The following is a 55,765-nucleotide window of genomic DNA, read 5'->3' on the forward strand; positions in this document are numbered from 1 at the left end:
GTGGGCGCCAAAGGTGCGAGTGAACGCGCTCGACGTTGGCATGGTCCACACCGAACAGTCCGAACTGCACTACGGAGACGCGGACGGTGTCGCGGCCGTCGGCGCGACCGTCCCACTGGGACGTCTCGCTGATCCCGGCGAAGTTGGCGCGTGCGCACTGTTTCTCGCATCCCCGCTCGCGTCCTATGTCAGCGGAGCCACACTCGCCGTCCACGGTGGCGGCGAGCGACCCGCGTTCCTCGACGCGGCACAACCCAGGGTCTGATGCTTCGGACCTGCAAGCAGTCCTCAGGGTCTGATGCTTCGGATCCGCAAGCAGTCCTCAGAGGAAAGGAGCACTCGTGAGCGGCATCGTCAAGGACAGGGTCGTCATCGTCACCGGAGCTGGCAGGGGGATCGGCCGCGCGCACGCGCTGGCGTTCGCGGGTGAGGGAGCGGCCGTCGTCGTCAACGACGTCGGGGTCGCGCTCGACGGCACGGGCCAGTCGGCGGGACCGGCGCAGCAGGTGGTCGACGAGATCACCGCGGCTGGCGGGCGTGCCGTGGCCAACACGGACGACGTCGCCGACTGGGACGGTGCGGCGAGCCTCGTCGGCACCGCGCTCGACACCTACGGGCGGCTGGACGTGCTGGTCAACAACGCTGGGTTCCTGCGCGACCGGATGCTGGTGAACCTCGCGGAGGACGAGTGGGACGCGGTGATGCGGGTGCACCTCAAGGGGCATTTCGCGCCGATGCGGCACGCCGCGGCGCACTGGCGCGCGGAGAGCAAGGCAGGCAGGCAGCCGGACGCGCGCGTGATCAACACCAGCTCGGGAGCCGGGCTTCTCGGCAGCATCGGACAGGGCAACTACTCGGCCGCCAAGGCGGGTATCACCGGGCTGACGCTGGTGGCCGCCGCGGAGTTCGGGCGCTACGGCGTGACCGTCAATGCCATCGCGCCCGCCGCGCGGACCAGGATGACCGAGGATGCGTTCGCTGAGGACATGGCCGCCCCCGACGGTGGGTTCGACGCGATGGCGCCGGAGAACGTCTCGCCGCTGTTGGTGTGGCTGGGCAGCACCGAGTCGGCCGGGGTGACCGGGCGGGTGTTCGAGGTCGAGGGCGGCCAGGTGTCGCTGGCGACCGGCTGGCATCACGGACCACGCCGGGACAAGGGCGCCCGCTGGGAGCCCGCTGAACTGGGGCCGGTGGTGGAGGAATTGATCGCCGAGGCTCCGGAGCCGGAGCCCGTGTACGGGGCGTGACGTGACGGGGCGCGTGGTCCCAGAGGCGATCACGCGCCCCGAGGAGCACTTCGCCGGGGAAATCGCGAGATCGACGTCGGTTATAGAACGACTTGTCCGGTCTGCTGGGCAATATGCCCGGCGAAGTCTCCCGAGGGATCAGTGTCGTCCGATTGGCGACAGAGCGCGCCGGTCGGCATGCGGGAGGTTGGTCCGTGGCGACAGGACCAAACGTGCGATGTGCCGATTACGTGGCGCGAACTCGCCCCGGCACGAGCGGAAGGTCGAGCGCGGTCAACAGCCCCGGTGGCGCGGCGATCACCGCGGGGATCGCGTTGACCAGCCGCATGGCGGTTGCCTTGAGACCCGCCGTGTTGTGGTCGCCATCAGTGCCGAGTAACCGCAGGTCAAGCGTGTAGTTCGGCTCGCCACTGACCACTACCCGGTAGCAGCCCTGTCCGGCGGGCTGCGGCCAGTCGGGACCAAGGTCGTCCCGCAACCGGGTGACGTGCTCCAGCACCACGACGGGACGGCCACCTCGCATGCCGCGTACCTCGAACCGCAGCGCGGCCGCGGTGCCTTCCGGAATGGTGCCGGAGGCGATGTCGAACGTCTCCGGCGCGGGCAGCCGTTCCACCTGCTCGGTGACCTCGTCGAGCGTGACGTCCAGCCCCGCGGCGAGCTGCCGCACGACGCTGCCCCACGCGAGCGACAACACACCCGGCTGCAGCAGCATCGGGACGTCGTCCAGTGGCTTGCCGAAGCCCATGATGTCGAACAGCACCTGGGCGTTGTCATAGGTGGCGTAGTTCAGGATCTCCAGACAGCGCACCTCGTCGATGCGCTCGCTGATGCCGGTCAGGGCCAGCGGTAGCCAGTCGTTGGCGAATCCAGGGTCGATGCCGTTGACCCACAGCGACGCCCCGCCTTCGGTCGCTGCCTGCCGGATCGGTTCGACCATCTCGTCTGGCACGGTGCCCTCCGGGTACTGCAAGAACACCGGGCCGGACGAGACGACGTTGATGCCCGCGCGCAGGAACCGGCACAGGTCCTCGATGGACTCCTGGATGCGGTGGTCGGCCATCGCGGTGTGCACGATGCAGTCCGGGCGCGACGTCAGTAGCGCGTCGGCGTCGGTGGTCGCGGCGACGCCAAGCGAGTGGCCGAGCCCAGCCAGTTCGCCGGCGTCCTTACCCGCCTTGGCGTCGCTGGACACCCACACCCCCGCCAGGTCGAGGTCGTCTCGTGCGTCGATGCCCGCGATCGCGTGCCGTCCGACGTTGCCGGTGCTCCACTGCACCACTCGATAGCCCATGTGTGTCACTCCAAGTCGGGGAGGCCGAGGTCGAGGTTCGGTGTCTCCAGTCCGCCGTCGACCTCGAGCACCTTGCCGGTCACGTACCCGCCAGCGCGCGACGTGAGGTAGAGGATCGCCGCGGCGATGTCCTCCACCTCGCCGATGCGCCGCAGCGGTGTCGCCTGCTCCATCGCGGTGCGGATCTCGTCGTTCTGCGCGACGACGTCCAGCGCGGACGTCATGATCGAGCCGACCGAAATCGCGTTGACCCTGATCTTGGGCGCCAGATCGCGCGCGGCCAGCTTGCTCCAGTGCGCGAGCGCCGCCTTGGCAGTGCCATAGGCGAGGTAGCCGCGTCCGCTGACCCGTCCGACCACAGAGGACACCGTGACGACCGAACCGCCGCCGGTTTCCAGCATCTTCGGCACTGCTGCTTGGGTCAGTGTGTGCGCGGTGGCGACGTTGAAGTGGAAGGCGTCCTTGAGTTCGTCCGGCTTGGTGGTGAGGAACGCGTTCGGCATGCTGCCGCCGACATTGTTCACCACGATGTCCACTCTGCCCAGTGCATTGTGGGCGGTGTCCGCGAGTGCGGCGACCGCGTCCAGATCGGACAGATCAGCCGGGACGACGACGGCCTTGCGGCCCAACGCGGTGATCTTTCCCGCGATCTCATCCAACTGCGATTCGGTGCGGGCGGAAAGCGCGACATCCGCCCCCGCCTCGGCCAGTGCGAGAGCGGTGGCAGCCCCGATGCCGCGACCCGCGCCGGTGACGATGGCGGCCTGCCCGTCGAGCCGGAAGCGACCCAGGATCGACTCCGGATTCGGCGATGTCATGGTGTTGCTCCCTCGCGGTGGTCGTCGGCGGCGATCGGGTGCCTCAGACGCGCTCGATGATCGTGGCGGTGGACATCGCGCCCCCCGCGCACATGGTGATGAGTGCCGTGGCGGTGTCGGTGCGTTCCAGTTCGTGCAGCGCGGTGGTGAGCAGTCGCGCGCCGGTGCTGCCGACCGGGTGGCCGAGCGCGATCGCGCCGCCGTTGACGTTCACCTTCGCCGGATCGGGCTGATGCACCCGCTGCCAGGACAGCACCACCGACGCGAACGCCTCGTTGACCTCGAACAGATCCGGGTCGCCGATGCTCATGCCCGCGCGGGTCAGCACTCGTTCGGTCGCCGAGATCGGGCCGTCAAGGTGGTAGTAGGGTTCCGCGCCGACCAGTGCTTGCGAGATGATCCGCGCCCTCGGCGTCAGGCCGAGCGAACGGGCTTTGTCCTCGTCCATCAGCAGCACCGCCGCCGCGCCGTCGGACACCTGCGAGGAGCTACCCGCGGTGTGCAGACCGCCGTCGAGTACCGGTTTCAGCTTCGCCAGCCCGTCCAGTGTGCTTTCGCGCGGGCCCTGATCGCGCTGCACCAGCCGGGTCTCCCCGGTGAGCTGGCCGTCACTGATCACCGGCGCCTTGACCGGGACGACCTCCCGCTCGAATCGGCCCTCTTCCCACGCCGCGAGTGCTTTGCGCTGCGAGTCCACCGCGAACCGGTCGACGTCCGAGCGGGTCAGGCCCCGCCGGGTGGCGATCCGCTCTGCCGCCTCGAACTGGTTCGGCATGTCGATGTCCCAGGACGCTGGGCGCGGTGTGCCGATGTCGGTGCCCCGGTTCGCGCCGAGCGGTACCCGGCTCATCGCCTCGACGCCGCAGGCCACGCCGACGTCGATGGCCCCGGTGGCGATCAGGCCCGCGATCAAGTGTGTCGCCTGCTGGGCCGAGCCACACTGCGCGTCGATGGTCGTTGCGCCAGCCGCCTCGGGCAGTCCGGCGTGCAGCCACGCGGTGCGGGTGACGTTGCCCGCCTGCTCGCCCGCCTGTGTGACCGCGCCGCCGATGACCTGCTCCACCAGCGCGGCATCGACTCCGGCGCGGTCGAGTAGCGCGCGCTGGACGGCACCGAGCGTCTCGGCGGGGTGCAGGCCTGCCAGCCAGCCGCCTCGCTTGCCGATCGGGGTGCGTGCCGCGTCGACGATGACTGGGTTGCCCACCGGCTCCTCCTGAAGAGTCGTAGTACTGACTCAAAGTTAGAACATGTTCTTTTTTTCGGCAATAGCGCGTGCCAGTGGATCGGCAACAACCACAGGTCGACGGCGGTAATGCCGGTGATCTTGGCGCGTCGGGGAGTAGCGAAAGGTTGTTCTCGTGGGTTCTCATCGTGGCGAACCTGTGCTTCAATCGTCGGTAGAACGTGTTTCACAAGGCTGTGTGGCGCAGGAGGTAACCCGTGGCAGCTCCGCTCATTCCGGAAGGCTTCGACTTCACCGACCCGGACGTCTGGGCCGAGCGGGTCCCGATCGAAGAGTTCGCGGCGTTGCGCAAGGCGGCGCCGGTGTGGTGGTGCCCGCAACCGCCTGGCCGGAGTGGCTACGACGACGGCGGCTACTGGGTGGTCTCCCGCCTGGCCGATATCAAGGAGATCTCCAAGCACCCTGAGGTGTACTCCACCTGGGAAAACACCGCGATCATCCGGTTCAACCCCGAGATCACGCGTGATGAGATCGAGATGCAGCGGATGATCCTGATCAACATGGACCCGCCGCAGCACACCAAGGTCCGCCGGATCATCTCCAAGGGCTTCACGCCACGGGCCGTCGAGAACCTGCGCGCCACGCTGACCGAGCGGGCGGAACGGATCGTGCACGATGCGAAGAAGCGCGGCAGCGGCGACTTCGTCGAAGAGGTGGCGTGCGAGCTGCCGTTGCAGGCGATCGCCGAGCTGATCGGGGTGCCACAGGAAGATCGAGGCAAGATCTTCGACTGGTCCAACGAGATGATCGGCTACGACGATCCCGAGTACGACATCGATCCGGTCAACGCATCGACCGAGTTGATGGGCTACGCCTGGAACATGGCGGAGGAACGCCGCAAGTGCCCGGTCGACGACATCGTCACCAAGCTGGTCAACGCCGATATCGACGGGGAGTCGCTCGGCTCGGAGGAGTTCGCGTTCTTCGTCATCCTGCTCGCCGTCGCGGGCAACGAGACCACCCGTAACGCCATCACCCACGGCATGAAGGCGTTCCTCGATCACCCCGAGCAGTGGGAGCGCTACAAGGCCGAGCGGCCGAGGACCGCGCCGGACGAGATCGTGCGCTGGGCAACCCCGGTGAGCGCCTTCCAGCGCACCGTGCTGGCGGACACCGAACTCGGTGGCCAGCCGATTCGCGAGGGCCAGCGGGTCGGGCTGTTCTACGCATCGGCGAACTTCGACGAAGAGGCGTTCGACAACCCGTACGAGTTCGACGTCTTCCGCGACCCGAACCCGCACGTCGGCTTCGGCGGCACCGGAACGCACTACTGCATCGGGGCGAACCTGGCGCGGCTGGAGATCGACCTGATGTTCAACGCGATCGCGGACGCCATGCCGAACATCCGCGAGCTCAAGGAACCAGCTCGGTTGCGTTCCGGCTGGCTGAACGGCATCAAGCACTACCGGGTCGCCTACTCGTAACTCGTTCCCGACGTCACTGGAGGCCGCCGGTATGGACCTGGTCGCGCTGGAGGAAATCCGCGGGCTGAAGTATCGCTACGCCCGCACCCTCGACCTCAAACGCTGGGACGAGTTCGCCGAGGTGTTCACCGAGGACGCGACGGCCAACTACGGCACCAAGGCGACCAGTGAGCCGCTGACGCTCGAGGGGCGCGACGCGATCGTGTCGTACATGCGCGACGCGCTCGGCGGCAACATCATCACGGTGCACTTTTGTGCCCAGCCGGAGATCGAGATCAACGGCGACACGGCAGCGGGGACGTGGTGCTTCGAGGACACCGTGATCGTTCCCGACCACCGGGTCATGATCAAGGGATCTGCCTACTACGAGGACAGCTACCGCCGCGAGAACGGCGTCTGGCGGATCTCGCACATCGGTTACGTGCGTACGTACGAGCTGATGGTGTCGTTCGACGACATGCCGAGCCTGCAGCTGCTGGCTAACCGTTGGTCCGAGGACGTCCCCCAGCCGCAGGCGTGATCACGGCCCATTCGTGTTGTCCGCAGCATCCCCGTAGCCAGGGAGGCCACCGGTGCTCACCGACCCCTTCGCCGAGGCGATCGCCGAAGCCGAGAAGATCATCGAGAGTGCGCCGCACGTGCGCACCGAGCAGGACCTCGTCGAGGGCTACGACTACCTGGCGGGCAGCATCCGCGCGTCGCTGCAGATGGCGTGGGCGTACGAGCGAGACTTCCCGTTCTTCGTCTCGTCCACCGGCCCGTACACCAAGCTCGGTCTCGACAACCCGGACACGCTGTACTACCACGCGTACCTCCGCGACGACGCGGAGTACGTGGTGACTGGCACCCGTGGCAGCACCGCCGACCTGAGTTTCCAGGTGCTGAACGGCGATTACAGTCCAGCGTCCTCTCCGGACAGCCTGACCGCGTTCGATGACAGGGAATTCGACATCGACGCCGACGGCCGGTTCGAGATCCGATTTGGACCCGGTTCCGGTCGGAACTATTTCACGCTGGGCTCAGGTTCAGCGATGTTGGTGGTCCGCGAGGTCTACAGTGACTGGTCCGCCGAGCGCTCCGGGACCATCCGGATCCATCGGGCCGACCGGCTCGGCGGCGCGCCACCGCCCGTGCCGAAGGACACGCTGGTCAAGCGGTACCGTGTCGCGGGAAAGATGTTGCTGTCGCGGCTACGTACGTTCCTGGCGTTCCCCGAGTGGCACTATCTGAAGCTCCCGGTGAACACGCTGACTGAGCCGCGCAGCACGCCGGGCGGGCTGGCCACGCAGTTCTCGTCCGTCGGCCACTACGACCTCGCCGACGACGAGGTCATGGTGATCACCGTGCCCGCAGCGCAGCAGGAGGTCGCGCCGTACCAGGGCTTTCAGCTCGGCAGCATGTGGTACATCTCGCTGGACTACATCAACCACCAGACCAGCCTCACTCGTGACCAGGCGCGCGTCGACCCCGACGGGATGATCCGCTACGTCGTGAGCGAGCACGATCCCGGCCTGGCGAACTGGGTCGAACGCACCGGTCACAGCCGTGGCTACCTGCAACTGCGCTGGCAGCGGCTGACGCGTGATCTCACGCCGGCCGACGGGCCGACGTCCGAGATCGTGCGATTCGACGACCTGCCAGAGAAACTGCCGTACTACGCCGACCAGCGGGTCAGCCCACGGGAATGGTCCGAGCGCATCGCCGCGCGGCAGGCCGCCGTCGCCGACCGGATGCTGGGGTGACCATGCTGCGGGACAAGGTCGTCGTGGTGTCCGGGGTCGGGCCAGGGCTCGGCCGGTCGATCGCGGTGCGGGCCGCGCACGCGGGCGCGGACGTCGTGCTCGCCGCGCGGACGAAGGCCACCCTGGACGCCGTAGCTGACGAGGTGTCGTCCCTGGGACGCCGTGCGGTGACGGTGCCCGCTGACATCACCGCGGAGTCGGACGCGGAGACGCTCGCGGAGGCGGCCGTGTCGGCGTTCGGGCGAGTGGACGTCCTGGTGAACAACGCCTTCGCGATCCCGCCGCTTGGTGATCTCGCCGACGCCGACCTGGACGCCGTCCGCACCGGCTTCGAGACCAGTTCGATCGCCGCACTGCGGCTGACGCGGCTGTTCACGCCAGCGCTGGCAGATGTCAACGGCTCGGTCGTGATGGTGAACTCCATGGTGTTGCGGCATTCGCAGCGCGGGTACGGGGCCTACAAGATGGCCAAGGCCAGCCTGCTCGCGCTCGCGCAGAGCCTGTCCACCGAGCTTGGTCCGCGCGGCATCCGGGTCAACTCGGTCGCACCCGGCTACATCTGGGCCGACACACTGAAGTGGTACTTCGGCTACCTCGCGAAGAAGCGCGGCGTGTCCACTGAAGACGTCTACACCGAAACGGCGGCGAACACCGACCTGCGCAAGCTGCCCGAGCCGGACGAAATCGCCGACGCGGTGGTGTTCCTTGCCTCGGACATGGCGCGGGCGATTACCGGGCAGTGCCTGGACGTCAACTGCGGCGAATACCACCACTGAGGACTGCTTGCGTCGGATACTGACCGCTTGCAGGTTCGAAGCGTCGGATACTGAGGAGTGAGATGCGAGACAGCGTCGGTACGGTCGCGGACCTGCACGCCTCGGCCACCAAGGTCACCGGGCTTGACGACTTCGGCGACGACTCCTACCTCGAAGGTTTGCGGGTACTGCTCGACTCGTATGAGCGCGAGGCGCGGCTGACGCCGCTCGGCAACAGCATCACCCGTGCGTCCCTGCGGGGTGCGCTGGTCGCGCGGCTGCTGGCGGAAGCGGCATGGAAGCAGTACCCGGACCACGCCGACGTGCCGATCGAGCGGCCGATCTTCGTGACCGGCCTGTCGCGCACCGGCACCACCGCGCTGCACCGGCTGCTGACCGCCGACCCCGCGCACCAGGGGTTGGAACTGTGGCTCACCGACGTACCGCAGCCGCGCCCGCCGCGTGAGACGTGGGACGACAACCCGGTTTACCAGCGGATCAAGGCGGGCTACGATCGGCACCACGCCGAGAACCCCGACTTCATGGGACTGCATTACACCTCAGCGGACTCGGTGGAGGAATGCTGGCGGTTGTTGCGGCAGAGTATGAAGTCCGTGGCGGAGGAATGCCTCGCGTATGTGCCAAGCTACTCGCGCTGGTTGTCCGAACAGGACTGGACGGATGCCTACCAGCGGCACCGGCGGTTGTTGCGGCTGATCGGTCGCGATGAGCCGGACAAGCGGTGGGTGTTGAAGAACCCGAGCCACCTGTTCGCGCTGGACGAGCTGCTCGCGGTGTACCCGGACGCGCTGATCGTGCAGACCCACCGGCCGCCGAGCACCACGCTGGCCTCGACGTGCAGCCTGTCGCTCGCGGCGACCGATGGCTGGTCCACGGCGTTCACCCCCGAAGTGATCGGCCGGACCCAGCTCGACCTGTGGGCACGCGGGCTGGCGGAGTTCGCCGAGGCCAGGGCACGGCACGACCCGGCGCGGTTCTGCGACGTCGACTACGACGACTTCGTGGCGGACCCGGTCGGCACCGTGGCGGGCATCTATCGGCACTTCGGGCTCCCACTGACGGATGCCGCCCTGGCGGAGATGCGCCGGGTGGACGAGCAGAGCCGATCGGGCGCCCGGAGGCCGTCCCACCAGTACTCGCTGTCGGATTTCGGACTGACGGCCGCGCAGGTGGCGGAGCGGTTCGCGGACGTAACGGGAGCGGTGTCGCGATAGGCGACACGTCCGCGTCGTCTCCGCTGCGCTGACGCCGGCCGCTGGACATCAGCGGGCTGCTGGTACTCACGCGCCGGAAGTCGATCAACCACCCGCGCGGTGTTGCGTGACAATGCCTTATTTGCCGGGTTCTGCGAACAACACCGCGCGGTAGGTCGCGGCGACGCCTGCGAGCGCCACGAGCGGGGAACACGACGTCGCCCCGCCGCCCTACTCCGGCTTCTCCGCGCCGACCAGCCACAGCGCGAAGTACTGCGACCCGCCGCCGTAGGCGTGGCCGACGGCCTTGCGTGCGCCGTCGACCTGGTAGTCGCCAGCCTTGCCCATCACCTGCTTCGCAGCCTCGGACATCCGCAGCATCCCGGACGCGCCGATCGGGTTCGTGCACAGCACGCCGCCGGACGGGTTCACCGGAAGCTGGCCATCGAGCGCGGTCTCGCCGGATTCCGTGAGCTTCCAGCCCTCGCCCTCGGGCATGAAGCCCAGGTTCTCCAGCCACATCGGCTCGAACCAGGAGAACGGCACGTAGATCTCCGCAGCGTCCACTTCGGACAGCGGGTCGGTGATCCCCGCGTCGTGCCACAGCTGTGTCGCCGCATCCCGACCTGCCTGCGGGTTCACTTGGTCGCGCCCGGCGAACGTCGTTGGCTCGGTGCGCATCGACGTCGCGTGGATCCACGCCACGCCGTCCGCGGCGGCATCACCGGATGCCTCGTCGCCGATCACCATCGCGCACGCGCCGTCGGAGGAAGGACACGTCTCGTCGTAGCGGATCGGGTCCCACAGCATCTGTGACGCCTGCACCTGCTCCACCGTGAGGTCGGCCTGCTGGAGGTGCGCGTACGGATTGAGCGAGCCATTGCGACGGTCCTTGGCCGCGACCATCGCTCCGACCGCCTCCGGCGCACCTGACCTGCGGATGTACGAGCGGACGTGCGGGGCGAAGTAGCCACCCGCGCCCGCGCCGACCGGCATGTTGAACGGGATCGGGATGGACAGCGCCCACATCGCGTTCGACTCGGACTGCTTCTCGTAGGCCACGGTCAGCACCCGCCGGTGCTCACCGGACTGCACAAGGCTGGCCGCGACGATCGACGTCGACCCGCCGACCGAGCCCGCGGTATGCACCCGCAGCAGTGGCTTGCCGGTCGCGCCGAGTGCGTCGGCCAGGTACAGCTCCGGCATCATCACGCCCTCGAACAGGTCGGGCGCCTTGCCGATGACCACGGCGTCGATGTCGTCCCAGCCGACCCGCGCGTCGGTCATCGCACGGTCGATCGCCTCCCGCAGCAAGCCTGCCATGGATACGTCGGTGCGCTTGGCGGCGTGGTGGGTCTGCCCGGTGCCGAGTACGGCCGCACGCTGTTTCATGACTGTGCCTCCATCACGGCGACGAGGTTCTGTTGCAGCGCGGGCCCGCTGGTCGCGTGCGCCAGCGCGCGGTCGGCGTCGCCCGCCATCACGCGGCGTGCGGCCTCACCGATACGGGCCAGTCCCGCCGAGAACATCGGGTTGCCTGCCAGCACGCCGCCGGACGGGCTGATCCGGACGCCGTCACCAAGGCCGAGCGCGTCCCGCAGGATCAGCTCCTGGTGGGTGAACGGCGCGTGCAGTTCGGCCACGTCGACGTCGCCGACGTCGAGCGACGCGCCAGCCATTTCGGTGGACGGCGAGCGGGTCAGGTCCCGCGCGCCGAGTACGGGGGAGTCGACCCGGTGCTCGATCCCGGTGATCAGCGCGGGCCGGGAGACGATGTCACGGGCGCGGTCCGCCGCGGCGAGGATGACCACCGAAGCGCCGTCGGTGATCGGCGCGATGTCGTGCGCCCGCAGCGGATCGGCCGTCAGCGGCGCGTCAAGCAAATCCGCGACGGACGCCTCCCCTGAGCGCTGCGCCTGCGGGTTGTCGCGCGCGTCGGCAAGGCTACGAGCGGCCACTTCGGCCATGTCCTTCTCGCTCCATCGCCCGGACTCCAGCCCGAGCCTGGCTTGCAGCGCGGCGATGCTGATCGAGTCCGGCCACAGCGGCGCAACGGTGTACGGGTCGGTTTGCAGGCTCAGCACCCGCCGCAGCGTGCCAGCCGACGACTTGCCGAAGCCGTACACCAGCGCGGTGTCGACCTCGCCGGTGCGGATCTTCACCCACGCCTCGTACAGCGCCCACGCGGCGTCCATCTCCACATGCGACTCGTTGATCGGCGGGAAGGCGCCGATGGCGTCCACAGCGGAAATGAACGAGAATGCCCTGCCCGCCAAGTAATCCGACGATCCTGAGCACCAGAATCCGATGTCCGACTTGGATAGTCCGGTTTGCTCAAACGCCTCGGCGAGCGTTGGTACCAGCATCTCGACGCCGTTGGTGGTGCCTTGGGTTCGGCGCACGCAGTCCGACTGCGCGAACCCGACGACGGCGGGCCTTGTGGCTCCGCCCCGCGAGCCGGTCTCGCTATAACTCATCGATGCCTCACAGGTGGTGTGCGTAGGACTCGTACGGGGCGTCGGCCTCGCCGGACGGCTCGAAGTGCGCGATGTTGCGCATGCTGGTCTCCCACTCCTCGCGCGGCCGCCACTGCGCCCGCACTCGCATGCCCATCCGCACCTCGTCGGCCTCGCAGCCGCGCACCAGGTGCAGGAACGCGATGTCGGCGCCGTCGAGCAAGATGTAGGCCACGACGTAGGGCGGGGTGATCTGCTGGCCGAGGAACGGCACGTTGACGATGCAGAACGTCGTCACGATGCCGGTGTCGGGCAGCTCCACCTCGGTCGTCGTCGGCACGCCGTCGGTGGGGCACGCGCCGCGCGGCGGCAGGTAGACCTTCTCGCACTTCGGACAACGCTGCCCGATCAACTTGCCCTCGCCCAGCGCCCGCAAGTAGCGGCTTTCCTCTGGCGACACCGTGTGGTCGTAGCCGAGCTTGATCGGCGTGATCATGGTGTCCACCGAGGTGCCATCGGCGCGTTCAGCGGCTGGCGGAGCGGGCGACGTCGGCGGTGGTGGCTGGTCGTCCGGCGCGTCAGCGGGCACGAAGTACGCGATGTCGCGGATGTGCCCGACCGGCTCGTCGGTCCAGCGCACCCGAACCCGCATGCCCGTGTGGATCGCGTCGGGCGCCTCGACGTCGACGGCGTGCAGCAGCGCGGTGTCCGCGCCGTCCAGCCGGATCAGCGCCCAGGCGAACGGCCGCTGGATCGGCTGGCCCGCTACCGGCTCGGCGCACCACGACCACGTCAGTACCGTGCCCTCCTGGTCCACCTCGACGAACTCGCTCAGCGGGGCCGCGGTGACCGGGTCGTACTCGACCGGCGGCACGTGCACCCGGCCGTCCGACCCGGTGACGCCCTCGATGCGGCGCTGGGCGAGGCCGGTCATGAACCGTCCGAGTACCGGCCCGAGCGAGCGGGTGTAGTCGAAGTGGATCTCAAGAGGTTCCGACAGCGGCGGCGCTTCAGTAGTCACGATGCGAGTGAAACATGTTCTCGATATGTCCGGCAAGTATTGCCGCTGGGGCGGCGGTAGTTAAATAGAACACGTTCTAATCACCGTCCTTCGAACTGCGGGGTGCGCTTCTCGGCGAAGGCGCGCGGGCCTTCCTTGGCGTCGGCGCTGGTGAACACCGACAGGCCGATCGGCGCCTCGATGGCGAACGCGTCCTCCTCTGCCATGCCCTCGGTCTCGCGCATGGTGCGCAGCACCGCCTGTACCGCGAGCGGGCCGTTCGCCGCGATCTGGTCCGCGATCGCCAGCGCCTTGTCCAGTGCGGTGCCGTCCGGCTCGACGTGGCCGATCAGGCCGATCTCTTTCGCCTCGGCGGCGGTGATGTGGCGTCCGGTCAGCAGCAGGTCGGCGGCGACGGTGTACGGGATCTGCCGTGGCAGTCGCACCGCGGAGCCGCCCATTGGGAACAGGCCCCACTTCACCTCGGAGATGCCGAACTTCGCGCTCTCGCCCGCCACGCGGATGTCGGTGGCTTGCAGGATCTCGGTGCCGCCCGCGATCGCCGGGCCTTCGACAGCCGCGATCAACGGCTTGCTCAGCCGACGCCCCTTGAGCAGTCCCGGGATGCGCGCGGGATCCCAGCCGTTGCCGGACATCGCCTTGCCGGGGTCGTTGCGGCTCATGTTCTTCAGGTCCGCGCCCGCGCAGAAGGAGCCACCCGCGCCGGTAAGCACACAGCAACGGATCGACGGGTCGGAGTCGACCTGCTCCCACGCCCCCAGCATGATCTCGATCATCTCGGCGCTGATGGCGTTGCGGGCGTGTGGCCGGTTCATGGTCACGATCAGCGTGCCCCCACGCTGTTCAACCAGCGCGTGGGGTGCGGTGTCGTTGTCGTGATCGGCGGCTGCGGTCGACGTCATGGAAACCTCTTCCGTAGTTGGCGCGGACATGAATGCGCTCGGGATTGGTACATGTTTCACGCTCTGTGGTCGGCTCGATACCACTGGAGCCAGTTTTGACCATTGCTCATAACGATAACATGTTCTAATTTAGAGCAATGGCACTGAACATCGCTGATCTCATTGAGCACACGGTCGACGCCGTTGCTGAGCGCACCGCCGTGATCTGCGGCGATCGGCAGGTGAGCTACGTCGAACTCGACCAGCGCGCCAACCGCCTGGCCCACCACCTCGCAGCAGCCGGGGTTGGCGAGGGCGACCACATCGGGATCTACTCCCGCAACTCCATCGAGACGATCGAGGCGATGTTCGCGGCGTACAAGCTCCGCGCCGTCGCGATCAACGTGAACTACCGGTACGTGGCCGAGGAGCTGCGATACCTGTTCGACAACGCCGACCTCGTCGCGCTGGTGCACGAGCGCCAGTATGCGTCGACCGTCGCCGAGGTGCTGCCATCGGCACCCAAGCTGCGCCACGTGGTGGTCGTCGACGATGACTCTGGTGCCGACTACGAGTCCTACGGTGGCGTCGAGTACGAGGCGGCGCTGGCGGCACAGTCGCCGGAACGCGACTTCGGCGAGCGCAGTGCCGACGACCTCTACATCCTCTACACCGGCGGCACCACCGGCTATCCGAAGGGTGTGATGTGGCGGCACGAGGACGTCTGGCGCGTGCTCGGCGGCGGCATCGACTTCATGACTGGTGAATACGTGCCGGACGAGTGGACCATGGCCGAGCAGGCCAAGGAGAGCCCCGGCCTGGTCAGGATGACCATTTCGCCGCTCATCCACGGCGCGGCACAGTGGGCCGTGTTCGGTGCGCTGTTCGCGGGTGGCACCGCCGTCCTCGTATCGCAGTTCGACCCGCACGAGGTGTGGCGGGCGATCGAAAAGCACCGGGTGCAGGTGCTCACCTTCGTCGGCGACGCGATGGCCAGGCCGATGCTGAAGGCGTACCAGGAGGGTGACTACGACGCCTCCTCGGCCGTCGCGTTCTCGAGCCACGCCGCGCTGTTCTCACAGTCGGTCAAGCAGGCCTACCTCGAGACCTTCCCCAACGCCGTGCTCACCGACGCCATCGGCTCCTCGGAGAGCGGCTTCACCGGGATCAGCATGATCACCAAGGATGCCGACCACTCGCAGGGCCCGAGAGTGAACTTCACCAAGCAGGCGGTGCTGATCGACGAGGCGGGCAAGCTCATCGAGCCGACCCCCGGCGCGGTCGGGCTGATCGCGCGTGGCGGGCACGTTCCGCTTGGCTACTACAAGGACCCAGAGAAATCCAAGTCGATCTTCGCCGAGATCGACGGCAAGCGCTACGTCATCCCCGGCGACTACGGCCGCTACGAGGACGACGGGTCGGTGACCCTGCTCGGCAGGGGCTCGCAGTGCGTCAACACCGGCGGCGAGAAGGTGTTCCCCGAGGAGGTCGAGGGCGCGCTGAAGTCGCACCCCGACGTCTACGACGCGCTGGTCGTTGGCGTGCCGGACGAGCGCTACGGGGAGCGGGTCGCGGCGCTGGTGCAGCCGCAACCCGGTGTCTCGCTCGACACCGCCGCGCTTGATGCGCACGTGCGCACCAAGGTCGCTGGGTACAAGGTGCCACGCAGCTACTGGATCGTGCCCGAGATCCGCCGCCAGCCAAGTGGCAAGCCCGACTACCCGTGGGCGAAGTCCTACGCCGAGGAGCACGCCGACAGCGCGCTCGCCGTCACCCGCTAAAGGAGCCCCATTGCGCACAGAGCTGTGTGACACGCTCGGGATCGAGTACCCGATCGTCGCGTTCACCCCGTCCGAGCACGTCGCGGCCGCCGTATCGCGCGCCGGTGGGCTCGGCGTGCTCGGCTGCGTCCGGTTCAACGACGCCGCCGACCTGGACGCCACGCTGGACTGGATGGATGCCAACACCGGCGGCAAGCCGTACGGCGTCGACATCGTCATGCCGTCGAAGGTGCCCGACGAGGGCAGCGTCGGTGACCTCTCGAAGCACATCCCCGAGGAGCACCGGGCGTTCGTCGAGCGGACGCTGCGGGAACTCGGCGTGCCCGAGAAGGCCGAGAGCAACGATGGCGCCGGGGTGCTCGGCTGGCTGCACTCGGTGGCGCGGTCCCATGTGGACGTCGCGCTGAAGCACCCGATCTCCCTGATCGCCAACGCGCTCGGGTCACCGCCCAACGACGTCATCGAGCAGGCCAACGGCCACGGCGTCAAGGTCGCCGCGCTGGCTGGCAAGGCGGAGCATGCCGTCAGTCACGTGGACAACGGCGTCGACATCGTCATCGCGCAGGGCTACGAGGCAGGCGGGCATACCGGCGAGATCGCGTCCATGGTGCTGCTGCCCGAGGTGGTCGACGCGGTCGGTGACCGCGCGCCGGTGCTCGCCGCCGGTGGCATCGGGTCCGGCAGGCAGGTCGCCGCGGCGCTGGCGCTTGGCGCGACCGGCGCGTGGATGGGCTCGTATTGGCTGACCACCAGCGAGTACCTGGAGACCATGCGCGAGTCGGGCACGGTGCAGGACGCCCTCGTCGCCGCCAGCTCGTCGGACACCGTGCGTACCCGGATCTTCTCCGGCAAACCGGCGCGGCTGCTCAAGACCCGCTGGACCGAGTCGTGGGCGCAGCCGGACGCGCCGGACCCGTTGCCGATGCCGTTGCAGAACCTGCTGGTCGCCGAGGCGCACCAGCGCATCGCCGCCGCTAAGGATCCGAGCGTCGTCGCGATGCCGGTCGGCCAGATCGTCGGCAGGATGAACGCCGTCCGCCCGGTGGCCGAGCTGATGAGTGAACTGGTCGCCGAGTACGAGCGGGCGCTGGACCGGTTGGACAAGACCCGCTGACTGAGTCGTGAGTGCTCATGGGAGTTCTAACTCTGATCAGCACTCACGACAGGAAGGAGCGTGCTGGTGCTGTCACCTCTTGACGACTACCCGATACATCAGGTCGCCCAGCCGGTGCGTCAGGTAGCGACGACCGATCGCAACTTCTACGACCGCTACTACTTCAACTGTCACGCCAGCTCGCCCGAGCTGTTCTGTGTCATCGGGATGGGGCAGTACCCCAACCTCGGGGTGTCGGACGCGTTCGCGACGGTGCGCACGGGTGACGAGCAGATCGCCGTGCGCGCTTCCCGGGAGCTCGGTTCCGACCGGATGGACACCACCGTCGGCCCGTTCCGGATCGAGGTGCTCGAAGGACTGCGCAAGCTGCGGGTGGTGCTGGAGCCGACCGAGCACGACCTGGCATTCGACCTCACCTTCACCGGGGCCGTTCCCGCCGTACTGGAACCGAGGCATGTGCTGCGCCAGCCGCAGGGCCGCGCGATCATCGACTCCAGTCGCATGGCGCAGACCGGCGACTGGTCAGGCACGCTCACCGTCGCGGGCACCGACTACGACGTCACCCCTGATGTCTGGCAGGGAACGCGCGACCGGTCCTGGGGTATTCGCCCCGTCGGTGAGCCGGAGCCAGCCGGTTACGCCGCGGCGCAGCCACCCTCGTCGTTCTACTGGTTGTACGCGCCCTTCCGGTTCGACGACTTCAGCATCATCACCATCCTGCAGGAGGACGGTCGCGGCCGTCGCTCGCTCGAGGAAGCCGTGCGGGTGTGGCCGGAAGGCAGCGGCAAGGAGCCGGAACCGCTCGGGCGCCCCGAGGTCGCGCTGACCTTCACCCCTGGCACGCGTGAGGTCGCCACGGCCGTACTCGACTTCGCCGACGGCCCGAAGCTCGAGGTCGAGACCGTGCTGCCGGTCGCGCTCGGCGCGGGCGCCGGATACGGCACCGATGACTGGCGGCACGGCATGTATCTCGGCGAACTGGAGGTGCAGGGCCGCAGGCACGACGTCAGCGACGCCGCGAAGCGGGCTGCGTACTTCAGCGTCATCGACAACCTGGCGCGTGCGCGCTGCGAAGGACGGCTCGGCTGGGGGCTGTTCGAGTTCGCCTGTTTCGGTCCGCACGAACCGTCCGGCTTCACCGGATGGGACGACGTCGCCTGAGTGAGTCCCCTGAACCAAATCGGCTGAGCAAGCCGCCGGAGTGAGGAGCACGAGCATGCGAGAGTACAAGGAGCTCTACATCGGGGGCAGCTGGGTCGCCCCGGAAACCGAGCGGCAGATCGAGGTGATCTCGCCGCACTCCGAGCAACTGGTCGGCCGCACGCCGGAAGCGACGACCGCGGACGTCGACCGTGCGGTCGAGGCGGCACGGCGCGCGTTCGACCACGGTGACTGGCCGAACACCGCACCCGAGGATCGCCTCGCCGCGTTGCGTCGGTTCGCCGACGCCTACAACGCGCGGCAGGCCGAGCTGGCGGAGCTGTTCAGCACCGAGATGGGCTCACCGCTGTGGTTCTCCCAGGTCGGGCAGGTGGGCGCGACATCGATGGCGCTGGGCGAGTTCCTCAACATCGGCGAGCAGATCGCGTGGGAGGAGCGCAGGACCGGCTCGTTCGGTGGCGAGGTCGTCGTGCGCCGCGAACCGGTCGGCGTCGTCGGCGTCATCACGCCGTGGAACGTGCCGCATTTCGTGACCATGGCCAAGCTCGTTCCCGCGCTGCTCGCCGGGTGCACCGTGGTGCTCAAGCCGCCACCAGAGGCACCGCTGTCGGCGCTCGTGCTCGCCGAGATCGTGGCCGAGGCCGGGCTGCCGGAAGGCGTCGTGAGCGTGGTGCCCGCCGGTCGTGAGGTCGGCGAGCATCTGGTCACTCACCCGGATGTGGACAAGATCGCGTTCACTGGATCAACCGCGGCTGGGCGGCGGATCGCCGCGCTGTGCGGTCAGGACCTGCGGCGGGTGACGCTGGAACTCGGCGGCAAGTCCGCCGCGGTGATTCTCGACGACGCCGACCTCGGCCAGACCGTGCAGCAACTGCAGATGGCCTCGCTGCTCAACAGCGGGCAGGCCTGTATCGCCCAGACCCGCATTCTCGCGTCGCGGAAGCGTTACGACGAGGTGGTCGACGCGCTGGCGGCCATGGTGGGCGGGCTGACCGTCGGTGACCCGATGAACGTCGAGAATTACATCGGCCCGATGGTCGCCAAGCGGCAGCAGGAGCGGATCCGTGACTACATCGGGATCGGCACGGCGGAAGGTGCGCGGCTGGTCATCGGCGGCAGCGAGATGCCTGCCGGGCTGGACACCGGCTGGTACATCCAGCCGACGGTGTTCGCCGATGTGGACAACGGCATGCGCATCGCGCGGGAGGAGATCTTCGGTCCGGTACTCACCGTGATCCCGTATGACGACGAGGCGGACGCGGTACGCATCGCGAACGATTCCGAGTACGGTCTCGCCGGTTCGGTGTGGACGTCCGATGTGGAGCACGGGCTCGATGTCGCGAGGCAGGTGCGCACCGGGACATTGGGTATCAACCAGTACCTGATGGACTTCGCCGCTCCGTTCGGCGGGTTCAAGGCAAGTGGTATCGGGCGTGAGTTCGGGCCGGAGGGCATCGAACCCTACGTCGAGTACAAGTCGGTCGCACTACCGATCGGCTGAGCCATGACCGGTCCGTTACGCATCGCGACCAGGGGCTACGACGAACTGCGGCAGGGCCTGCAGGATTGGCTGCGTGCCCTGCTGCCAGCCGACGCCGAGCCCATCGTCGGGCCGGTTGCCGCGCCTGGCGGCAACGGCATGTCAAGCGACACCGTGATGTTCGAGCTCACGACAGCGACACACGGCGCACGGCGATGCGTGGCGCGGATCGCACCGCAGCCGGATGCCGTGCCGGTGTTTCCGCACTACGACCTCGCACGGCAGTTTCAGATCATGTGCCTGGTCGCCGAACGCTCCGATGTGCCGGTGCCTGAGCCGCTGTGGTGTGACACCGACGGTGTGGCAGCCGGTTCACCGCTGTTCGTGATGGCGCACATCGATGGCGACATTCCGCCAGATGTCATGCCGTACAACTTCGGCGGCTGGCTCGCCGAAGCGGACCAGGCAGACAGGGCGCGGTTGCAGCACAGCACCATCGTGGCGATCGCTGGCATCCACGACATCGAGCTGACCGACGACGACGTCGCGTTGCTCGATGCCGATCGCGATGAACTGACGCCGCTGCGGCGGCATGTCGCCGAACAGCGGGATTACTACCGCTGGGTATCGCGGGAACGGCGGCACCCGCTGATTGAACGCGGTTTCGACTGGCTCACGGAGCATTGGCCCGCCGAAGAAGGTCCCGCCGTTCTCAGCTGGGGCGATGCCAGGATCGGCAATATCATCTACCGCGACTTCCAGCCGGTTGGCGTGCTCGATTGGGAGATGGCCGCGCTCGGGCCGCGCGAACTCGACATCGGGTGGCTGATCTACCACCACCGGTTCTTCGAGGACCTCGCGGCCATGGCGGGTCTCGACGGGCTGCCTGGCTTCCTGCGTCCGGAGGCCGTCACGGCCGCGTACCAGGCCGTGACCGGATACCAGGTACGTGACCTGCGCTTTTACGTCACCTATGCGGCGCTCCGGAACGCGATCGTCATGGCGCGGATGGCGCAGCGGCAGGTGCGCCTCGGGGAGCGGGAACAGCCGGCGGATCCTGATGACGTGCTCTACGACCGGAGCTCGATCGAGGCACTGCTCGATGGGACGTACTGGGATGCCCTCGGCTGAGCCAAAAAAGTAGAACCTGTTTTCGTTCTGCGTCGTTGTACTGGGTGACACGCTGCCGACGAGGAGGTGTCGCGGTGGTTCGGGCGACAACGAGACGCAGGGGAACACGTTATCGGTATGCGCGTGGTCGGCTGGTTCGCAGGCTAGCGACCGCCGCCGCGTCGGCCGGCCTGCTGCTGACCGTCCTGCCGCCCGGCGCGGCCGCATCGCCGGACCCCGGCGGCGGTTGCCCGGTTGTCGGCACGGCGGTCGGTATCCAGGTCACGGTGAGCGCGAGCGACAACCTGCTGCTGTCCGCGCCGACCGGCGCTGGGGTCCCGGTCGCGCAGGCCTGTGTGGACTACGCGGTGCGGGACTCGCGGGCGTTCGCCAGCAGCCCGTATCCGGGTGAGACGGTCCTCGCCGGACCGGGGCTGCTCGGTCAACGGCTCGGCCAGGACGTGCCCGGCTATCCGGCGTACGCCGCATCGCGACACCCGGCGCGCGGATCCGGCGAGGCCAATGGTCCCGGGTACGACCTCCGGGCCAGCAGTGACGAAACGTCGAGCACCGCACGGGCACACTCCGGCGGCGCGCCAGAGGGCGCTGATGGCTCTGGTGGCTCAGGGGGCTCCGGCGACACGCTGTCCGTCGCCGAGGCCACCGTCGACCCCGACGCGCGCTCGGCCGCGGCCACCGCGAGCAGCGACACCCAGCCGCTGACGATCAACGGCGTGCTCACACTCGGCCACGTTCACAGCACCGCCACCGCGAAACTCAGCGGCGACGGCACCATCCGGCGCGACTCGGACCTGCGAATCGGCAAGACCACGGTCGCGGGCACCGAGGTCGTCATCACACCCAAGGGCCTCAAGGCGGCGGATCAGGCCATTGGCCTGCCGGAGCAACGCCCGGCGGACGCGCTGGAACAAGCCGGAATCGACGTCGAGTACCTCGCGGCGGAGAAGACCGAGGATGGCGTGCTGTCCGCGGGCATCCAGATCATCGCCAAGCACAGCGACCCCGGCTCCGGGGCGACCTACACCGTCACCTACATCGTCGGGCGGGCTTTCGCGGGCGTCGCGCCGGTCAGGGACGACTCATTCTCCGGCGGCGGGCGGGACACCCTGCCGCCGCCGACGGTCGACCCCGTGCCACCGGCGCAGGGCGGGGCGCAGGCAGCCGATCCCCCTGCTGGGCCGAGCCCGGCGGACGTCTCCGCACCAGAACCCGAACAGACGCCGGAACCCGCTGCGGCGCCGGACGTCGAACCGCCAGCGACCCAAGCGGTGCGCCAGGCGGGCAACCCGATTCCGATGGGCATCGGCGCGCTGTACCTGGCGATCGTGCTCGGCGCGCTGGCCATGCTCGTCAGCGCGACGATGCTGCGGCTGTTGGGAGTGAAGACACGATGGACCTCATGACCAGGGCTCGCAGCCAAGCCGATCGGCTGCTCGCCACCGTCACTCTGCTCGCCGGGCTACTGGTGCTGACTCTCGGCTGGTACGGCGTCAGCGGCACGCCCTATCCGGCCGAGCAGCTGCCGTACCTGATCAGCGGCGGCATCGGTGCCCTCTTCCTGCTCGGGCTGTCCGCGACGCTGTGGCTGTCAGCCGACCTACGCGACGAGTGGCGCAAGCTGGACAGGATCGAGCGGGCGATCCGCGAGACACCCTGGGAAGACGGCCAGCACGCTGTCGAGTCGTATCGGCCGGTCGATGTCTCGTCCGGCGCCGTACCGGACACGGTGTCCGACACGGACGCGGCGGATGCCGATGCGCCCACCGCGCGGCTCGACCGGCAGAACGGCGGCAGGGAGCCCAGCTCGGTGTCGGCGGGAGACCGGGTATGACGGGCAGTCCCCAGACCTGGCAGCCGTGGCGGCTACGGCAGACGGGACCATGGCGCGACGCCGACCTCATCTCGGTGTTCCTCACCGCGCTCATTGGCGTGGTCATGATCGTGGCGGCCTGGTTCGGCGCGGCGGGTGCCGCGTCGCTGACTCAGCAGGCCGCCTGGGCAACCCTCGCCGTCGGCGGTCTGGTGGTGTCCGGCATCGGGCTGAGCCTGTGGCTGCTGCGGCTGCGCCGCGCGATCGGGCAGCGCAGGGTCGGTTTGATCTCGCTCGATCCGCCAGCCGCGGCGGAACCAGCACCCCAGCCGATGCCGCGGCACGACACCGCGTCGCTGCCGCTGGTGCGCGCCGAGGGCATGCGCAAGGTGCACGACCCCGGCTGCCCGCTGGTGGCAGGCAAGGACGTCACGCCTGCCGCGTTCGGTGACGGTGAACCCTGCGCGGTGTGTCAGCCATGAACGAGCTGCTGCCCTTCGTCATCATCGGCATCACGACCGGTTCGGTGTACGGGCTGGCGGCGATGGGCCTCGTGCTGACGTATAAGACGTCCGGCATCTTCAACTTCGCGCACGGCTCCATCGCCGCGCTGGCCGCCTATGCCTTCTACGACCTGAACGTACTGCGCGGCCTGCCGTGGCCGGTGGCGCTGCTGCTGGTCGTCGTGGTGTTGCCACCGCTGCTTGCGCTGGTGATGGAACGCATCGCCACTCGGCTCGCCGACGCGACCGCGACCATGAAGATCGTCGCGACGGTGGGGCTGCAACTGGCCATCACCAGCGCGCTGCTGGCGCACTATGGCAGCGAGGGCTTGCCGTTTCCCGCGTTCCTCCCGGTCGAGACCGTCTCGCTGCTCGGCATCGAGGTCGGCATCGACCAGCTCGTCTCCACCGGCATCGCCGCGACCGGCGCGCTGGCGTTCTACCTGTTCTTCCGGCGCTCCCGGCTCGGAGTGCGGATGCGCGCCGTCGTCGACGACCCTGACTTGTTGTCGCTGTCCGGGACCGGGCCGGTGGCGGTGCGCCGCTCGGCGTGGCTGATCGGCACCTGGTTCGCCGCGATCTCCGGGCTGCTGCTCGCACCGCAGATCGGGCTGGACGCACTGCTGCTGACCCTGCTGGTGGTGCAGGCCTACGGCGCGGCCGCGGTGGGGCTGTTCCGCAACCTGCCTGCCACCTACGCCGGCGGGCTGCTGATCGGGCTGCTCACCGCGCTGGCGACGAAGTTCGTCGTCGGATCGGAGACGCTGGCGGGGCTGCCACCGGCGATCCCGTTCCTCGTGCTGTTCGTGGTGTTGCTCGTGGCGGGCAAACGACGCCTGGTCGAGGTCGGCGCCCAGCTACGGGCTCCGGTGTCGTCGCCGCTGCTCACCCCTGGCGCCACCAAGGTCGTCGTGCTGGTCACGCTGGTTGTCGCGCTGGCGATACCGCTGGTTGTCGGCGCGAAGGTGCCAGTGTACTCGAACGCGCTGGTGTTCGTGCTGATCTTCGCCTCGCTGCACCTGCTGGTGCACACCTCGGGGCAGGCGTCGTTGGCGCACGCCGGGCTGGTCGCCGTCGGGGCGGCGTCGTTCTCGCATCTTGCTGTCGGCGCGGGGCTGCCGTGGCTGGTCGCGGTGTTGCTCGCCGGAGTGATCGCGGTGCCGGTCGGCATGTTGGTGGCGGTCCCCGCGATCCGGCTGTCCGGGTTGTTCCTCGCGCTCGGCACGTTCGGGTTCGGGCTGCTGCTGGAGCGGGTGGCCTACCGCACCGATTTCATGTTCGGCACGACCAGCACGCTCGAGGCGACCAGGCCAGCAGGATTCGCCTCCGACACGGTGTTCTACTACGTGCTGCTCGGCTTCGCCGTCGCGGGTGGGCTGGTGGTCGCCGTGGTCAACCGCAGCAGGCTCGGCAGACTGCTGCGCGCGATGGCGGACTCGCCGACCACGCTGACCACCCTCGGACTCGGCGTGAACGTCACCAGGGTCACGGTGTTCGCGATCTCGGCTTTTCTGGCTGGGGTGGCGGGCTCGCTCTACGCCTCGCAGAGCCTGTCGGCGACCGGCACGCCGTTTTCGGCGTACAACTCGCTGGTCTGGCTCGCGGTGCTGGTGCTGTTCGCGATGGCACGCTCGGCCGCGCCGGTGCTCGCCGCGTTGTTCGTCGCGGTCGCGCCCGCCTACGGCGGTGGCGAGGCGATGGTCGACTGGATGCCGGTGTTCTTCGGACTCGGCGCGCTGCTGGTAGCACTGCACCAGGCCGGTGCGCGGCGGTCGGGTGATGCTCAGGATGCCGATGCGCGTGACATCGGTTCGCGGGCGGATGAGCGGATCGGCGGCGGTAGCGCGGCGGCGGAACGGCTCGCGGAGGTCACGGCGGCGAACACCGCTCGGAACGGTTCCGGTGCGCCCGATGGCGCGCGGCTACGGATCGGAGCGTCGCGATGAGAACTGGGTTGCGGGTTGACGGGCTGACGATCAGGTTCGGCGGGCTGACCGCGGTCAACAGCGTGACGCTGGATGCCCCGCAGGGCAGGGTGACCGGGCTGATCGGGCCGAACGGTGCTGGCAAGACCACGACGTTCAACGCGTGCTCCGGGCTGCTGCGCCCGTCCGCGGGCACGGTGAGCCTGTTCGACCAAGACGTCACCGGCGCGTCAGCCGCCGCGCGGGCTCGGCGCGGGCTCGGCCGCACCTTCCAGCGCATGGACCTGTTCGACTCGCTGACCGTTGAGCAGAACATCGCGCTCGGCCTCGAGGCGCGACTCGCGCGCGGGCATCCGATCAAGCAGCTGGTCAGCTCGCGGGCCGACCGCAAGGCGGTGCGCGCGGCCACCGAGGAGGCGCTCGAGCTGTGCGAGCTCGGCGAGCTGCGCCGGGAGCCCGCTGGCGCGCTGTCGACGGGGCAACGGCGCCGGGTTGATCTCGGCCGGGTGCTGGCAGGCGGGTTCTCGATGCTGTTGCTCGACGAGCCGTCATCCGGATTGGACACCGCGGAGACGGTCCGATTCGGACAGTTGGTCAGCCGGGTGGTCGCCGAGCGGGGTTGTGGCGTGCTCCTCGTCGAGCACGACATGGCGCTGGTGATGGCGATCTGCGACTACCTCTACGTGCTCGACTTCGGCGAGCTGATCTTCGAGGGCACACCGGACGAGGTGCGCGGCAGCGACGCCGTGCGCGCGGCGTACCTGGGATCGGAGGCGGCATGAGGACTGCTTGCAGGTCCGAATCGGAGGGCGCCGATGCTTGAGTTGACTGGTGTTTCCGCTGGCTACGGCGAGGCGGCGGTGCTCAGAGACGTCTCGCTGTGGGTGCCGCCGCGCTCGGTCGTCGCGTTGCTTGGGGCGAACGGCGCTGGCAAGACCACACTGCTACGGGTGGCGTCCGGGCTGCTGAAGCCGTCGGCGGGGTGGATGTCGCTGGACGGCGCCGACGTGACCGGCAGGGCGCCGCACGTGCTCGCGAACCGGGGCGTGTGCCACGTGCCGGAGGGCCGAGGCATTTTCCCGACGCTGACCGTGCGGGACAATCTGATCATCCAGGCAGGTGACGGCGACGCCGACGACGCCGTCGAGCGGGCGGTGTCGGCGTTCCCGATCCTCGGCGAGAAGCTCGGCCAGCTCGCCGGTTCGCTGTCCGGCGGGCAGCAGCAGATGTTGTCGCTGAGCCGTGCCTACGTCACCGATCCGGCCTACGTGCTGCTGGACGAGGTGTCGATGGGGCTGGCGCCGGTCGTGGTCGACGAGATCTTCGAGTCGCTGGCGACGCTCGCCGCGCAGGGTTGCGCGTTGCTGCTGGTCGAGCAGTACGTCACCAGGGCGCTTGAGCTCGCCGACTACGTCTATCTGCTCGCGCGGGGGCGCATCGAGTTCGCGGGGGAACCCGGCGAGCTCGATGCGGAACGGCTGATGGCTCGCTACATGGGAGGCACCCATGCCTGACCACCGCACCCAGTCGGCTCGGTTGTCGCCCGCGCCCGTGAACCCCCGGACACGCAGACCGTGGAGGAGGCACACCGTGAGTATCTGGACACGCAGCCGCGTCCTGGTGGCGTTGTTCGCGGTGACCGCACTCGTCATCGCCGCCTGCGGGACGCGCGTCGACCACGACAGCATCGTGCGCGCGGCGGACACCGGCGCTGGGCCAGCGGCATCGGACGTCGCACCCGGCGAGCCGGGCGCGGTCGGCGACGTTCCCGGGGCCACGGAGGGGCCGGGGAACGGCCCGGCCGAGGGCGAGTCGGCGGACGCCGCGCGGGGCGATGGCCCATCGGGCGAGCGCGGCGGAACCTCGGGCGACGCGGGCGGAGCCAAGGGTGATTCCGGCGGTGACCGGGGTGGTGCCACGAACGGCGAGCCCATCGTCGTCGGCACCGTCGGTGCGTACTCCGGGCCAGGCGGCGCGGCGCTGGCGCAGGGCGCGCGGGGGTTGCAGGCGTGGGGCGCGCACGTGAACGCGAACGGCGGCATCGACGGCCGCCCGGTCAAGGTCATCGTGATGGACGATGGCGGCGACGCGGCCAAGGCGCGCAGCCTGATGAAGGAGCTGGTCGAGGAGCACAACGCGGTCGCTGCCGTCGCGGCGATGACCGTCGTGGAGACGTTGAACTCCTGGAAGGGCTACGTCCACGAGAAGAAGTTTCCCGTCGTCGGCGGTACGTGTGGCCCGGAATGGGTCAAGGCGCCGATGTTGTTCCGGCAGTGCCCGTCATCGGCCAACCAGATCTATGGCACGGCGCTCGTCGGCGCGAAGCACGGCGACGGCACGAAGTTCGGCGGCTTGTTCTGTAGCGAGACGCAGTCGTGCACCTACGTCGAGGAGCAGCTATTCGACAAGGGCGGCGCCAAGCGCGCCGGGCTCGACCCGGTCTACCGGGCACGGATCTCGGTGTTCCAGGCCGATTTCACCGCGGAGTGCATCCAGGCGCGGAACGCGGGCGTCGAGCTGTTCATGGTGATCGCCGACCCGAACACGGTCGAACGCGTCACGTCGTCCTGTCGCAGGCAGAACTTCAACCCGCAGTACCTGCAGATTTCGAGCACGATGCGGCCGCAGTTCGCGAGCAACCCGTCGTTCGAGAACGGGCTGGTCGGCATGCCGGTGTTCCCGTTCGCGGGGTTGAGCAACCCGGCGTTCAAGGAGTTCGCCGCCGCGTGGAAGCGCTTCGGCGACGGCAACGCCCCCGGTCCCGCCGCCGCGCAAGCGTGGGCGTCGGCGAAGTTGTTCGAGAAAGCCGCCAGTTCTGCCGGTTCCGAGATCAGCAGGTCGAGCATCGTCACGCAGCTGCGGAAGCTGCGTGACGAGCGCATCGGCGGGCTGACGGTGCCGCTGAACTACGACGCCAGCGGTGTCAGCGATGTCCCGTGCACCTACTACATGCGGATCGCGAGCGGCAAGTGGACCGCTCCTGACGGTGACGACCTCACCTGCTGGTGAGCGGGGTGGGGCCGAAGTGTCGGGCCGTAAGCTAGGTAACGTGACGGAGCAGTTGACGGTGACGGTGGGACGGCGCGCCGCACGGGCGATCTTGATCGATGACCGGGGCCGATTGGTGCTGATCAAGCGCACGAAGCCAGGCCAAGAGCCGTACTGGACGGCGCCGGGCGGCGGTGTGGAGGATAGCGATAGCTCGATCGAGGCGGCCCTGTACCGCGAGCTGAGCGAGGAGTTGGGCGCCGAGGCGGCCGGGGCTTCACAGGTGTTCCTGTTTAGTTCACCGTCGGATGCCGGGGTCGCGGTGCAGCACTTTTTCGTCGCGCGGCTGGTCACGCTCGATGAGTCCGCCCGTAGCGGTCCGGAGTTCAGCGATCCGTCCCGAGGCGGCTATGTCCTGGACAGGATCGACCTGCACAGCAACGAGCTGACCTCGATCGACTTGAAGCCGACCGCGTTGAAGGAGTTCATCCTGGCCAACCGCGAAGCGCTGCTAGCCGAAGCGGCTACCGTCGGTTGACCAGCTGGGCCATCGACATCGGCCCGGTCTCCAGCACTTCGCGATGCGACGAGCGACCGTCGCGCGTGACTGATCGTCAACGACGTGATCCCTGGCCTGCCGCAACCATTCGACTTGCGTGTCGGGATCACTGACATCGAGTGAGATCCGCCGCACGTCCACTATGGACACCAGCCTGTGAACAGCGAGCTTCAACGCGGCCAACGAACCCGTGTTGTCAATGACGTGATCCGCGATATCGACGATGCGGTCCGCGCCACGTTCGTGCTTGCGCGTACTAGCGGGATAGCTCGCTCTCGTACGCGGCGCGGACGCGGGCGAGCCGGTCGCGCCACCATGCGGCTTGGTTGGGGTCGGTGAGTTCGTAGGTGTTGAGCAGGTTCGGGTTTGGGGCCGGTGGTGTGCGCGGCACGGGTAGGTAGCCGTCCACCGCTCGCAGGGAGCCGGGTTCGGACACGATGTCGCTGTCCAGCAATGAGAGCGTGCCGAGTCCGCAGGCGAAATCCAGCTTGGGCAGGGTAGCGGCGAGGGCGACCTGTGCGGCGAGGCCGACGCTGGTTTCCAGCGCGGAGGAGACTACGCAGGGCAGTCCGGCCGCTTCGGCGACCTCTAGGGAGCGGCGCACGCCGCCGAGTGGGGTGCACTTGATCACGGCGACGTCAGCCGCGCCCGCGACGGCTACCCGCAGCGGGTCCTCGGCGCGGCGGATGGATTCGTCGGCGGCAATCCGCACCTCGACTTGCCGCCGGACGGTGGCGAGTTCTTCGATGGTGTGGCAGGGCTGCTCGACGTACTCCAGACCACCCGCTGCCTTGTCGAGCTGGCGGATATGGGACACGGCGGTATCGACATCCCAAACTCCATTGGCGTCCACCCGGATCGCCCCGTTCGAGCCGAGGGCATCCCGGACGGCTTCGACGCGGGCGAGGTCTTCGGCTAGAGATTCGGGATGGTCAGCGACTTTGACCTTGGCGGTGCGGCATCCAGAGTTGGCGGCGATCTCGTGGGCACGTTCGGGGCCGACGGCGGGCACGGTGCAGTTGATCGGGATGCGGTTGCGTACGGGCTCCGGCCAACCGATGGTGCACTGTTCGATCGTGGTGGCCAGCCACGAGGCGGACACGGTGTCGTCGTAGTCGGCGAACGGGCAGAACTCGCCCCACCCAGTGGGGCCTTCGATCAGCATTCCCTCGCGCACGGTGATGCCCCGGAATCGGGCGCGCATGGGGATGGCGTAGATGCGGGCGCCGTCGAAGTCGATCTCGTTGGTCATCAGGTGGCGGTGTCCTCGTCTCGGCGGCTGCTGGTGCGGGTGAGGTCTGTGATGCGTTCGTCCAGCTCGCGCACGTCCGGCGAGCTGCTGCGCAGCGGCCGGACCTGTCGTTGCAGCGTGCGGAGCCGATCGAGTACACGAGTGGAACTGACTTGGCCTGCCGTGCGCACGGCGTCACGACCCAGCGAGGCGGCTTGTTCTAGGTCCCCGCCGACCAGATGCGCGGTGGCGAGGTCGGTCTGGACGAAACACCGGCTACGCACCCGCCACGGCTCGTAGCTGTCCAACGCCTGCTTGATCAGGCGGGTGCCCTGCTCGGGCTCGCCCGCGTCGCGCAGGCACCGGCCGCTACCACGTCGGCGTCTGCATTCAACGCATGGACCAGTGCCTGCCTCTCGATGAGTTCCTTACGAGTCCACTCCGCGGCGAGATCCTGGATCTGCGCGAGTCCGAGTACCACCGGCTCGCTGCCCGGCGAGCCGGATAGCCTGCCGTCACGATCACTGTGCGAAACGAGAAGGAGTGTCCGCGGTGCCCATCGAGCACGAAGCCAAGATCCTCGACATCGACCCGGAGGCCACCGAGAAACTGATCGTCGACAAAGGCGGGCAGAAGCTCCGCGAAAAGTTCATGCGCCGCTACGTCTACGACATCATCCCCGGCGACGAGTCCAAGTGGATCAGACTCCGCGACACCGACGGCGAGACCACGTTGACCGTCAAGGAGATCACCAGCGACGCCATCGACGGCACCCACGAAATTGAGGTCGGCGTTGATGACTTCACCGCCACCAACGCCCTGCTCGGGATGCTCGGCTTCACCCCGAAGTCCTACCAGGAGACCAAACGCACCAGCTTCATCCTCGACGGAGCACAAGTCGAGATCGACACCTGGCCGCAGATCCCGCCGTACGTGGAAATCGAAGCAGGCTCGAAAGACGAAGTCGTGCGCGTCGCCGCCCTGCTCGGCTACACCGAAGCAGACCTCACCGGCGAGAACACCATCAAGATCTACGCCCACTACGGCATCGACCTCAACACGATCACGGAACTGAAGTTCTGACCATCACAGCCATTGATCACCTGTTCCCGCGTGCCCGCGAGGAGCCGCCAGCCGTGAGTGCGAAGCTGCCCGAGCACGCCGCCCAGGAGCTGGGACGACGCCTGCACGCCGCAGGCTTCCGCCCGCTGCCTGACGCTGACAGCGATGGCGAGCTGATCGGCACGCGTCTGGCGCGTGCGCGCCGTACGGGTGCTGAGCCCGTCACCTCCAGTGTCCCGAACGCCGTTAACCACGCATCTATGATCACCGCGAAAGCGCGGACGAGGTCATCAACTCCGCGCAGCGTTCCCCGATCATCATCGCGGGCGCGTTTGTGTTGCCACCGGTCACGGTGGGCATGATCGAGGCGTCCGCGACGCGCAGCCCCTCGATGCCACGTACCCGGAGCTGCGGGTCGACGACGGCGCGTTCGTCGGTGCCCATCCGGCAGGTGCCTACCGGGTGGTAGACGCTGTGGACCCGGTTCGGCAGCTCTCTGCGCAGCGCCGTCTCGTCTCGGAAAGCGTCGCCGGGGCTGAACTCGCCGTGTACCTCGCCCGCGATGAGTTTGTTCGCCATGATCTCGCGGGTGAGTTGGATGCCCTCGATGAGCAGGTCGGCGTCGGCTGGTTCGGCCAGGTAGGCCGGGTCGATCAGCGGGGCGACCGTCGGGTCTGGCGACGCCAGCCGCACCTCGCCCCTGCTCTGCGGGTAGATCAACGTCGGCAGCACCGTCAGCGCGGGCCGCTTGTCCGGCCGGTGGATGACGGGCGCGTCCTGGTTCGGCGTCGGATACGACCACGGCAGCGTATGGAACTGCAGGTCAGGACGATCGGTCGCGCGGGAGGACCGCACGAACCCGACCGCCTCGAACACGGTGCGGCCGAACCACGAGTCGCCCCGCACCATCTCGCTGAGCACGCCGGACGCGAAATGCAGCGCTGTGCCCCGATGCACCGCGGACGGCATCAGGAACGTCATCGGCACGAACAGGTGGTCGTGCAGGTTCTTGCCAACCGGCAGGTCGGCGCGCACCGTGATGCCGAGGTCGCGCAGCTGCCCTGCCGGGCCGATGCCGGAGTGCAGCAGCAGGTGCGGCGAGCCGAACACCCCGGCCGCAAGCACCACTTCCTGCGCGGCGTTGATCACCCGGCGACGGCCCGACTTCTCGGCGATCTCCACGCCGGTCACCCGGTCGCCGTTGAACGTCAGCCGCAACACCTGCGCCTTGGTGAGCACCCGCAGGTTCGGGTTGCCGTTGAGGTAGCCGCGGGACGAGCTGTAGCGCAGCCCGTCCGCCGCGCTTTCCTGGAAGATGCTGACGCCTTCCTGTTCGGCGCCGTTGTAGTCGTCGAGCTTCGGCACACCGACGGTGTCGCTCAGCGAATCGATGAACGCCGTCGACGCGCCGGTCAGGTCGCGTTGCCGGGTGACCTTGATCGGCCCGTCCGCGCCACGCAGCTCGCTTGCGCCCTCCTCCCAGTCCTCCATCCGCTTGAAGCTGGGCAGGACGTCGTCGTAGCTCCAACCGTCGCAGCCCTCGGCGGCCCAGCCGTCGTAGTCCGCCCGGTTGCCGCGTACGAACAGCATCCCGTTCACCGAGCTGGAGCCACCGAGCACCTTGCCGCGTGTGCTGGGGATCTGACGCTCCAGCGCGTGCTTCTGCGGCACCGTGGTGAAGCCCCAGTCGAACCGCTTCTTCAGCTGCGGCACGCTGTGCATCGGCGCGATCATGCCGGGCACCCGGACGAACCGGCTCTTGTCCGGTCCGCCCGCCTCGATGAGCACCACACTGGCGCCGTGTTCCGCGAGCCTGCTCGCCACCGCGCAGCCGGCGCTACCCGCGCCGACGACGACGTAATCCGCTTCCGTCATGCTTGTGACCTCGATCCGAACGTAGGGCCGCCGTGCGGCGCTGTCCATGATGTTTGCTGGGTTTACGCCTGCTTCGCCGCCAGCAGCGACCCGAGGGTACGCAGCTGCGACGTCGCGCCGCCGAGCGCGAACTCGGCGCGTTTGGCCGCCGCGAAGTAGCGGTGCAGCGGCGAGTCGGTGTCGATGCCGACACCGCCGTGCAGGTGCACCGCGGTGTGCGCCACCCGGTGTCCCGCATCGGCCGCCCAGAACTTCGCGGTCGCGACCTGCTCACCGGCGGGCAGGCCCTCGGCGAGCTGCCACGCCGCCTGCCACAGCGTCAGCCGTACCGCCTCGACGTCGATGTAGGCGTCCGCCAGCCGCTGCCGCACCGCCTGGAACGACCCGATCGGCTTGTCGAACTGTTCCCGCTCGCGGGTGTACTCGCCGGTCAGCTCCAGCGCCCGCGCCACGATGCCGAGCTGCAGTGCGCACAGCCCGACGATGGCGTGCTTCCTGGTCAACGCCGCGGCGTCCGAGCGAGACTCGCCGAGGACGTCCTCGGCGGCGACCGCGACGTCCCGCAACTCGACGAGTGCGGCGTCGTCGCCGTTCACGGTGCGCTGTGCCGACACCGTGACCCCTGGTGCGTCGGCAGGGACGACGACCAGCGCGTCGCCGTCGTCTGCGGCCACCTCACACAGGAACCCAGCCGCGTGCGCGCCGTCGAGTACCGCTGTGTGCGTGCCGGACACCAACCAGCCGTCCTCGGAGCGCTGCGCGGCGAATGGCGCGGGCGCGCCCTCGTCGGCCAGCGCGACCGCCATGGTGGCCTCGCCCCTGCTGACCGGCAGGATCCAGCGCTCGACGTGCGTTGGGGTGCCGAACCGGGCGAGTGACGACGCGGCCGTGACGCTCGCCAGATAGGGAACCGGTGCCGCCGTCCTGCCGATCTCGATCAGCAGGCTGCACTGCTCAAGCAGGCCGAACCCGCCGCCGCCGGTTTCGGCTGGCAGCGCGGCGTCGAGCAACCCCGCCTTGGCCATCGACCGCCACAACTCGCGGTCGAACCCGCCGAGGTCGCGGTCGGGGTGTTGTTCGGCCCAGTCGGTGAGGATGCGCCGGGCGAGACCGGCGAGGTCGTGTTGCGCTTCGGTGAGGCTGAAGTCCATCGGTGTCCTTACGGGTGCTGGGTTCGGCTAGCTGAGCAGGGGCTACCGGGAAACGGGCTGGCCAAGGGCGGTCGCGGCGATGATGTCGCGCTGCACCTCGTTGGTGCCGCCGCCGAAGGTGAGGATCAGCGACGAGCGGTGCAGCCGTTCGATCCTGCCGTGCAGCAGCGCGCCGGGGGAGTCCTCTCGGACGACGCCGCCGGTGCCGAGCACTTCCATGAGCAGTCGATAGCCCTCGGTGGCGAACTCGGTGCCGAACACCTTGGTCGCCGACGCTTCGGCTGGTGCGAGGTCGCCGGTGTCGGCCGCCCATGCGATGCGCCAGTTGCGCAGCTTCAGGTATTCGGTGTTGGCATGCACCCGTGCCAGGTGCGTGCGCACCCACTCGGCGTCGATGACACGCGAGCCGTCCGGCTGCTTGGCGCGTTGCGCCCATTCCCGCACCTGTCGCAGCGACTCCCGCAGCGGCGCGGCTGAGGTGAGCGCGACCCGTTCGTGGTTGAGCTGGTTGGTGATCAGCGGCCAGCCCTTGTGCTCCTCGCCGACCAGCGCCGAGGTCGGCAGCCGGACGTCGGAGTAGTACGTGGCGCTGGTGCCTGGCCCGGCGACGGTGTGGACCTTGGTCCAGGAGAACCCGTCGGCGTCGGTCGGCACGATCAGAATGGACAGTCCCTTGTGCTTCGTCGCATCGGGATCGGTGCGCGCTGCCAGCCACACGTAGTCGGCGTACTCGATCAGGCTGGTCCACATCTTCTGTCCATTCACGACGTAGTGATCGCCGTCGCGGACCGCTTTGGTGCGCAGAGATGCCAGGTCGGTGCCTGCCTCCGGCTCCGAGTAGCCGATCGAGAAGTGCAGCTCGCCGCGCGCGATGCGCGGCAGGTAGAACGACTTCTGCTCGTCGGTGCCGTAGCGCATGATGGTCGGCCCGATGGTGTTGATCGTCAGGAACGGCACCGGTACTCCGGCGACCGCGGCCTCGTCGGTGAAGATCAGCTGGTCCAGCATCGGCCTGGCCTGGCCGCCGTACTCCTCAGGCCAGCCGATCGCGAGCCAGCCATCCGCGCCGAGCTGGCGGACGATCTCCTTGTACGCGGTGCCGTCGCCGTACTCGCCGCCCGCCGTCGTGAGTCCTTCCCTCCGCTCTGGGGTCATCAGCTTCGCGAAGTAGTCACGGAGCTGCTCGCGCAGTCGCTGCTGCCCTTCGGTGAAGCTGATCCTCATTGACTAGCCCTCCGGTGCGGTTCCTTGTGAAAAACGAGAACACGTTCTAGTGTAGCCGGGAACACGTTCTAGAGGGAATCCCTGGCGGGCTATTCACAGGTCAGTCGGCGGGGGCCGCCCGGAGGGTGGCTCGCGACGAGTGGCCGCGGGTAGGCGCACGATGTGATGGCTCGTTGCGGTGAATAGCCCGGATTATGACGGAACACAGCTCGCGAAGGTGCGTGAAAGCAAGGTGCAAAGAAGCAGTCTTGAGGGCAGGGTCGCCGTCGTGACCGGCGCGGGCTCCGGGCTCGGCAGGGCCGAGGCGCTGGCGCTGGCCGATGCGGGCGCCAGCGTTGTCGTCAACGACATCAGCGATGCCGCCACCGAGGTCGTCGACGAGATCGAGGCCGCGGGTGGCAAGGCGGCGCTGGTCACCGGCGACGTCGGTGAGCGGGCCACCGCGGACGCGCTGCTGAACACCGCCGTCGAGCGGTTCGGCGGGCTGGACGTGCTGGTCAACAACGCGGGGCTGCTGCGGGACCGGATGCTGTTCTCGATGCGCGACGAGGACTGGGACGAGGTCATCCGGGTCCACCTGCGCGGCCACTTCCTGCTCTCGCGTAACGCGGCCGCCTACTGGCGGGACAAGTCCAAGGCGGAGGGCGCGCCGGTCTACGGCAGCGTCATCAACACCGCGTCCGAGGCATTTCTGTTCGGCGCGGCAGGCCAGCCCAACTACGCCGCGGCCAAGGGCGGCATCGCCGCGCTGACCGTCGCCACCGCGCGCGGGACGTCGCGCTACGGCGTGCGCGCCAACGTGATCTGCCCGCGCGCCCGCACCGCCATGACCGAGGAGGTGTTCGGGCCCGCGCCGGAAGACAAGCTAGACCCGCTCTCCGTCGAGCACGTCGCCCCGTTCGTCGCCTTCCTCGCCTCGCCTGCCGCCGAGCACATCACCGGCCAGGTCTTCGTCGTCCACAGTGGGATGGTGGCGCTACTCGCGCCGCCGACCGTTCGGCAGCGCTTCGACACGCAGGGTGAACGCTGGAGCGTCGAGGAACTGGCTGAGTCGGTGGGTGGCTACTTCGCCACGCACGGTGAGAACGACGGCTTCGCGGCCACTGAGCTGATGTCACTGCCGTGATCCGCGGCGATCGTCATCGTTGTAACCGACAAATCACGTGAGGAGACCGCAGATCATGGGTCGATTGGCTGGCAAGGTCGCGCTCATCACCGGGGCGGCCAGAGGGCAGGGCGCCGCCGCGGCACGGCGTTTCGTCGAGGAGGGCGCGAAGGTCGTCATCGCGGACATCCTGGACACGGAGGGTAAGCGGCTCGCGGACGAGTTGGGTGACGCGGCGCGCTACCAGCGGCTCGACGTCACCGATGAGACCGACTGGCAGGCCGCCGTCGAGCGCACCGTCGCCGAGTTCGGCACGCTCACCGTGTTGGTGAACAACGCTGGCGTGCTGCACTTCGCGAAGCTGGAGGACACCACGCTGGATGACTACCAACGGGTCATCGGAGTCAACCAGATCGGAACATTCCTCGGGTTACGCTCGGTCGTCGCACCCATGCGAGCGGCAGGAGGTGGCGCGATCGTGAACGTCTCGTCGATTGAGGGTATCGCGGGGCTGCCGCACGTGATTTCATACACGGCAAGCAAGTACGCGATCCGAGGCATGACCAAGTCCGCCGCGCTCGAACTCGGCGAGGACGGCATCCGGGTCAACTCGGTACATCCCGGCATGATCGACACGACGATGGTGCACGACGCTGTCGGCGGAGAAGACGTCGACACCAGCTGGATCGGCAAGAAGCTCGCGCTCGGCAGGCTCGGCGAGGCGGGCGAGATCGCCGAGGTCGTTCTCTTCCTTGCCAGCGATGATGCGTCGTACTGCACCGGATCCGAGTTCGTCGCCGACGGCGGCGCCACCGCGACCCACGCCCTGAAGCTGTAACCATGCCGATAGCCCCAGTGCCAGGAGGTAATCGATGACTCAGCGTTCCGCACGAGTCACGATGCCTGGCGCCGGGGCGTTCGAGCAGGTCGGCAGGATGACCACGCTCGCGTGGCAGGTGCTGCGCGCTATCCCGCGCAGGCCGTTCCAGCTGCGGGAGTACATCGAGCAGAGCTGGTTCTTCGCCAGCGTGACCATCCTGCCGACCGCGCTGGTCGCCATCCCGTTCGGCGCGGTCATCGCGCTGCAGCTCGGCTCGCTCACGCAGCAGATCGGCGCGCAGTCGTTCACCGGTGCGGCGAGTGCGCTCGCGCTGGTGCAGCAGGCGAGTCCGCTGATCACCGCGTTGCTGGTGGCAGGCGCCGGTGGTAGCGCGGTGTGCGCCGACATCGGCGCGCGGCAGATCCGCGAGGAGATCGACGCCATGCGGGTCCTCGGCGTCAACCCGATCCAGCGGTTGATCGTGCCGAGGGTGCTGGCCGCCATGACCGTCGCGGTGCTGCTGAACGGACTGGTCAGCGTGGTCGGCGTGCTCGGCGGCTACTTCTTCAACGTCGTCATGCAGGGCGGCACACCTGGTGCGTATCTGGCCAGCTTCAACGCGCTCGCGCAGCTACCCGATCTGTGGGTCAGCGAGTTCAAGGCGGTGCTATACGGCTTCGTCGCGGGCATCGTCGCCGCGTACCGGGGACTGAACCCGGCTGGCGGGCCGAAGGGCGTCGGCGATGCCGTCAACCAGGCCGTCGTGATCTCGTTCCTGCTGCTGTTCCTGATCAACGTCGTCATCACGGCGATCTACCTGCAAGTCGTCCCCCCGAAAGCGTTGTGACGATGGCAGCCCCGACCAAAGAGCCGGACACCGAGCCGACGAGCGATCCCACCAAGGAAGAGTGGGCCGAGCTCGGCGACCGCACATTGGACTACCTCGCCCGGCCAGGGCAGGTGTTCGAGGGCTTCGGCGAGCAACTGGCGTTCTGCCTGAGCGTCGTGCGCTCGATGCCGAGGACCGTGCGCCGGTACAGCAGGGAGTCGCTGCGGCTGTTGACCGAGGTCTGCTTCGGGACAGGGGCGCTGGCGATCATCGGCGGCACGCTCGGCGTGATGATCGGCATGACGCTGTTCACCGGCCTGATCGTCGGCCTGCAGGGGTACTCTTCGCTGAACCAGCTCGGCACGGCGGCGCTGACCGGGTTCATCTCGGCGTACTTCAACACTCGCGAGGTCGCGCCGCTGTCGGCGGGTCTCGCGCTGTCAGCCACCGTTGGCTGCGGTTTCACCGCGCAGCTCGGCGCGATGCGGATCTCCGATGAGATCGACGCGCTTGAGGTCATGGCCGTGCCGAGTTTGCCGTACCTGGTTACCACCAGGGTGCTCGCCGGGGTGGGAGCGGTGATCCCGCTCTACGCCGTCGGACTGCTGTCGTCGTACCTGGCGTCGCGGCAGATCACGATCTGGGTCTACGGCCAGTCCGCTGGCACCTACGACCACTACTTCACGCTGTTCCTGCCGCCGGAGGACGTGGTCTACTCCTTCGCCAAAGTGATGATCTTCGCGCTGGTGGTGATCATGACGCACTGCTACTTCGGCTACACCGCGCGCGGCGGCCCCGCTGGGGTCGGTGTCGCGGTCGGCAAGGCCGTGCGCACCTCGATCGTGCTGATCGCGGTGCTCGACTTCTTCCTCAGCCTCGCGCTCTGGGGTTCCACGACGACCGTGAGGATCGCAGGATGACCCGCGGCCCGCAGCGCGCCGTCCTGCTCCGCAGGCTTCGCCACCAGGCGCTCGGCCTGGTGTTCGTGCTGCTCGCGGCGTCGTTCATCGCGGGAACGATCGGCGTCTACACCAAGGCGTTCACCGACGTCGCCATGGTGACGCTGCGGACGGAGTTCGCGGGCAACCAGATGCGGGAAGGCGCCGACGTCAAGATCAGGGGCATGCATGTCGGCGAGGTGCGCGCCATCTCGTCGACCGGTGACGGCGCGAACCTCGAACTCGCGCTGAAGCCGGAGCTGATCGAGGTCATCCCCGCCGACGTCACCGCGCGGCTACTGCCTAAGACGTTGTTCGGGGAACGCTACGTCTCGCTGCGCTCCCCGGACCAGCCGAGCGAGACGCCGCTCGCCGCTGGCGACGTCATCAGCCAGGACCGCTCGGCCAACGCGATCGAGCTGGAGCGCGTGCTCGACGGGTTGATGCCGCTGCTGCAGGCGGTCGAGCCGCAGAAGCTGTCCAGCTCACTCAACGCCATCGCCACCGCGCTCGACGGCAGGGGCGAGAAGCTGGGGCAGACGTTGACCAGGGTGTCGCGGCTGCTCGGCGAGCTGAACCCGTCGCTGCCGGACCTCAAGGCGGACATCGCCTCATTCGCCAAGGTCGCCAGGACGTACTCCGATGCGCTGCCGGACGCGCTGGACGCCGTCTCGAACCTGACCACGACCACGAGGACGCTTGCCGCCAAGCGGGACGGATTGCGCACGCTGTACGCGTCGGTGACCGGGGCGTCGGATGACCTGGCGGGATTCCTCGATGCCAACAAGGCGAACCTGATCCGGCTCACGACCACCGTGCAGCCGACACTGGATGTGCTCGCCCGCTACGCCCCGCAGTACCCGTGCATGATGCGGCAGTTCGCCATCCAGAAAGACGCCGCGGAGATCGCCTTCGGCAAGGGAGCCGAGCACCCCGATGTGAGCAGGGTCAAGATCGAGATCACCAGCAGCAGGGGCGCGTACAAGCCCGGCGTTGACGAGCCCCGCTACAACGACGACAGGGGGCCGCGCTGCTACACGCCGGTGGAACAGCCCGGCCACTGGCCGCAGTACCCGCCGGACGGCCCGATCAAGGACGGCTCGTCCAAGCCGCCACCAGGGTCCACGCCGGGCGAGGGCGGTAACGACTACGAGGACTACCAGCGCTCCGGCGGTGGTGGGTCGGCGCTGGGCGCGCCGGTCGCTGGCACGCCTGCCGAGACCGAGTTGCTGTCGCTGCTGCTCGCCGCTGAGCGCGGTGTCGAGCCGAGCGCGGTGCCCGGCTGGGGCGGGCTGCTTGTCGGGCCGCTGTACCGGGGAACGGAGGTGGAGCTGCGGTGAGGATGGGACTGCGCACCACACTGGGCCCGACGTTGCCCTCGCTGCTGAAGCTGATCGCGTTCACCGTGGTCACCGTCGTGCTCACCGGGGTGCTCGCCGCGACGATCGCCAACACCAGCTTCGACGACAAGGCGGGTTATGCCGCCCGGTTCACCGACGTCTCCGGTCTCAGGAATGGCGACGACGTGCGAATCTCCGGCGTCAAGGTCGGCCAGGTACGCACCATCGAGATCGGTGACGACGCGGTGGCCACGGTGCACTTCGACGTTGGCCAGTCGTACCGGCTGCCGTCCACGACGACGGCGCGGGTGAAGTACCGCAACGTCATCGGGCAGCGCTACCTCGCGCTCGGCACCCACGTCGCCTCCGACGAACCGTTGCGCAAGGGCGACGTCATCGGCGTCGACCGCACCACGCCCGCGCTGAACCTGACCGTGTTGTTCAACGGCTTCAAGCCACTGTTCACCGCGCTCGACCCGAAGCAGATCAACCAGCTCTCCTACGAGATCATCCAGGTCTTCCAGGGCGAGGGCGGCACCATCAGCAGCCTGCTGCGGCACACCGCATCGCTGACAACGACCATCGCGGACCGCGACAAGGTGATCGGGGAGGTCGTCGGCAACCTCAACGACGTCCTCGGCACCATCAACAATCGCGACGAACAGGCCAAGGAACTGATCGACGCGCTGCAACAGCTGATCAGTGGGCTCGCCGAGAAGCGTAAGCCGATCGGGGAGGCGACCGAGGCGCTCGGTGCGCTCACCGGCAGCGTGTCCGGCCTGGTCTCCGACGCGCGCCCGCCGTTGCGCAAGAACGTGCGGGAACTGAACGACCTGGCAGGCACGCTGTCCAAGGACGCCCCGGTACTGGACGAGATCCTGCACCGGTTGCCGAGGAACGTGAAGAAATACACCAGGGTGCTCAGCTATGGCAGCTGGTACAACTACTACCTCTGCGACATCTCGGGCACGGTCGGCATCGGTTCGCTCAACGTGACCATCCCCGTCGTGCCGCTGCCCGCCACGGATCGGCCGGAAAGGTGCGGGCCATGAGCACCATGAAGCCGCTCGCGGAACGCAACCAAGCCGCCGTCGGGGCCGTCACCGTGCTCTTGCTGGTGGCTTCGGTGCTTGCGGCGCTCAACACCGAACGGCTGCCGCTCATCGGCGGCGGCACGACCTACGCCGCCTACTTCGCCGAGTCAGCGGGACTGGTGCCGGACAACGAGGTGCAGATCGCCGGGGTGCGCGCGGGCTCGGTCAGCTCGGTGGAGCTGGACGACGGATGGGTTCGGGTCGAGTTCCTGCTCGACGGTCCTGAGGGCGGCGAGCTGCCAAGGCTGGGCGCGGAGACCACGGCGTCGATCCAGATCAAGACGTTACTCGGCGAGAAGTACGTCGCGCTGGACCCGCGCGGGGACGGCACGCTCGATCCTGGCGAGCCGATCCCGGTCGACCGCACCACGACGCCGTTCCAGCTGCAGGACGCCTTCAACCAGCTCGGCACCACGATGTCTGATGTGGACACCAAACAGCTCGCGGACAGCTTCGACGTCATCACCGAGGCGTTGGAAGGCGCACCGAAGCATATGCGCGGAGCGCTGGAGGGGCTCTCCGCGCTGTCGCAGACGGTGGCAGAGCGCGATGACGAGCTGGCCCGCCTGCTGGACAACACCAACCGGGTGTCGAAGTTGGTCGCCGACCGCAACGAGCGGTTGCGGAAGGTGATCCATGACGGCAGCGCGCTGCTTGGCGAACTGCGGGCGCGCAAACAGGCGATCAGCGATCTGCTCGCTGGCACGCGTGCCGTCTCGAAACAACTGTCCGGGCTGGTGGCCGACAACCAGAAGCACCTCACGCCCGCCTTGCGCAAGCTCGGCACCGTGACCGATGTGCTGCGCGCCAACGTCGACAACATCGACCGCAGTCTCGAGCTGCTCGCGCCGTTCACCCGTATCGGCGCCAACGCCACTGGGAACGGCCGCTGGTTCGAGGGCTACCTCTGTGGCCTGTTCCCGCCGACCATCACGACCAAGGGGCTGACGATCAACCCGCAAGGCTGCGAGCGGCCGGTGTCCGCACCCGGCCAGGGGATCGGGGGTAACTGATGGCGATCACGACTCGCGCCGGACGCACCACCTACACCTGGCTCGCGCTGGCAGCCGTACTGGTGCTGCTGCTTGCCGCCGTGCTGTGGACGGCCACCCGCGACTCCGGTGAGACCCGGCTGACCGCCTATTTCGACCGCACTGTCGGGCTGTATCAGGACTCCGCGGTGCGGGTGCTCGGCGTCGAGGTCGGCACCATCGACCGGGTGGTACCCGAGGGCGACCGGGTCCGCGTCGACTTGGTCGTCGATTCCGATGTGGACGTTCCATCCGACGCGGGCGCGGTGATCGTCGCGCCGAGCCTGGTCAGCGACCGCTACATCCAGCTGACACCGGTCTATCGGGGCGGCCCACGCATGGCGTCCGGCGAGGTGATCCCGCGAGAACGCACCGCGGCGCCGGTCGAGCTGGACGAGCTGTTCAACAACCTCGACGAGCTGGCCACCACGCTCGGACCGAAGGGCGCGAACTCCGGCGGGTCGCTCAGCAACGTGCTCGACCAGCTCGCGGCCACGATGGACGGCAACGGCAAGAACCTCAACAACACCGTCTCGCAACTGGCGCGGCTGTCCGACACGCTCAACGGCAGCAAGGACGACCTGCACGGCACCATCAAGCACCTCGGTGAGTTCACAACCATGCTGGCCAAGAGCGACCGGCAGGTGGCCGATCTCTTCGACAGGGTCGCCGACGTCAGTCAGTTCCTGGCGAGCGAGTCCGGCCAGGTGGACGCCGCACTAGCCACACTGGCCAGCGCGCTCACCGACGTGCGGGGTTTCGTGGATGACAACCAGCAGCTGCTGTCCTCCAATGTGGACAAACTCGCCGGGGTCACCCGGCTGCTTGTCAAGCGGCGCGCTGAGCTGGCCGAGATCCTGGACGTCGCGCCGACCGGCATGAACAACTTCATCAACGCCTACGACGCCCCGTCCGGCACCATCGCGATCAGGGGCAACCTGAACGAGTTCACGTACCCGCCGGTCATGATGGTGTGCCGGTTGCTCGCGGCAGGCACTCCGCAAGAGGTCCCCGACGTGCTCGCGAAGACGTGCAAGGACCTCGCACCGGTGTTGGACGGCACGCTCAAGCTGCCAAGCGTGTCGCAGGTGATGCACTCGCTGCAGAACGGTGAGCTGCCGCCGCTGCCGCTGCCAGTGCTCGAGGCGATGCGGAAGACATCGGGAGGCGGCTCATGACCCCCGTGCGGATGGCGCCCCGAACGGTCCGCCGCGCCGCGGCGTGCGTGCTGGTGACGATGCTGGTGCTGACCGGCTGCGGGCCAGGGGGGTTCTCCGGTCTCTACAACGCGCCACTGCCCGGTGGGGCCGACGTCGGTGACCACCCGTACCGCGTCACCGTGGAGTTCGCTGATGTGCTCGACCTGGTGCCGCAGGCCACCGTCAAGGTCAACGACGTCCAGGTCGGCAGGGTCGAGCGGGTGCGGCTCGCCGAGGACACCCGGTCGGCGCTGGTGGACATCGTCGTCAACGGTGACGTCGAACTGCCTGCCAACGCCGACGCCGAACTGCGGCAGACCAGCCTGCTCGGGGAGAAGTTCGTCGACCTCCGCCCGCCAGCCGATGCCGAACCGACCGGCAGGCTCAGCGACGGCGACCACATCCCGCTCGCGCGCACCAGCAGGCACGCCGAGCTGGAGGAGGTCTTCGGCGCGCTGTCGCTGCTGCTCTCCGGTGGCGGGGTCGAGCAGTTGCACACCATCGCGTCCGAGCTGAACACCGCGCTGCGCGGCAATGAGGCGGAGATCAAGGCACTGCTGTCGCGGGTGAATCACCTTGTTACCGAACTTGACGGGCACAAGGCGCAGATCACCGAGGCCATCGACGGGCTGGCGGAGCTGTCTCGCACACTGGTGGCCGAGAAGCGCCACCTCACCGAGGGGCTGGACCACCTCGCGCCGGGCATCAGAGTGGTCGCGAACCAGCGGGACCAGATCGTCGACATGTTGACCGCGCTGCGGCGGCTGTCCCGGGTCACGGTGGACACCGTTGGTAAGACCCGCGAACAGCTGGTGGCGAACCTGCGCGCGCTGGAACCGACGTTGCGCAAGCTCGCCGAATCGGGCGACAACCTCACCGAGGCGCTCAAGATCCTGCCGACGTACCCGCTGCCGTGGAACGCGGGCAACACGATGAAGGGCGACTACGCGAACGTCGACGTCGAGTTCGACCTGAACCTCGATCAGCTCATCGGCAACCTGAGCCGCTCGGGGCAGAGCCCGATCCCGCAACTGCCATCGCCGCAGCGGAACGACGGGCCGCCGCTGCCGCTGCCGGAGACGCCGCAGCTGCCGCAGCTGCCCGCGTTGCCTGGCGTCGACGGCTCGGCGGACTCGGACGGCACTGGTTCGCTGCTTGGCTCGCTGCTGGGAGGCTCGTGATGCTGACCTGGTCGACGCGGATCAAGCTGCTGGCGTTCGGGCTGATCGCCGTGCTGTCGGTGGTGGTCGTCGGCGGCAAGTACGCCGGGCTCGACCGGCTGTTCGGCCCGCGCGGCTACGTCGTCACCGCCGAGCTGACCGACTCCGGTGGCATCTTCCAGGGCTCTGAGGTGACCTACCGGGGCGTGACCGTGGGCAGGGTGTCCACGTTGCGGCTGACCAACACGGGCGTCGACATCGAGCTGGACATCGATGAGGACGCGCCGCCAATTCCCGCGGACACCGATGCCGTCGTCGCCAACCGGTCCGCTGTTGGTGAGCAGTACCTGGACCTGCGGCCGGACGGATCGGGCGGGCCGTTCCTGGCCAACGGCTCGGTGATCGAGGCGAACCGCACCGACGCGCCGGTCGCGCCGGAAACCATGCTGGCGCACGTGGACCGGCTCATCGGCAGCGTCAATACCCAGTCGCTGAACACCGTGGTCGACGAAGCCTACGTCGCGTTCGCGGATTCCGGCGATGACCTGCAGCTGCTGCTGGACAGCGCGCACGAGTTCAGCGCGTCCGCCAGGAAGAACATACCCGCGACCCGGCAGTTGCTGTCCTCGGCGCGCACCGTGCTGGAGACGCAGCAGCGCCACGCCGATGACCTGACCCAGTTCGCTGGCGGATTGAAGACGATCTCGCGGCAATTCGCGGAGTCCGATCAGGATCTGCGCACGATCATCGACCGGGCGCCGCAGGTCGCGGACCAGGTCAGCGAGTTCATCGACGTCTCGGGCAACGACACCGCGATGCTGGTGGCCAACCTGCTGACGACGGCCAACGTCGCCGCGCCCCGTACCGACTCGACGAAGCAGCTTCTGGTGAACTTCGGCGTGATCGGGGCGTTCGCGCGCACCGTGTCGAAGGACGGGCGTGGCCAGCTCGGACTGGTGTTCGACATGTTCAACCCGCCATCGTGCACCCGAGGCTACGAGGGGACCAAGCAGCGACCCGCCAACGACGTCTCCGAGGTGGAGCCGAACAAGGACGCCTACTGCGCCGAGCCGCCTGGCAGCCCGATCAGCGTGCGCGGCGCGCAGAACGCGCCGTTCAAGGGGGTGCCGCAGGCGGTGCCCGCGCCGCAGCGGCGAGACTCCGCCGACGGCGGTTCTGGCGGCGCTCCCGGTGGCGACTTGCCCGGTCTGCTGGGGCTGCCAGGGCTGTCTTCGGAGCCGGTCGGGATCGCCGAGCTGCTGGGAGGCGGCTGATGCGACTGGTGCGTGATCCGCTGGTGGCCATCCTCGCGGTGCTGACCGTGGTCGCGGTGGCCGCCGCCGCGTGGTTCGGCACGGCATGGGTCAGCGCCGCTCGCGACGAGGGGCTGGCACGGGCCGAGCAGCGTGACGTGGTGCTCCAGGCGGCCGAGCACGGGCTGGTCACGCTGCACACCCTCGACCACCGTGAGGCGAAGCGGGACGTCGCGGCGTGGCTGGACGTCACGGCGGGCGGGCTGCACCGGGACCTGGCCGGGGACCAGGTTGGTCAGCGAGAGCAGGCACGGCAGACGAAGACGGTGTCCAGTGCGGAGCTGCTCCGGGCCGCGGTGACCGAGCTGAACGGGCACGCGGGCACCGCGCAGGTGATCGCGGTGCTCACGACCACGCTGGAGACGCAGGGGGCGAAGGGCGAGAAGAAGTCCACCGAGCGGAAGCGGGTGAACGCCGAGCTGGTGCGCCGCGACGGGCGGTGGAAGGTCAGCGCGGTGGAGGCGGCGGCATGAAGATTGCTCGCAGGTCCGACGGCACGCGGCGGCGGATCATCGCGGTGCTCGCTGCGGTGCTGACGCTGGCGACCGCGAGCGCGGTGGTCTCCGGGGTCCGGGCGCACCAGCTGCGTGGCACGGAGTCTGCGGCCAACGCCGCGCTGGTCGATACCGAGGCGACCGAGGCCGTTGTGGAGCAGGTGAGCGCGTCGCTGAAGGCGGCGTTCTCGTACCACCACACGCGGTTGGAGCGCACCGAACACGCCATGGACGTCGGGCTGATCGGCGAGGCGGCGGCGGAATACCGGCGGGAGTTCGAGGCGGCCGCGCAGCAGGCGAAACGGCGCAAGCTGGTGAAGGCCGCGACGGTGCGGGCTATCGGCGTGCGGGAACTGACCGACGGGCGGGCGACCGTGCTGGTGTTCCTTGACCAGCAGGTCAGCCGCCAGGGCAGTGCGCCAACGTCGTCCACCGCGACCCTGGACGTCACCGCGCTTCGCGACAACGACGGGGTGTGGCGGATTTCCGACATCGAGGGGTTGTGACCCGGCGGGTGAGCTCGGCCCTGTTGGTCCAGCGGGTCAGGTCTGAGCAGTGGCGGGTGGATCTTGATGCTGTTTGGCGATGCATATCGCCAAACAGCATCAAGATCCACATCAACCCGCCGCACTGCTCGCGCGACCGTGCGGCATCAACCGGCCGCGTTCAACCTGCCACGGCCTCCAGGGCGTCGTTCCAGCTCACGCGCTTGCCGATCTGCGCGCGCAGCCGCATCACGAGACGTCGTTGCTCCACGCCGAGCGCGCCGATGAGCCGGTCATCCCTGCGATACAGCGCCAGGAGCGTGTCCTCACCAACGCCGCCCGCGACGACCCGCACCTCGTCCGCGGTCGGAACGCCGACGAACTGCACGCGGCTGTCGTAGAGGTCCGACCAGAAGTACGGCACCAGCGTGCACGGAGTCGCCTGGGCCGGGTCGGTGGCGTTGCGCGCGGCCAGTCCGCCCTGCTCGGCGGCAGACGTCCAGTGCTCGAGTCGCATCGTCTCGCCGAACAGCGGGTTGAACCAGCGCGCGACGTCACCCGCCGCGTACACGCCAGGTGCGCTGCTCTGCAGGGTCTCGTCGCAGACGACGCCGTCGTCGAGCTTCACGCCAGAGCCACGGAGCCAGTCGATCGCTGGCGCGGCGCCAACGCCGACGATCGCGACGTCAGCGGGCAACGTCGAGCCGTCGCCGAGCCGGACGGCCCGCACCCGATCGTCGCCGTCGATGCCCGTGACGGTGACGCCGCAGCGCAGGTCGGTGCCGTGGCGGGTGTGGAGGGCGGCGATCGCGGGCGCCAGCTCGTCGCCGACCGCGGCGGCGAAGGGCACATGCGCGGCCTCGACCAGTGTCACCTCGGCACCCATCCGTCGCGCGGAGCAGGCCAGCTCCGAACCGATGAACCCCGCACCCACGATCACCACTCTGCTGCCGGGCTGGATGGCGGTGCGCAGCGCGCGGGCGTCGTCCAGCGTGCGCAGCGTGTGCAGCCCGGACAGCGCAGGAAGTCCCGGCAGTGTTCGTGCGGTCGCACCGGTGGCTAGCACCGCCGCCGTGTACGGCACCGGGTCGTCTCCCGCGAGGATGACCCGCTGCTCGGGGTCGAGCCCGGTTGCGGGTGTGCCGAGTCGTAAGTCGACGTCGAGGTCGGTGCGCAGCGCGTCCTCGGTGCGGAACTGCTTCGGCGTGCCGTCGCCGGTCAGGAACTCCTTGGACAGCGGCGGCCGATCGTACGGCAGGTGCTCCTCCGCGCCGAGCAGCGTGATCGCGCCGGTGAATCCTGCCCGTCGTGCGGACTCCACCGCGCGCAGCCCGGCCAGCGACGCGCCAACGACGACGAGTCGCGCCACGCTCAGCCTTCCAGCCGCAACGCCTGTGTCGGGCACTGGTCGACGGCGTCCTCCAGATCGGCGCGGTCCGCCTCAGTGAACTCCTCGGTGAGCAGGTGCACGATGCCGTCGTCGCCCACTTCGAAGACGTCGGGCCGCAGTCCCTCGCACACGCCGTGGCCGGTGCAGACGTCGGTGTCGATGTGCATCTTCATCGCTGGTGTGTCGCCTTTCCGTCGATATCACCTCGGCGGCGCAAGGACCGCCGTCACACTGCCAAGCTCCCCCATATCGGACACTACGCTGTCTCCTGGTTTAACCGGTTCCGCGCGCGTCATCGAGCCCGGTAGTACGACGTGGCCCGGTTCCAGTGTGATGCCAAGCGGACCGACGGTGTTGGCCAGCCATACCAGCGCGTTGAGTGGCGAGCCGAGCACGGCGGCGCCGGAGCCGGTGGCACGCAGTTCGCCGTTGATGTGGAACGCACAGCCCGCGGTGCGCAGGTCGGCGTCAGCCAGCCGGGTGGGTTTGCTGCCGAGTACGACGCCGCCGGACGAGGCGTTGTCGGCGATGGTGTCGACGATCGAGATGCGCCAATCGGTGATGCGGGAGTCCACGATCTCCAGCGCTGGGACGACGAACTCGACCGCGCGCATCGCGTCGGCGGCGGTGACACCGGGTCCTGACAGCGGCGTGCCGAGCACGAACGCGATCTCCGGCTCGATCCGGGGTTGCAGGTAGCCGCTCGCGTCGAACGGCAGGTGTTCGGCGTGGAACATGTTCGCGAGCAAGTGGCCGTAGTCGGGCTGGTGGACGCCCATCTGCCGCTGCATGGCCTGCGAGGACAGCCCGACCTTGTGACCCTTGATCTCGTCACCCGCGTCGACCCAGCGGCGAACTTGTTCCTGCTGGATGCGGTAGGCGTCAGTGACGTCGGCATCGGGGAAGCCGCTGATGATCGGCTCAACCGGGACACCGCTGGCGTAGGCGCTGAGCAGGTGCTCGGCGGCCTTGGTGATGGCATCGGCGTCCATAGTTCGCTCCCTCGGCTTGCCTGGCCATGGTCACATCGACCATACTAGAACACGTTATAGTTTTGCCATGGCGGTGGAAGGTGAGTCGATGAAGTTCAGCATGTCGGTCGCGCTCAGTCCGCCGGATCAGCTCGCGGAGCTGGCAGTCGCCGCGGAACAGAACGGGTTCTCCTCGGTGGTGCTGCCTGACTCGCTGTTCTACTCCGAGGAGGTCTCGGCCGACTACCCCTACACCGCCAACGGTCAGCGGTTCTGGGACGCCGAGACGCCGTGGGTCGACCCGCTGATCGCCGCGACGTCGATGGCCGCCGCGACCAGCGAGATCCGGTTCTACACCTCGGTGCTCAAGCTGGGCTCGCGACATCCGGTGGTGCTGGCGCGTCAGCTCGGCTCGGTGGCCGCGCTGACCGGCGATCGGTTTGGCCTCGGCCTCGGTGTCGGCTGGTCACCGGAGGAGTTCGCCTGGTGTGGCGTGCCGTACGAGCGCAGAGGCAAGCGCACCGACGAGGCGATCGAGGTGCTGCGGTTGATCCTCGGCGGTGGGATGGTCGAGTACCACGGCGAGTTCTTCGACTTCGGCAAGCTGCGAATGAGCCCGGCGCCGCGCGAGCGGATGCCGTTCTACATCGGCGGTCACTCCAAGCCCGCGCTGCGGCGCGCCGCCCGCTACGGCGACGGTTGGTCCTCGGCGATGATGACCATCGACGAGCTGCGCACCACCATCGGCCGGCTGCGTGAGCTGCTCGCGGAGTATGGCCGAGCGGACGACCCGTTCGAGTTCCAGGCGGTGTGCGTCGACCGGTTCGGTGTGTCGGGCTATCGGGAACAAGCCGAGGCCGGTGTGACCGATGCCGTGGTGATGCCGTGGGTGTTCCAAGGGCTGCCGTTCGATGCCCCAGTTTCGTCCAAAGTGGACGCGGTGAAGAAGTTCGCCGATGAAGTGATCGCGGAGGTTGCGGCGTGAGTGTGACAGTGTGCTGGGACGAGGCGGCCGATCAGCCGCCAGCGCGACAGGTCGCGCTGGCGTCGATGCGGGCGGTCGACGCGGGCGACAAGGACGCCTGGCTGGCGCTGTTCGCGCCGGACGCCGTGGTCGAGGACCCGGTCGGGCCATCCGGGTTCGACCCGGAGGGCAAGGGACATCGCGGTGCCGACGGGCTGTCGGCGTTCTGGGACACCGCGATCGCCTCGGTGGAACGGTTCGAGTTCGTGGTGCACGATTCGCACGCGGCTGGTGACGAGGTCGCCAACGTCGCCACGATCACGACGCACTTTCCCGGCGGGCACCGCGTCGACACCGATCTGGTCGCGGTGTATCGGGTCGACGAGGACGGGCGATTGTTGTCGATGCGTGCGTTCTGGGAAGTCGAGCGCGCCATGGCCACGGCGCGGCAGGCGTAACGGTCGCGCCGCTATTTCGCGGAATGTCAGGAATTGCGCGTGATTGCCGCTAGCTGATCCGGCCGCTAACGTCGTTTCAAGATTAATGGATATCACATTTCTCCCTATGAAACGACGGGTGGCGGTATGCGGATCGACCCGGAGAAGGCGAAGGCGTTGCCGATTCGGTCCATCGAGGCCGATGTGGAGCGCGGCAGGCTGCGGTTCTTCGCGAAGGCGGTCGGGCAGACCGATCCGATCTACAGCGACGTCGACGCGGCACGGCGGGCGGGGCATCCGGACCTGCCGGTGCCGCCGACGTTCTTCTTCAGCCTGGAAATGGACGACCCCGACGCGTTCTCATTCCTCGCCGATTTGAACATCGATCTCGGTCGCATTCTGCACGGCGAACAGTCTTTCACCTATCACTCGCTCGCCTACGCGGGAGAAACCCTGCTCCTGAAATCCAGAATCGCCGACGTCCACACGAAAAAGGGTGGGGCGTTGCAGTTCTTGGTCAAACACACCGACATCACGCGGCCCACCGGTGAGCCGGTCGCTGAGGCGGAGTTCAGCCTCGCCATCAGCCACCCGGAGGTGACCTCGTGACGACCACGACCGAGATCGCGGTAGGGACCGAGCTGCCGCCGCTGCGTGTCACACCGATCTCGCGCGCGACGTTGGCGCTGTTCGCGGGCGCGTCGGGCGATCACATGCCGATCCATATCGACATCGACGCCGCGAAGAAGTTCGGTTACGACGACGTCTTCGCGCACGGCATGTTGTCGATGGCCTACCTGGGCAGGCTGCTGACCGACTGGGTGCCGCAGGAGAAGATCCGCTCCTATCGGGTGCGGTTCACCGCCGTCACGCCGCTGCACGCGGAACCCACTTGCACCGGGCGCGTCACCGCCATCGACGACGGCATCGCCATTGTCGAGCTCACCGTCACCCTCGCCGACGGCACCGTCACGCTGCGCGGCGACGCCACCATCGACCTCACCTGAGAAAGGCAGCCATGGGAAAGCTCGACAACAGATCCGCCCTGGTCACGGGTTCGGGTCGCGGCATAGGCCGCGAAATCGCCCGCAAGCTGGCCGGTGATGGCGCGCGCGTCGTCGTCAATGATCTGGACGCCGAACCGGCCAAGGACACCGTCGCCGCGATCGAAGCCGCGGGCGGGACCGCCCTCGCCTGCGTCGGCAGCGTCACCGACGACGACTTCGCCGACCGGTTCGTGCGCACCGCCGTCGACAATTTCGGTGGCATCGACATCATCGTGAACAACGCGGGTTACGTGTGGGACTCGGTCATCCAGCGAATGACCGACGAACAGTGGGACGCGATTCTCGACGTTCACCTGAAAGCGCCGTTCCGGATTCTGCGGGCCGCGCAGCCGGTGATCTCCGCGGCCGCGAAGAAGGCGAAGCAGGCGGGCGAGCCGGTGCCGTGCCGGAAGGTCGTCAACATCTCCTCGATCGCCGGCCTCGGCGGCAACGCCGGGCAGGCGAACTACGCCGCGGCGAAGGCGGGTGTGACCGGGCTGACCAAGACCATGGCGAAGGAATGGGGCCGCTACAACGTCACCGTCAACACCGTCGCGTTCGGACTGATCAAGACCCGTATGACCGAGACACCCGCCGGTGAGGGCGGCACCGTGACCATCGAGGGCCGCGAGATCAACATCGGCGTCAACCCCGATGTGCTCGAGATGATGAAGACCATGATCCCCCTCGGCCGCAGCGGCACGCCGACCGAGGCGGCCGGGTCGGTGTATCTGCTGTGCATTCCCGAGTCGGACTACGTCAGCGGTCAGACCCTCGTCTGCGGCGGCGGCTTCATGTTCTGACCGCACGGAGCGTAATCCCCTGGTTGCGGGCTGGTACCAGTGGAGCTGGCCTGCCAGCGTGAATAGTCGGGTCTGTTGCCGACACGCGAGGTAGCTATGGGCGCGCCGATGCCAGTGCTGGTCATGCAGGGTGTCGCGCTCGTGCTGATCGCGCTGCTCGCGACCACCCGCCTCGTGCACGCACATCCTGCCTCGACGCTGCGGGTGCACGTCCGGCGCGAAGACGAGGCGGCCGAGGTGCTGATGAGTCTCGGCATGCTTGCCATGTTGCTGCCGGCAGGGTGGCCGATCCCGAGGGCAGGATGGCTGGCGGTGTTCGCGCTGACCGCCGTCATTCTTGGGGTGATGTGGGTGCGTCGGCGCGGCGGCGCCTGCTGCGTGCCGTCGCAGTGCGGGCATCACCTACTCGGCTCGGTCGCGATGCTGCTCATGCTCGCCGCGATGGCAGGACATTCCGCTGGTCACGGCCATGGTGAGCCGTTGGTGGCCGCCGGTGACCCGGCGCTGCTCACGGCCGCGGGGGCCGCGACGGCCTACTTCGCGGTCGACGTCGGGGTGTGCCTGGTGCGCGGCAGGACACGGCCAGCGCCCGCGTTGCCGCTGGTGCTGCGGCACCGCACGCGGTTGACCGCACGGGCGGCGATGAACGTCATGATGGCCGCCATGCTGGTGTCGATGTCCTGATGCCCGGGGCGGCTACCGCTCGGCGTTCGCGTGGGACGCGCCGTTGGCCGCCTCGCCGTTGGCGCTCGGCGTGTCGTCGGTGTTGCGGTACAGCACGCCTAGCGCCCACGTCACCGGGCCAGCCAACAGCACGCTGCCCACCTCGGCAGGGCCCAGCCACCACGGCCCGATCGCGCGCTCGCGCGTCACGATCGCGCGCCCGACGATGTCCGCGGCCTCGGCGGAACTCATGCCGGGAAGCTGGCGCATGATCGGCGTCGGCGCGCTCATCCGGGTGTAGATCAGCGACGGATAGAACGTCGACACCGCGACGCCATCGTGGGCGATCTCCGGCGCGATGCTGCGCAGCCACGTATCGAATGCGCTCTTCGACGCCTGGTACGCGCCCCAACGCGGCGCGGGGGTCAGGCGAACGCCGATGGTGGAGACGTTGATGATCTGCCCCTGCCCGCGCGCCCGCATCGACGGCAGCAGCGCGAGCAGCATCCGCACCGGGCCGAGGTAGTTGACGCCGATGGTGCGCTCGAAGTCGCGGAACCGGTCGTACTGCAGGTCCACCGACCGCCGGATCGACTTGCCCGCGTTGCTGACCACGATGTCGACGTGACCGTGCTCGGCGAGGATGGTGCCCGCCAGCGCCTCGGCGGCCACCGGATCGGCCAGGTTCGCGCAGTAGAAGTACGCCGCGCCACCCGAAGCGGTGATGTCGTCGGCGACCTCGGCCAGCCGCTCCTCGGTGCGCGCCGCGAGCAGCACTGTCGCGCCAGCCCGCGCGAGCAGTCGCGCGGTGGTGGCACCCACCCCGTACGACGCGCCGGTGACCAGTACGTTCTTGCCCCGCACGGCACCGGCGAGGTCCGCGAGGTCGTGACCGGGCTGGGGATTGACGGCGCGGTTCACGGCAGCGGTCGCAGCGCGGGTCAGAGCGGACAGCATGGGTTCACTCCTGGGGTGTGTTGGTGCGCATCGCGTCGAGCCCCGCGATGATGGTGCGTGCCGTGAAGTCGAGGAGTTCCTCCCAGCCGCACGGGTGCAGCACCTGCCTGCCCCCGGTGACGTGCTCGGCAAGGCCGGTGATGGTCGCCCATACGAACGGCAGTGCCAGTTGCATCTCGCCCGGTGCCACCGGCCGTTTCGCGGTGCGCGTCAACGCGGCGCCCAGTGTGTTCAGCACCCGCTGCGACGCCGCGACCAGCGGTCGGGCGATGTCGTTCGCCGAGGGATGCTCGCCGAGCACCATCGTCCAGATGTTCAGCTCCCGCCCGAACACCCGGTAGACGTCGAGGTACGCCGTGGCGATCGTGGCGATGACCTGCTCGCCGGTCTCGGCCACCCGGCACGCCGGGGCGATCTCGGTGTGGAAGTCGTCCAGCCGCTGCGTGAACAATGTCGCGAACAGATCCTCCGTGCCCTGGAAGAAGACGTGGATCGTGTCCTCGCTGACCCCGGCGTCAGCGGCGACGTCGGGTACCGACAGCGCGGCGTAGCCGCCGTCGGTCAGCCGTTGACGCGCCGCGGAGAGGATGTCGAGACGCTGCCGGTCGCGCTGATCCCAGCGCGCTCCCGTCACCGTCGACACACCTGACCACCCTCGTCGCGTCCGTGCCCATGAACGCCGTTCAGAACGGCCTTACTATGCGCTCCGCGGGCTGCCATGGTCAATGGTGGACAGCTGTCTGTGCGCACTGTGCGGTGCGGTACGCCATTTGAGTGGTGCGCGCCGGTCTGACCGCACTGCGAAGTTACTTTCGGTATGTACGAGTGGTCCTATCTCTACATAACCTCGTGGGACGACGGCAGCGACACGGTCAGCTATGGCTGGGACGACGCCGGCAACCTGGTCGATAAGACTGGTACAGCGCAGGTGTTCAACGAGCGTAATCAGCTCGTCGAGTCCGGTGGGGACTCTCGGACCTACACGGCTCGCGGCACCCTGTCGTCGAGCACGACCGACGGCACGACGTCGACGATGAGCTATAACGCGTTCGACGAGCTCGTCGCGGCGGACGGCACGAACTATGCCTACGACGCACTCAACCGGCTCGTGTCCCGTGGCAGTACGACGTTGTCGTATCTCGGCACCAGCAGGGATGTCACCGCCACTGGTTCGTGGGATTACAGCTACCTACCCAGCGGCGAGCTGTTGGGTGCCGGTGATGGCACCACCACCGGGCTCGCGGCCACCGACCGGCGCACCGACCTGATCGGACTTTACGACCCGACCACCGGTGGCTTGGGTGGTTCGCGCAGCTATGACCCGTTCGGCGATGAGACCGGCTCCGCGGGTGCTCAACCGTTGCTCGGGTATCAGCACCAGTACACCGACCCGGCCACGGGCATGACCAACATGGGCACCCGCTGGTATGAACCCGGCACCGGAGGGTTCGCCTCCCGCGACTCGGCCGCCCTCGACCCCCGCGATGTGGGCAACGCCAACCGCTACGGCTACGCCGCGGGGAGTCCGCTCAACTACACGGATAGGACCGGTCGGTTGTGCGATCCCTACCCATGTCCAAGTATTCCGGGCACAACCACGGGAACGGCTGCCAAGGTCCTTGGCTTCTTCGCTCGC

General features: G+C 68.4%; 57 protein-coding genes (2 of these 57 cut by a window edge). 40 read left to right on the forward strand and 17 right to left on the reverse strand.

Going from position 1 to position 55,765, the window contains the following annotated elements:
* Both AMYHA_RS06525 and AMYHA_RS06530 read left to right on the forward strand, forming a co-directional pair.
* On the forward strand, positions 1-265 hold the 3' end of the coding sequence (locus AMYHA_RS06525) for an SDR family oxidoreductase (RefSeq protein WP_034269011.1). 497 nt of this gene lie to the left of the window's left edge; only the last 265 of its 762 coding nucleotides appear in the window; its start codon lies off the left edge, out of view; it ends in the stop codon at positions 263-265.
* Positions 266-341: 76 nt separating this feature from the next.
* Positions 342-1,247: an SDR family oxidoreductase gene (locus tag AMYHA_RS06530; RefSeq protein WP_034269013.1), complete on the forward strand. Its 906-nt coding sequence runs from the start codon at positions 342-344 to the stop codon at positions 1,245-1,247.
* A gap of 226 nt (positions 1,248-1,473) precedes the next feature.
* On the opposite strand, the gene AMYHA_RS06535 is transcribed toward AMYHA_RS06530, so the two are convergent.
* From AMYHA_RS06535 to AMYHA_RS06545, 3 genes are read right to left on the reverse strand one after another with little or no spacing between them, the layout of a single operon-like run.
* On the reverse strand, positions 1,474-2,541 hold the full coding sequence (locus AMYHA_RS06535) for an NAD(P)H-dependent amine dehydrogenase family protein (RefSeq protein WP_034269015.1): 1,068 nt from the start codon (positions 2,539-2,541) through the stop codon (positions 1,474-1,476).
* 5 nt (positions 2,542-2,546) lie between these two features.
* Positions 2,547-3,359 (reverse strand): SDR family oxidoreductase, encoded by an 813-nt coding sequence (locus AMYHA_RS06540; RefSeq protein WP_034269018.1) that lies wholly within the window; start codon positions 3,357-3,359, stop codon positions 2,547-2,549.
* A gap of 43 nt (positions 3,360-3,402) precedes the next feature.
* Positions 3,403-4,563, reverse strand: coding sequence for a steroid 3-ketoacyl-CoA thiolase (locus AMYHA_RS06545; RefSeq protein WP_034269021.1), 1,161 nt, complete (start codon positions 4,561-4,563; stop codon positions 3,403-3,405).
* A 236-nt stretch (positions 4,564-4,799) separates the two neighbouring features.
* On the opposite strand from AMYHA_RS06545, the gene AMYHA_RS06550 reads away from it, so the two are divergent.
* From AMYHA_RS06550 to AMYHA_RS06570, 5 genes are all read left to right on the forward strand, one after another.
* The gene (locus AMYHA_RS06550; RefSeq protein WP_034269024.1) at positions 4,800-6,026 is read left to right on the forward strand and encodes a cytochrome P450; all 1,227 of its coding nucleotides are present in this window, start codon (positions 4,800-4,802) and stop codon (positions 6,024-6,026) included.
* Between the two features lie 31 nt (positions 6,027-6,057).
* Positions 6,058-6,546 carry a nuclear transport factor 2 family protein gene (locus AMYHA_RS06555; RefSeq protein WP_034269026.1) on the forward strand — a complete coding sequence of 163 codons (489 nt, stop codon included), beginning with the start codon at positions 6,058-6,060 and terminating at the stop codon, positions 6,544-6,546.
* Between the two features lie 52 nt (positions 6,547-6,598).
* Positions 6,599-7,768, forward strand: a complete 1,170-nt coding sequence (locus tag AMYHA_RS06560; RefSeq protein ID WP_034269029.1) for a hypothetical protein — start codon at positions 6,599-6,601, stop codon at positions 7,766-7,768.
* Positions 7,769-7,770: 2 nt separating this feature from the next.
* Positions 7,771-8,544 (forward strand): SDR family oxidoreductase, encoded by a 774-nt coding sequence (locus AMYHA_RS06565; protein ID WP_034276130.1) that lies wholly within the window; start codon positions 7,771-7,773, stop codon positions 8,542-8,544.
* Between the two features lie 62 nt (positions 8,545-8,606).
* Complete coding sequence (locus tag AMYHA_RS06570) at positions 8,607-9,758, forward strand: sulfotransferase family protein (protein WP_034269032.1); 1,152 nt, start codon at positions 8,607-8,609, stop codon at positions 9,756-9,758.
* A 210-nt stretch (positions 9,759-9,968) separates the two neighbouring features.
* Here the strand turns inward: AMYHA_RS06570 and AMYHA_RS06575 are convergent, their stop codons facing one another.
* From AMYHA_RS06575 to AMYHA_RS06590, 4 genes are all read right to left on the reverse strand, one after another.
* On the reverse strand, positions 9,969-11,129 hold the full coding sequence (locus tag AMYHA_RS06575) for a thiolase domain-containing protein (RefSeq protein ID WP_034269034.1): 1,161 nt from the start codon (positions 11,127-11,129) through the stop codon (positions 9,969-9,971).
* Positions 11,126-12,214, reverse strand: coding sequence for a thiolase domain-containing protein (locus tag AMYHA_RS06580; RefSeq protein WP_051399604.1), 1,089 nt, complete (start codon positions 12,212-12,214; stop codon positions 11,126-11,128). The genes AMYHA_RS06575 and AMYHA_RS06580 overlap by 4 nt, the downstream gene beginning before the upstream one ends.
* A 7-nt stretch (positions 12,215-12,221) precedes the next feature.
* On the reverse strand, positions 12,222-13,214 hold the full coding sequence (locus AMYHA_RS06585) for a Zn-ribbon domain-containing OB-fold protein (protein WP_034269037.1): 993 nt from the start codon (positions 13,212-13,214) through the stop codon (positions 12,222-12,224).
* Positions 13,215-13,294: 80 nt separating this feature from the next.
* The gene (locus AMYHA_RS06590) at positions 13,295-14,116 is read right to left on the reverse strand and encodes a crotonase/enoyl-CoA hydratase family protein (RefSeq protein WP_051399605.1); all 822 of its coding nucleotides are present in this window, start codon (positions 14,114-14,116) and stop codon (positions 13,295-13,297) included.
* A 137-nt stretch (positions 14,117-14,253) separates the two neighbouring features.
* On the opposite strand from AMYHA_RS06590, the gene AMYHA_RS06595 reads away from it, so the two are divergent.
* The 13 genes from AMYHA_RS06595 to AMYHA_RS06655 all read left to right on the forward strand — a co-directional run bounded on the left by AMYHA_RS06595 (position 14,254) and on the right by AMYHA_RS06655 (position 28,526).
* Positions 14,254-15,876: an acyl-CoA synthetase gene (locus AMYHA_RS06595; protein WP_034269040.1), complete on the forward strand. Its 1,623-nt coding sequence runs from the start codon at positions 14,254-14,256 to the stop codon at positions 15,874-15,876.
* 10 nt (positions 15,877-15,886) lie between these two features.
* A complete protein-coding gene (locus AMYHA_RS06600; RefSeq protein WP_034269042.1) occupies positions 15,887-16,990 on the forward strand; it encodes an NAD(P)H-dependent flavin oxidoreductase in 1,104 nt (367 codons plus the stop codon).
* 66 nt (positions 16,991-17,056) lie between these two features.
* A complete protein-coding gene (locus tag AMYHA_RS06605; RefSeq protein WP_034276136.1) occupies positions 17,057-18,151 on the forward strand; it encodes a hypothetical protein in 1,095 nt (364 codons plus the stop codon).
* 55 nt (positions 18,152-18,206) lie between these two features.
* Positions 18,207-19,652, forward strand: a complete 1,446-nt coding sequence (locus AMYHA_RS06610; protein WP_034269044.1) for an aldehyde dehydrogenase — start codon at positions 18,207-18,209, stop codon at positions 19,650-19,652.
* Between the two features lie 3 nt (positions 19,653-19,655).
* A complete protein-coding gene (locus AMYHA_RS06615; RefSeq protein ID WP_034269047.1) occupies positions 19,656-20,762 on the forward strand; it encodes a phosphotransferase family protein in 1,107 nt (368 codons plus the stop codon).
* Positions 20,763-20,836: 74 nt separating this feature from the next.
* On the forward strand, positions 20,837-22,165 hold the full coding sequence (locus AMYHA_RS06620) for a hypothetical protein (protein WP_034269050.1): 1,329 nt from the start codon (positions 20,837-20,839) through the stop codon (positions 22,163-22,165).
* Positions 22,162-22,593, forward strand: a complete 432-nt coding sequence (locus AMYHA_RS27505; RefSeq protein WP_196776848.1) for a hypothetical protein — start codon at positions 22,162-22,164, stop codon at positions 22,591-22,593. The genes AMYHA_RS06620 and AMYHA_RS27505 overlap by 4 nt, the downstream gene beginning before the upstream one ends.
* Positions 22,590-23,054, forward strand: a complete 465-nt coding sequence (locus tag AMYHA_RS06630; RefSeq protein WP_034269056.1) for a hypothetical protein — start codon at positions 22,590-22,592, stop codon at positions 23,052-23,054. The genes AMYHA_RS27505 and AMYHA_RS06630 overlap by 4 nt, the downstream gene beginning before the upstream one ends.
* The gene (locus tag AMYHA_RS06635) at positions 23,051-25,021 is read left to right on the forward strand and encodes a branched-chain amino acid ABC transporter permease (RefSeq protein WP_051399606.1); all 1,971 of its coding nucleotides are present in this window, start codon (positions 23,051-23,053) and stop codon (positions 25,019-25,021) included. Before AMYHA_RS06630 ends, AMYHA_RS06635 begins: the two co-directional genes overlap by 4 nt.
* Complete coding sequence (locus tag AMYHA_RS06640; protein WP_084036889.1) at positions 25,018-25,782, forward strand: ABC transporter ATP-binding protein; 765 nt, start codon at positions 25,018-25,020, stop codon at positions 25,780-25,782. The genes AMYHA_RS06635 and AMYHA_RS06640 overlap by 4 nt, the downstream gene beginning before the upstream one ends.
* A 33-nt stretch (positions 25,783-25,815) precedes the next feature.
* The gene (locus AMYHA_RS06645; RefSeq protein WP_034269062.1) at positions 25,816-26,514 is read left to right on the forward strand and encodes an ABC transporter ATP-binding protein; all 699 of its coding nucleotides are present in this window, start codon (positions 25,816-25,818) and stop codon (positions 26,512-26,514) included.
* Between the two features lie 76 nt (positions 26,515-26,590).
* Positions 26,591-28,009 (forward strand): ABC transporter substrate-binding protein, encoded by a 1,419-nt coding sequence (locus AMYHA_RS06650; protein ID WP_034269066.1) that lies wholly within the window; start codon positions 26,591-26,593, stop codon positions 28,007-28,009.
* Positions 28,010-28,049: 40 nt separating this feature from the next.
* On the forward strand, positions 28,050-28,526 hold the full coding sequence (locus AMYHA_RS06655; RefSeq protein WP_051400345.1) for an NUDIX hydrolase: 477 nt from the start codon (positions 28,050-28,052) through the stop codon (positions 28,524-28,526).
* 277 nt (positions 28,527-28,803) lie between these two features.
* Here AMYHA_RS06655 and AMYHA_RS06660 read toward each other — a convergent pair whose 3' ends face one another.
* Together AMYHA_RS06660 and AMYHA_RS06665 are read right to left on the reverse strand one after the other, a co-directional pair.
* Complete coding sequence (locus AMYHA_RS06660) at positions 28,804-29,799, reverse strand: o-succinylbenzoate synthase (protein WP_034269069.1); 996 nt, start codon at positions 29,797-29,799, stop codon at positions 28,804-28,806.
* A complete protein-coding gene (locus AMYHA_RS06665) occupies positions 29,799-30,086 on the reverse strand; it encodes a hypothetical protein (protein WP_034269072.1) in 288 nt (95 codons plus the stop codon). The genes AMYHA_RS06660 and AMYHA_RS06665 overlap by 1 nt, the downstream gene beginning before the upstream one ends.
* Positions 30,087-30,330: 244 nt before the next feature.
* Between AMYHA_RS06665 and AMYHA_RS06670 the strand changes: the two genes are divergently transcribed.
* Complete coding sequence (locus tag AMYHA_RS06670) at positions 30,331-30,861, forward strand: class IV adenylate cyclase (RefSeq protein WP_034276143.1); 531 nt, start codon at positions 30,331-30,333, stop codon at positions 30,859-30,861.
* Positions 30,862-31,104: 243 nt separating this feature from the next.
* Here AMYHA_RS06670 and AMYHA_RS06675 read toward each other — a convergent pair whose 3' ends face one another.
* The 3 genes from AMYHA_RS06675 to AMYHA_RS06685 all read right to left on the reverse strand — a co-directional run bounded on the left by AMYHA_RS06675 (position 31,105) and on the right by AMYHA_RS06685 (position 35,090).
* Positions 31,105-32,715 carry a GMC family oxidoreductase gene (locus tag AMYHA_RS06675; protein ID WP_034276145.1) on the reverse strand — a complete coding sequence of 537 codons (1,611 nt, stop codon included), beginning with the start codon at positions 32,713-32,715 and terminating at the stop codon, positions 31,105-31,107.
* Positions 32,716-32,777: 62 nt separating this feature from the next.
* Complete coding sequence (locus tag AMYHA_RS06680) at positions 32,778-33,866, reverse strand: acyl-CoA dehydrogenase family protein (protein WP_034269075.1); 1,089 nt, start codon at positions 33,864-33,866, stop codon at positions 32,778-32,780.
* A 42-nt stretch (positions 33,867-33,908) separates the two neighbouring features.
* Positions 33,909-35,090 carry an acyl-CoA dehydrogenase family protein gene (locus AMYHA_RS06685; protein WP_034269078.1) on the reverse strand — a complete coding sequence of 394 codons (1,182 nt, stop codon included), beginning with the start codon at positions 35,088-35,090 and terminating at the stop codon, positions 33,909-33,911.
* Positions 35,091-35,322: 232 nt separating this feature from the next.
* On the opposite strand from AMYHA_RS06685, the gene AMYHA_RS06690 reads away from it, so the two are divergent.
* Genes AMYHA_RS06690 through AMYHA_RS06745 form a run of 12 tightly spaced genes read left to right on the forward strand, consistent with a single transcriptional unit; the run spans position 35,323 to position 46,919 of the window.
* Positions 35,323-36,216, forward strand: coding sequence for a 3-oxoacyl-ACP reductase (locus tag AMYHA_RS06690; protein WP_034276148.1), 894 nt, complete (start codon positions 35,323-35,325; stop codon positions 36,214-36,216).
* Between the two features lie 55 nt (positions 36,217-36,271).
* Complete coding sequence (locus tag AMYHA_RS06695; protein WP_034269081.1) at positions 36,272-37,033, forward strand: glucose 1-dehydrogenase; 762 nt, start codon at positions 36,272-36,274, stop codon at positions 37,031-37,033.
* A gap of 34 nt (positions 37,034-37,067) precedes the next feature.
* The gene (locus AMYHA_RS06700; RefSeq protein WP_034269084.1) at positions 37,068-37,862 is read left to right on the forward strand and encodes an MlaE family ABC transporter permease; all 795 of its coding nucleotides are present in this window, start codon (positions 37,068-37,070) and stop codon (positions 37,860-37,862) included.
* Positions 37,863-37,864: 2 nt separating this feature from the next.
* A complete protein-coding gene (locus tag AMYHA_RS06705; RefSeq protein WP_084036891.1) occupies positions 37,865-38,764 on the forward strand; it encodes an MlaE family ABC transporter permease in 900 nt (299 codons plus the stop codon).
* Complete coding sequence (locus AMYHA_RS06710) at positions 38,761-40,122, forward strand: MCE family protein (protein WP_034269088.1); 1,362 nt, start codon at positions 38,761-38,763, stop codon at positions 40,120-40,122. Before AMYHA_RS06705 ends, AMYHA_RS06710 begins: the two co-directional genes overlap by 4 nt.
* Positions 40,123-40,124: 2 nt before the next feature.
* Positions 40,125-41,174: an MCE family protein gene (locus tag AMYHA_RS06715; RefSeq protein WP_034269091.1), complete on the forward strand. Its 1,050-nt coding sequence runs from the start codon at positions 40,125-40,127 to the stop codon at positions 41,172-41,174.
* A 5-nt stretch (positions 41,175-41,179) separates the two neighbouring features.
* Positions 41,180-42,229: an MCE family protein gene (locus tag AMYHA_RS06720; protein ID WP_034276152.1), complete on the forward strand. Its 1,050-nt coding sequence runs from the start codon at positions 41,180-41,182 to the stop codon at positions 42,227-42,229.
* A complete protein-coding gene (locus AMYHA_RS06725) occupies positions 42,229-43,425 on the forward strand; it encodes an MCE family protein (RefSeq protein ID WP_034269094.1) in 1,197 nt (398 codons plus the stop codon). The genes AMYHA_RS06720 and AMYHA_RS06725 overlap by 1 nt, the downstream gene beginning before the upstream one ends.
* Entirely contained in the window at positions 43,422-44,627 is a 1,206-nt protein-coding gene (locus tag AMYHA_RS06730) for an MCE family protein (protein WP_407919876.1), read from the forward strand. The genes AMYHA_RS06725 and AMYHA_RS06730 overlap by 4 nt, the downstream gene beginning before the upstream one ends.
* Complete coding sequence (locus AMYHA_RS06735; RefSeq protein ID WP_034269096.1) at positions 44,627-45,880, forward strand: MCE family protein; 1,254 nt, start codon at positions 44,627-44,629, stop codon at positions 45,878-45,880. Before AMYHA_RS06730 ends, AMYHA_RS06735 begins: the two co-directional genes overlap by 1 nt.
* Entirely contained in the window at positions 45,880-46,392 is a 513-nt protein-coding gene (locus AMYHA_RS06740; RefSeq protein WP_034269098.1) for a hypothetical protein, read from the forward strand. Before AMYHA_RS06735 ends, AMYHA_RS06740 begins: the two co-directional genes overlap by 1 nt.
* Positions 46,389-46,919 (forward strand): hypothetical protein, encoded by a 531-nt coding sequence (locus AMYHA_RS06745; RefSeq protein WP_051399607.1) that lies wholly within the window; start codon positions 46,389-46,391, stop codon positions 46,917-46,919. Before AMYHA_RS06740 ends, AMYHA_RS06745 begins: the two co-directional genes overlap by 4 nt.
* A gap of 160 nt (positions 46,920-47,079) precedes the next feature.
* Here AMYHA_RS06745 and AMYHA_RS06750 read toward each other — a convergent pair whose 3' ends face one another.
* The 3 genes from AMYHA_RS06750 to AMYHA_RS06760 are packed head-to-tail and all read right to left on the reverse strand — an operon-like array spanning position 47,080 to position 49,280.
* Entirely contained in the window at positions 47,080-48,267 is a 1,188-nt protein-coding gene (locus AMYHA_RS06750) for an NAD(P)/FAD-dependent oxidoreductase (protein WP_330759434.1), read from the reverse strand.
* A gap of 2 nt (positions 48,268-48,269) precedes the next feature.
* Positions 48,270-48,461, reverse strand: a complete 192-nt coding sequence (locus AMYHA_RS06755) for a ferredoxin (protein ID WP_034269101.1) — start codon at positions 48,459-48,461, stop codon at positions 48,270-48,272.
* Between the two features lie 27 nt (positions 48,462-48,488).
* Positions 48,489-49,280: a 2-keto-4-pentenoate hydratase gene (locus AMYHA_RS06760; RefSeq protein WP_034269104.1), complete on the reverse strand. Its 792-nt coding sequence runs from the start codon at positions 49,278-49,280 to the stop codon at positions 48,489-48,491.
* Between the two features lie 88 nt (positions 49,281-49,368).
* Between AMYHA_RS06760 and AMYHA_RS06765 the strand changes: the two genes are divergently transcribed.
* From AMYHA_RS06765 to AMYHA_RS25570, 6 genes are all read left to right on the forward strand, one after another.
* Positions 49,369-50,244, forward strand: a complete 876-nt coding sequence (locus AMYHA_RS06765) for a TIGR03619 family F420-dependent LLM class oxidoreductase (protein WP_034276162.1) — start codon at positions 49,369-49,371, stop codon at positions 50,242-50,244.
* Complete coding sequence (locus AMYHA_RS06770; RefSeq protein WP_034269107.1) at positions 50,241-50,681, forward strand: nuclear transport factor 2 family protein; 441 nt, start codon at positions 50,241-50,243, stop codon at positions 50,679-50,681. Before AMYHA_RS06765 ends, AMYHA_RS06770 begins: the two co-directional genes overlap by 4 nt.
* A 126-nt stretch (positions 50,682-50,807) precedes the next feature.
* Positions 50,808-51,269: a MaoC family dehydratase N-terminal domain-containing protein gene (locus AMYHA_RS06775; protein ID WP_034269110.1), complete on the forward strand. Its 462-nt coding sequence runs from the start codon at positions 50,808-50,810 to the stop codon at positions 51,267-51,269.
* Positions 51,266-51,667 carry a MaoC/PaaZ C-terminal domain-containing protein gene (locus AMYHA_RS06780; protein WP_051399608.1) on the forward strand — a complete coding sequence of 134 codons (402 nt, stop codon included), beginning with the start codon at positions 51,266-51,268 and terminating at the stop codon, positions 51,665-51,667. Before AMYHA_RS06775 ends, AMYHA_RS06780 begins: the two co-directional genes overlap by 4 nt.
* A gap of 11 nt (positions 51,668-51,678) precedes the next feature.
* Entirely contained in the window at positions 51,679-52,509 is an 831-nt protein-coding gene (locus AMYHA_RS06785) for an SDR family NAD(P)-dependent oxidoreductase (RefSeq protein WP_034269113.1), read from the forward strand.
* A gap of 108 nt (positions 52,510-52,617) precedes the next feature.
* Positions 52,618-53,193 carry a DUF5134 domain-containing protein gene (locus AMYHA_RS25570; protein ID WP_169732902.1) on the forward strand — a complete coding sequence of 192 codons (576 nt, stop codon included), beginning with the start codon at positions 52,618-52,620 and terminating at the stop codon, positions 53,191-53,193.
* A gap of 12 nt (positions 53,194-53,205) precedes the next feature.
* On the opposite strand, the gene AMYHA_RS06795 is transcribed toward AMYHA_RS25570, so the two are convergent.
* Positions 53,206-54,129 carry an SDR family NAD(P)-dependent oxidoreductase gene (locus AMYHA_RS06795; protein WP_051399610.1) on the reverse strand — a complete coding sequence of 308 codons (924 nt, stop codon included), beginning with the start codon at positions 54,127-54,129 and terminating at the stop codon, positions 53,206-53,208.
* Positions 54,130-54,133: 4 nt separating this feature from the next.
* Positions 54,134-54,772: a TetR/AcrR family transcriptional regulator gene (locus AMYHA_RS06800; RefSeq protein WP_034269116.1), complete on the reverse strand. Its 639-nt coding sequence runs from the start codon at positions 54,770-54,772 to the stop codon at positions 54,134-54,136.
* 174 nt (positions 54,773-54,946) lie between these two features.
* On the opposite strand from AMYHA_RS06800, the gene AMYHA_RS06805 reads away from it, so the two are divergent.
* Positions 54,947-55,765, forward strand: partial view of an RHS repeat-associated core domain-containing protein gene (locus AMYHA_RS06805; protein WP_034269119.1) — the 5' portion only. 75 nt of this gene lie beyond the right edge of the window; 819 of the gene's 894 nt are visible here — the first part of the coding sequence; its start codon is at positions 54,947-54,949; its stop codon lies off the right edge, out of view.

The organism is Haloechinothrix halophila YIM 93223 (assembly GCF_000504245.1).
GTDB lineage: Bacteria > Actinomycetota > Actinomycetes > Mycobacteriales > Pseudonocardiaceae > Haloechinothrix_A > Haloechinothrix_A halophila.

What these genes read in the sequence shown, in the direction of transcription:
- AMYHA_RS06630 (WP_034269056.1), top strand. Translation starts at nt 22,590, where the DNA reads ATGACGGGCAGTCCCCAGACCTGGCAGCCGTGGCGGCTACGGCAGACG.
- AMYHA_RS06640 (WP_084036889.1), top strand. Translation starts at nt 25,018, where the DNA reads ATGAGAACTGGGTTGCGGGTTGACGGGCTGACGATCAGGTTCGGCGGG.
- AMYHA_RS06745 (WP_051399607.1), top strand. Translation starts at nt 46,389, where the DNA reads ATGAAGATTGCTCGCAGGTCCGACGGCACGCGGCGGCGGATCATCGCG.
- AMYHA_RS06740 (WP_034269098.1), top strand. Translation starts at nt 45,880, where the DNA reads ATGCGACTGGTGCGTGATCCGCTGGTGGCCATCCTCGCGGTGCTGACC.
- AMYHA_RS06730 (WP_407919876.1), top strand. Translation starts at nt 43,422, where the DNA reads ATGACCCCCGTGCGGATGGCGCCCCGAACGGTCCGCCGCGCCGCGGCG.
- AMYHA_RS06595 (WP_034269040.1), top strand. Translation starts at nt 14,254, where the DNA reads ATGGCACTGAACATCGCTGATCTCATTGAGCACACGGTCGACGCCGTT.
- AMYHA_RS06575 (WP_034269034.1), bottom strand. Translation starts at nt 11,129, where the DNA reads ATGAAACAGCGTGCGGCCGTACTCGGCACCGGGCAGACCCACCACGCC.
- AMYHA_RS06675 (WP_034276145.1), bottom strand. Translation starts at nt 32,715, where the DNA reads ATGACGGAAGCGGATTACGTCGTCGTCGGCGCGGGTAGCGCCGGCTGC.
- AMYHA_RS06610 (WP_034269044.1), top strand. Translation starts at nt 18,207, where the DNA reads ATGCGAGAGTACAAGGAGCTCTACATCGGGGGCAGCTGGGTCGCCCCG.
- AMYHA_RS06680 (WP_034269075.1), bottom strand. Translation starts at nt 33,866, where the DNA reads ATGGACTTCAGCCTCACCGAAGCGCAACACGACCTCGCCGGTCTCGCC.
- AMYHA_RS06695 (WP_034269081.1), top strand. Translation starts at nt 36,272, where the DNA reads ATGGGTCGATTGGCTGGCAAGGTCGCGCTCATCACCGGGGCGGCCAGA.
- AMYHA_RS06710 (WP_034269088.1), top strand. Translation starts at nt 38,761, where the DNA reads ATGACCCGCGGCCCGCAGCGCGCCGTCCTGCTCCGCAGGCTTCGCCAC.
- AMYHA_RS06765 (WP_034276162.1), top strand. Translation starts at nt 49,369, where the DNA reads ATGAAGTTCAGCATGTCGGTCGCGCTCAGTCCGCCGGATCAGCTCGCG.
- AMYHA_RS06660 (WP_034269069.1), bottom strand. Translation starts at nt 29,799, where the DNA reads ATGACCAACGAGATCGACTTCGACGGCGCCCGCATCTACGCCATCCCC.
- AMYHA_RS06590 (WP_051399605.1), bottom strand. Translation starts at nt 14,116, where the DNA reads ATGACGTCGACCGCAGCCGCCGATCACGACAACGACACCGCACCCCAC.
- AMYHA_RS06535 (WP_034269015.1), bottom strand. Translation starts at nt 2,541, where the DNA reads ATGGGCTATCGAGTGGTGCAGTGGAGCACCGGCAACGTCGGACGGCAC.
- AMYHA_RS06715 (WP_034269091.1), top strand. Translation starts at nt 40,125, where the DNA reads ATGGGACTGCGCACCACACTGGGCCCGACGTTGCCCTCGCTGCTGAAG.
- AMYHA_RS06705 (WP_084036891.1), top strand. Translation starts at nt 37,865, where the DNA reads ATGGCAGCCCCGACCAAAGAGCCGGACACCGAGCCGACGAGCGATCCC.
- AMYHA_RS06645 (WP_034269062.1), top strand. Translation starts at nt 25,816, where the DNA reads ATGCTTGAGTTGACTGGTGTTTCCGCTGGCTACGGCGAGGCGGCGGTG.
- AMYHA_RS06760 (WP_034269104.1), bottom strand. Translation starts at nt 49,280, where the DNA reads ATGGACGCCGATGCCATCACCAAGGCCGCCGAGCACCTGCTCAGCGCC.
- AMYHA_RS06755 (WP_034269101.1), bottom strand. Translation starts at nt 48,461, where the DNA reads ATGAAGATGCACATCGACACCGACGTCTGCACCGGCCACGGCGTGTGC.
- AMYHA_RS06795 (WP_051399610.1), bottom strand. Translation starts at nt 54,129, where the DNA reads ATGCTGTCCGCTCTGACCCGCGCTGCGACCGCTGCCGTGAACCGCGCC.
- AMYHA_RS06720 (WP_034276152.1), top strand. Translation starts at nt 41,180, where the DNA reads ATGAAGCCGCTCGCGGAACGCAACCAAGCCGCCGTCGGGGCCGTCACC.
- AMYHA_RS25570 (WP_169732902.1), top strand. Translation starts at nt 52,618, where the DNA reads ATGCCAGTGCTGGTCATGCAGGGTGTCGCGCTCGTGCTGATCGCGCTG.
- AMYHA_RS06555 (WP_034269026.1), top strand. Translation starts at nt 6,058, where the DNA reads ATGGACCTGGTCGCGCTGGAGGAAATCCGCGGGCTGAAGTATCGCTAC.
- AMYHA_RS06540 (WP_034269018.1), bottom strand. Translation starts at nt 3,359, where the DNA reads ATGACATCGCCGAATCCGGAGTCGATCCTGGGTCGCTTCCGGCTCGAC.
- AMYHA_RS06635 (WP_051399606.1), top strand. Translation starts at nt 23,051, where the DNA reads ATGAACGAGCTGCTGCCCTTCGTCATCATCGGCATCACGACCGGTTCG.
- AMYHA_RS06735 (WP_034269096.1), top strand. Translation starts at nt 44,627, where the DNA reads ATGCTGACCTGGTCGACGCGGATCAAGCTGCTGGCGTTCGGGCTGATC.
- AMYHA_RS06685 (WP_034269078.1), bottom strand. Translation starts at nt 35,090, where the DNA reads ATGAGGATCAGCTTCACCGAAGGGCAGCAGCGACTGCGCGAGCAGCTC.
- AMYHA_RS06565 (WP_034276130.1), top strand. Translation starts at nt 7,771, where the DNA reads ATGCTGCGGGACAAGGTCGTCGTGGTGTCCGGGGTCGGGCCAGGGCTC.
- AMYHA_RS06725 (WP_034269094.1), top strand. Translation starts at nt 42,229, where the DNA reads ATGGCGATCACGACTCGCGCCGGACGCACCACCTACACCTGGCTCGCG.
- AMYHA_RS06775 (WP_034269110.1), top strand. Translation starts at nt 50,808, where the DNA reads ATGCGGATCGACCCGGAGAAGGCGAAGGCGTTGCCGATTCGGTCCATC.
- AMYHA_RS27505 (WP_196776848.1), top strand. Translation starts at nt 22,162, where the DNA reads ATGACCAGGGCTCGCAGCCAAGCCGATCGGCTGCTCGCCACCGTCACT.
- AMYHA_RS06615 (WP_034269047.1), top strand. Translation starts at nt 19,656, where the DNA reads ATGACCGGTCCGTTACGCATCGCGACCAGGGGCTACGACGAACTGCGG.
- AMYHA_RS06570 (WP_034269032.1), top strand. Translation starts at nt 8,607, where the DNA reads ATGCGAGACAGCGTCGGTACGGTCGCGGACCTGCACGCCTCGGCCACC.
- AMYHA_RS06700 (WP_034269084.1), top strand. Translation starts at nt 37,068, where the DNA reads ATGACTCAGCGTTCCGCACGAGTCACGATGCCTGGCGCCGGGGCGTTC.
- AMYHA_RS06580 (WP_051399604.1), bottom strand. Translation starts at nt 12,214, where the DNA reads ATGAGTTATAGCGAGACCGGCTCGCGGGGCGGAGCCACAAGGCCCGCC.
- AMYHA_RS06785 (WP_034269113.1), top strand. Translation starts at nt 51,679, where the DNA reads ATGGGAAAGCTCGACAACAGATCCGCCCTGGTCACGGGTTCGGGTCGC.